The organism is Mesorhizobium sp. M0296 (assembly GCF_040321675.1).
GTDB lineage: Bacteria > Pseudomonadota > Alphaproteobacteria > Rhizobiales > Rhizobiaceae > Mesorhizobium.
Map to the genome: position 1 here is coordinate 1 of NZ_JAMYRZ010000034.1, position 57,671 is coordinate 57,671.

General features: G+C 60.1%; 39 protein-coding genes and 10 pseudogenes (1 of these 49 running past the window's edge). 26 read left to right on the forward strand and 23 right to left on the reverse strand.

What is annotated here, in order from left to right; all coding sequences use genetic code 11:
- Positions 1-148 precede the first annotated feature (148 nt).
- Positions 149-535: a type II toxin-antitoxin system VapC family toxin gene (locus NKI97_RS26340; RefSeq protein ID WP_352690994.1), complete on the reverse strand. Its 387-nt coding sequence runs from the start codon at positions 533-535 to the stop codon at positions 149-151.
- Positions 535-792, reverse strand: a complete 258-nt coding sequence (locus NKI97_RS26345; RefSeq protein WP_031195575.1) for a type II toxin-antitoxin system VapB family antitoxin — start codon at positions 790-792, stop codon at positions 535-537. Before NKI97_RS26345 ends, NKI97_RS26340 begins: the two co-directional genes overlap by 1 nt.
- A 168-nt stretch (positions 793-960) precedes the next feature.
- Here NKI97_RS26345 and NKI97_RS26350 point away from each other — a divergent pair, with 168 nt between their 5' ends.
- From NKI97_RS26350 to NKI97_RS26370, 5 genes and pseudogenes are all read left to right on the forward strand, one after another.
- Positions 961-1,977, forward strand: coding sequence for a DUF1403 family protein (locus NKI97_RS26350; RefSeq protein ID WP_352837477.1), 1,017 nt, complete (start codon positions 961-963; stop codon positions 1,975-1,977).
- Between the two features lie 5 nt (positions 1,978-1,982).
- Positions 1,983-2,690, forward strand: coding sequence for an SMC-Scp complex subunit ScpB (scpB, locus tag NKI97_RS26355; protein ID WP_352837480.1), 708 nt, complete (start codon positions 1,983-1,985; stop codon positions 2,688-2,690).
- Positions 2,691-3,043: 353 nt separating this feature from the next.
- A pseudogene (locus NKI97_RS26360) lies at positions 3,044-4,144 on the forward strand (RHE_PE00001 family protein).
- A gap of 92 nt (positions 4,145-4,236) precedes the next feature.
- Positions 4,237-4,923, forward strand: coding sequence for an XRE family transcriptional regulator (locus tag NKI97_RS26365; protein WP_352837483.1), 687 nt, complete (start codon positions 4,237-4,239; stop codon positions 4,921-4,923).
- Positions 4,924-5,532: an RES family NAD+ phosphorylase gene (locus tag NKI97_RS26370; RefSeq protein ID WP_352837486.1), complete on the forward strand. Its 609-nt coding sequence runs from the start codon at positions 4,924-4,926 to the stop codon at positions 5,530-5,532.
- 258 nt (positions 5,533-5,790) lie between these two features.
- On the opposite strand, the gene NKI97_RS26375 is transcribed toward NKI97_RS26370, so the two are convergent.
- The 15 genes and pseudogenes from NKI97_RS26375 to NKI97_RS26445 all read right to left on the reverse strand — a co-directional run bounded on the left by NKI97_RS26375 (position 5,791) and on the right by NKI97_RS26445 (position 20,767).
- Positions 5,791-7,140, reverse strand: a complete 1,350-nt coding sequence (locus tag NKI97_RS26375; RefSeq protein ID WP_352837488.1) for an AAA domain-containing protein — start codon at positions 7,138-7,140, stop codon at positions 5,791-5,793.
- Entirely contained in the window at positions 7,137-7,532 is a 396-nt protein-coding gene (locus tag NKI97_RS26380; protein WP_352837491.1) for a hypothetical protein, read from the reverse strand. The genes NKI97_RS26375 and NKI97_RS26380 overlap by 4 nt, the downstream gene beginning before the upstream one ends.
- A complete protein-coding gene (locus NKI97_RS26385) occupies positions 7,529-8,575 on the reverse strand; it encodes a hypothetical protein (RefSeq protein ID WP_352837494.1) in 1,047 nt (348 codons plus the stop codon). The genes NKI97_RS26380 and NKI97_RS26385 overlap by 4 nt, the downstream gene beginning before the upstream one ends.
- A complete protein-coding gene (locus NKI97_RS26390) occupies positions 8,568-9,680 on the reverse strand; it encodes a hypothetical protein (protein WP_352837497.1) in 1,113 nt (370 codons plus the stop codon). The genes NKI97_RS26385 and NKI97_RS26390 overlap by 8 nt, the downstream gene beginning before the upstream one ends.
- On the reverse strand, positions 9,677-10,525 hold the full coding sequence (locus tag NKI97_RS26395; RefSeq protein ID WP_352837499.1) for a hypothetical protein: 849 nt from the start codon (positions 10,523-10,525) through the stop codon (positions 9,677-9,679). Before NKI97_RS26395 ends, NKI97_RS26390 begins: the two co-directional genes overlap by 4 nt.
- A gap of 184 nt (positions 10,526-10,709) precedes the next feature.
- The gene (locus NKI97_RS26400) at positions 10,710-11,324 is read right to left on the reverse strand and encodes an MAE_28990/MAE_18760 family HEPN-like nuclease (RefSeq protein ID WP_352837501.1); all 615 of its coding nucleotides are present in this window, start codon (positions 11,322-11,324) and stop codon (positions 10,710-10,712) included.
- Positions 11,308-12,444: a DUF262 domain-containing protein gene (locus NKI97_RS26405; RefSeq protein WP_352837504.1), complete on the reverse strand. Its 1,137-nt coding sequence runs from the start codon at positions 12,442-12,444 to the stop codon at positions 11,308-11,310. Before NKI97_RS26405 ends, NKI97_RS26400 begins: the two co-directional genes overlap by 17 nt.
- 14 nt (positions 12,445-12,458) lie before the next feature.
- Positions 12,459-13,757 carry a hypothetical protein gene (locus tag NKI97_RS26410; RefSeq protein WP_352837507.1) on the reverse strand — a complete coding sequence of 433 codons (1,299 nt, stop codon included), beginning with the start codon at positions 13,755-13,757 and terminating at the stop codon, positions 12,459-12,461.
- A 316-nt stretch (positions 13,758-14,073) separates the two neighbouring features.
- A complete protein-coding gene (locus tag NKI97_RS26415) occupies positions 14,074-14,628 on the reverse strand; it encodes a hypothetical protein (protein WP_352837510.1) in 555 nt (184 codons plus the stop codon).
- A gap of 187 nt (positions 14,629-14,815) precedes the next feature.
- Positions 14,816-15,352 (reverse strand): annotated as a pseudogene (locus NKI97_RS26420) (IS630 family transposase); the annotation flags it as partial.
- Positions 15,353-15,368: 16 nt separating this feature from the next.
- Positions 15,369-15,876, reverse strand: a pseudogene (gene dinB / locus NKI97_RS26425) (DNA polymerase IV); the annotation flags it as partial.
- Positions 15,877-16,117: 241 nt separating this feature from the next.
- Positions 16,118-17,438: pseudogene (locus NKI97_RS26430) on the reverse strand (DUF2130 domain-containing protein).
- A gap of 314 nt (positions 17,439-17,752) precedes the next feature.
- A complete protein-coding gene (locus NKI97_RS26435) occupies positions 17,753-18,322 on the reverse strand; it encodes a hypothetical protein (protein ID WP_352837513.1) in 570 nt (189 codons plus the stop codon).
- Positions 18,322-19,347: a hypothetical protein gene (locus tag NKI97_RS26440; RefSeq protein WP_352837516.1), complete on the reverse strand. Its 1,026-nt coding sequence runs from the start codon at positions 19,345-19,347 to the stop codon at positions 18,322-18,324. Before NKI97_RS26440 ends, NKI97_RS26435 begins: the two co-directional genes overlap by 1 nt.
- On the reverse strand, positions 19,328-20,767 hold the full coding sequence (locus NKI97_RS26445) for a BREX system Lon protease-like protein BrxL (protein WP_352837518.1): 1,440 nt from the start codon (positions 20,765-20,767) through the stop codon (positions 19,328-19,330). The genes NKI97_RS26440 and NKI97_RS26445 overlap by 20 nt, the downstream gene beginning before the upstream one ends.
- Positions 20,768-21,333: 566 nt before the next feature.
- On the opposite strand from NKI97_RS26445, the gene NKI97_RS26450 reads away from it, so the two are divergent.
- From NKI97_RS26450 to NKI97_RS26485, 8 genes are all read left to right on the forward strand, one after another.
- Positions 21,334-22,161: an antitoxin Xre/MbcA/ParS-like domain-containing protein gene (locus NKI97_RS26450; RefSeq protein WP_352837521.1), complete on the forward strand. Its 828-nt coding sequence runs from the start codon at positions 21,334-21,336 to the stop codon at positions 22,159-22,161.
- Positions 22,158-22,745 carry an RES family NAD+ phosphorylase gene (locus tag NKI97_RS26455; RefSeq protein WP_352837522.1) on the forward strand — a complete coding sequence of 196 codons (588 nt, stop codon included), beginning with the start codon at positions 22,158-22,160 and terminating at the stop codon, positions 22,743-22,745. The genes NKI97_RS26450 and NKI97_RS26455 overlap by 4 nt, the downstream gene beginning before the upstream one ends.
- A 626-nt stretch (positions 22,746-23,371) precedes the next feature.
- Entirely contained in the window at positions 23,372-23,692 is a 321-nt protein-coding gene (locus tag NKI97_RS26460; RefSeq protein WP_352837525.1) for a HigA family addiction module antitoxin, read from the forward strand.
- Between the two features lie 63 nt (positions 23,693-23,755).
- Positions 23,756-27,268 carry a helicase-related protein gene (locus NKI97_RS26465; RefSeq protein ID WP_352837528.1) on the forward strand — a complete coding sequence of 1,171 codons (3,513 nt, stop codon included), beginning with the start codon at positions 23,756-23,758 and terminating at the stop codon, positions 27,266-27,268.
- Positions 27,265-28,596, forward strand: coding sequence for an AAA family ATPase (locus NKI97_RS26470; protein ID WP_352837530.1), 1,332 nt, complete (start codon positions 27,265-27,267; stop codon positions 28,594-28,596). Before NKI97_RS26465 ends, NKI97_RS26470 begins: the two co-directional genes overlap by 4 nt.
- A gap of 1 nt (position 28,597) precedes the next feature.
- A complete protein-coding gene (locus NKI97_RS26475) occupies positions 28,598-29,239 on the forward strand; it encodes a retron system putative HNH endonuclease (RefSeq protein WP_352837532.1) in 642 nt (213 codons plus the stop codon).
- A 2-nt stretch (positions 29,240-29,241) separates the two neighbouring features.
- Entirely contained in the window at positions 29,242-32,145 is a 2,904-nt protein-coding gene (locus NKI97_RS26480) for a DUF1156 domain-containing protein (protein ID WP_352837535.1), read from the forward strand.
- Positions 32,146-32,159: 14 nt separating this feature from the next.
- Entirely contained in the window at positions 32,160-34,994 is a 2,835-nt protein-coding gene (locus tag NKI97_RS26485) for an ATP-binding protein (protein WP_352837538.1), read from the forward strand.
- Positions 34,995-35,179: 185 nt separating this feature from the next.
- Here NKI97_RS26485 and NKI97_RS26490 read toward each other — a convergent pair.
- Positions 35,180-35,773 (reverse strand): annotated as a pseudogene (locus NKI97_RS26490) (DinB/UmuC family translesion DNA polymerase); the annotation flags it as partial.
- A 284-nt stretch (positions 35,774-36,057) separates the two neighbouring features.
- The gene (locus NKI97_RS26495; protein WP_352837540.1) at positions 36,058-36,576 is read right to left on the reverse strand and encodes a hypothetical protein; all 519 of its coding nucleotides are present in this window, start codon (positions 36,574-36,576) and stop codon (positions 36,058-36,060) included.
- Positions 36,577-36,826: 250 nt separating this feature from the next.
- Between NKI97_RS26495 and NKI97_RS26500 the strand changes: the two genes are divergently transcribed.
- The 6 genes from NKI97_RS26500 to NKI97_RS26525 all read left to right on the forward strand — a co-directional run bounded on the left by NKI97_RS26500 (position 36,827) and on the right by NKI97_RS26525 (position 46,562).
- Entirely contained in the window at positions 36,827-39,568 is a 2,742-nt protein-coding gene (locus NKI97_RS26500; protein ID WP_352837599.1) for a peroxidase family protein, read from the forward strand.
- 13 nt (positions 39,569-39,581) lie between these two features.
- Complete coding sequence (locus tag NKI97_RS26505; RefSeq protein WP_352837541.1) at positions 39,582-41,249, forward strand: c-type cytochrome; 1,668 nt, start codon at positions 39,582-39,584, stop codon at positions 41,247-41,249.
- A gap of 21 nt (positions 41,250-41,270) precedes the next feature.
- Positions 41,271-41,870, forward strand: coding sequence for a hypothetical protein (locus tag NKI97_RS26510; protein ID WP_352837544.1), 600 nt, complete (start codon positions 41,271-41,273; stop codon positions 41,868-41,870).
- A gap of 47 nt (positions 41,871-41,917) precedes the next feature.
- On the forward strand, positions 41,918-43,294 hold the full coding sequence (locus NKI97_RS26515; RefSeq protein WP_352837547.1) for a hypothetical protein: 1,377 nt from the start codon (positions 41,918-41,920) through the stop codon (positions 43,292-43,294).
- A gap of 180 nt (positions 43,295-43,474) precedes the next feature.
- Positions 43,475-44,500: a hypothetical protein gene (locus NKI97_RS26520; RefSeq protein WP_352837549.1), complete on the forward strand. Its 1,026-nt coding sequence runs from the start codon at positions 43,475-43,477 to the stop codon at positions 44,498-44,500.
- 19 nt (positions 44,501-44,519) lie between these two features.
- Positions 44,520-46,562, forward strand: coding sequence for a C1 family peptidase (locus tag NKI97_RS26525; protein ID WP_352837552.1), 2,043 nt, complete (start codon positions 44,520-44,522; stop codon positions 46,560-46,562).
- Positions 46,563-46,766: 204 nt separating this feature from the next.
- On the opposite strand, the gene NKI97_RS26530 is transcribed toward NKI97_RS26525, so the two are convergent.
- Both NKI97_RS26530 and NKI97_RS26535 read right to left on the reverse strand, forming a co-directional pair.
- Positions 46,767-46,985: a hypothetical protein gene (locus NKI97_RS26530; RefSeq protein ID WP_352837603.1), complete on the reverse strand. Its 219-nt coding sequence runs from the start codon at positions 46,983-46,985 to the stop codon at positions 46,767-46,769.
- Positions 46,985-48,102: pseudogene (locus NKI97_RS26535) on the reverse strand (IS5 family transposase). Before NKI97_RS26535 ends, NKI97_RS26530 begins: the two are co-directional and overlap by 1 nt.
- Positions 48,103-48,265: 163 nt before the next feature.
- Here NKI97_RS26535 and NKI97_RS26540 point away from each other — a divergent pair.
- Positions 48,266-49,294, forward strand: a pseudogene (locus tag NKI97_RS26540) (IS110 family RNA-guided transposase).
- A gap of 373 nt (positions 49,295-49,667) precedes the next feature.
- Positions 49,668-50,327: a hypothetical protein gene (locus tag NKI97_RS26545; RefSeq protein WP_352837555.1), complete on the forward strand. Its 660-nt coding sequence runs from the start codon at positions 49,668-49,670 to the stop codon at positions 50,325-50,327.
- Positions 50,328-50,584: 257 nt separating this feature from the next.
- Here NKI97_RS26545 and NKI97_RS35540 read toward each other — a convergent pair whose 3' ends face one another.
- Complete coding sequence (locus NKI97_RS35540; protein ID WP_502907124.1) at positions 50,585-50,896, reverse strand: DUF3363 domain-containing protein; 312 nt, start codon at positions 50,894-50,896, stop codon at positions 50,585-50,587.
- Here NKI97_RS35540 and NKI97_RS26555 point away from each other — a divergent pair.
- Together NKI97_RS26555 and NKI97_RS35545 are read left to right on the forward strand one after the other, a co-directional pair.
- Positions 50,893-51,106 (forward strand): annotated as a pseudogene (locus NKI97_RS26555) (NAD(P)(+) transhydrogenase (Re/Si-specific) subunit beta); the annotation flags it as partial. The gene NKI97_RS35540 and the pseudogene NKI97_RS26555 sit on opposite strands and share 4 nt — an antisense overlap.
- Before the next feature lie 35 nt (positions 51,107-51,141).
- Positions 51,142-51,691 (forward strand): annotated as a pseudogene (locus NKI97_RS35545) (transposase); the annotation flags it as partial.
- A gap of 67 nt (positions 51,692-51,758) precedes the next feature.
- Here NKI97_RS35545 and NKI97_RS26575 read toward each other — a convergent pair.
- Positions 51,759-52,382: pseudogene (locus NKI97_RS26575) on the reverse strand (transposase); the annotation flags it as partial.
- Positions 52,383-52,646: 264 nt separating this feature from the next.
- On the opposite strand from NKI97_RS26575, the gene NKI97_RS26580 reads away from it, so the two are divergent.
- The 3 genes from NKI97_RS26580 to NKI97_RS26590 form a co-directional block, all read left to right on the forward strand.
- Complete coding sequence (locus tag NKI97_RS26580; RefSeq protein WP_352837557.1) at positions 52,647-54,527, forward strand: c-type cytochrome; 1,881 nt, start codon at positions 52,647-52,649, stop codon at positions 54,525-54,527.
- A 61-nt stretch (positions 54,528-54,588) separates the two neighbouring features.
- On the forward strand, positions 54,589-56,592 hold the full coding sequence (locus NKI97_RS26585; protein ID WP_352837559.1) for a catalase family protein: 2,004 nt from the start codon (positions 54,589-54,591) through the stop codon (positions 56,590-56,592).
- A gap of 365 nt (positions 56,593-56,957) precedes the next feature.
- Positions 56,958-57,671 carry the 5' end (the start) of a peroxidase family protein gene (locus tag NKI97_RS26590; protein ID WP_352837562.1) on the forward strand. 906 nt of this gene lie beyond the right edge of the window, so 714 of the gene's 1,620 nt are visible here — the first part of the coding sequence; the start codon lies at positions 56,958-56,960; its stop codon lies beyond the right edge, outside the window.

The following is a 57,671-nucleotide window of genomic DNA, read 5'->3' on the forward strand; positions in this document are numbered from 1 at the left end:
TGCGCAGGCAGGCTGGGATTGGCAATGGCTGGAAGGGGAGGGGACGAGGCTAGGTCGGCATCGCCCATCTGCATGACGATATCGACGATGTCGGGCATGTCGTCATCGCCGGAAGCAGCGGATGATCGTTGCGCGTCGCCAGCCATGCTCATGCCGCTTCGATATCCGTTTGGGAGAAGTCTTTGCCGATGAAAAGCAGCGGTTCATCCGCACGCTTTGCCAAAGCATATGACAGGCAATCGGCAAAATTCAGCGCCGCCGGGTGGTGGCCCTTGCCGTAGGTCAGCCAACCCTGGGTCGCCAGATCAACCAATTCGGAGTCGACAGGAATGATGTCGGCCTCGATTTTGCGCAGCCAAAGATCGATCTCGGCCAATGCGTGTTCGCCGCGCCTGCTGACCAGCACCATGCGTGCCTCGAGCACGCAGGTTGCCGGGACCAGACGGATTGGGTCCAAGACCAGCGCTCGTTCCAGCCTTGCTGCCTCAGGCTCGCTCCGAAGGATCGCTACAACAGCTGAGGTATCGATCACCATCAGTTAGGGATTCCATGCTCGTCATACCCGATGATCTCCTCGTCGCTGCGACTATCCAGTTCAGGCAATCGTGCCACTCTTTCTCGGATGGCGCGCAATTCTGCCAGCAGACGCTCCTGAGCGGTCTCTCCAAAGCCCAAGCGATGCAAGCGCTCGCTCAGGGCCTGATGAATGGCTGCTGTCTTACTGATACCCTGGCGGCGTGCGAGTTCGTCGGCGAGAGCCACGGTGGCCGGATTTTTGATGTTCAGGGACACGAAAGACTCCAATATTCTACCTTTCTGGCGTTTTCTACCATGGTTCCCCAGCCTCGTAAACAACGAATGATAAGGCAACATTATCGTTCGGTTTGTCAGTACGACAGGCGCAGCGCTTGTTGTCCATTTCTGTTGCCAAAAGCGCCGCCATGATTCATCGTACTGTCGATGATTCTGCGTCCTAAACCCTCTCCGCGCCACGACGCCACGCCTGCCGGTGCACCTTCGATCGCGCCGATGGCAACGGTGCCGGCCTGGCTACGTCGGGCGGTTCCCGATGCGCAAAGCCTTGCGGGAAAAGGCGTTGAGGACGTCGCGCTCGCCGCCGGCGCCACCATCGGCGCGCTCGATGCGGTGGTCCGCCGGCAGGAGCGATGGGCCGGCGCCTGGCGGCAGCGGCTGGCGCTTGTCGCTGCCGCGGTGACGGCAAAGCAGGCCGGCCGCGTCGAGGATGAAGCAGCACTTCGCGACGCCGTGCTGCTCACGCGGCCGGGCGACAATGTCGGGCCCGCCGGTCTTTTGCTCCTCGCCTGGCGTCGGCTGGCGACCCGGCCGGCTGAGGAATTGCTGACGGCGAAAAACCTCGCTGCGGTGCTGGAAGATCTCGGTCACGCCCGTGACGACGAGGCCCTTAGCGATCTGTCGACCGCGCTACGGCAACTCGGCGCCGGCACCGATGTGGTCGGGATCCTGAACGGTGCCTTCATGGCCGCCGAACGACACGGCTTCGGCCGCGTCCTCGGAGCCTGGCTCGCCGATGCCCTGCTGGCGCAACGGCTGGGTTGGGCGCATGCGGTGCCGCTGCTGGGCGCCGATGCGGCCTTGGGCACAAGCGCCCGCCCGCGTCGATCGGCAGCTGGCTCTGTCGCGACAAGCATTGAGACACATCCCGCGCGTGCGAAAGGCCTGCTTGCCGCGCAGGCGCGCGCTGCGCTGCGCGCGATTGATCTTTCCGCCGACCTCGAGCGCCGCGCGGACCGGCTGCTTGCCGTTGCGCCAAAGCTCAGGGCCAAGGCAGCGGACGCTGTTGTCGACAAGCTCCTGTCCGACGATGCGATCGTGGGATCCGAAAAGATCGCAGGCATGAGCGACCGTGGGCTGCGCCGCCTGTTCGACCGGCTGGTCGAGTTCGGCGCCGTCCGCGAGATGTCCGGCCGCACCGCGTTCCGCATCTATGGGCTCTGACGACCATGGTGGAGGCAGTGCGCAGGCGAGGGGGGAGCCCGTCAGATAACCGTCGATCGGCTGACCAGCTGTTTGACCGGGAGCTGGATCACCTGCCGCCGGAGGCCCGCTGGCGCGAATGGATGCATCGCGTCGAGGCAACGATTTTTGCGGCCAGCGAGCCGGTCAACCGCGAAACGCTCGCCCGCATCGTCGGCAAAAGCTGCAGCATTGATCTCCTCATCGACGACATCCGCCAAGAACTGCGCGGTCGGCCCTATGACCTCGTCGCCGTCGCAGGCGGTTTTCGGCACCTGACCCGGCCGGCCTATGCCGATGCCATCCGTGCCGCGGTCGGCGGAAACGAGCGAGCCGTGGATCTGACACAATCTGAAGTGCTGGTGCTGATGTGTGTGGCGTACTTCCAGCCGATCACCCGCGCCGAGCTTTCTTCCTTCTTCGGCAAGGAGATCAGCCGCGATCTCATCGGTCATCTGCGCGGCGCGAAGCTGATTGCGTCCGGTCCGCGCAGCCCGACGCCCGGCGCGCCCTACACCTACGTCACGACTAAAGAATTCCTGCAGGAGTTCGGTCTTGACACGCTGCGCGACCTGCCGGATTTCGAGGCGCTTGAGGACGCCGGACTGCTGTCGAAGGAAAAGCTGCTGGCGGGGCACATCATCCCTGGCTTTGCCGTCGGCCCAGAGCCCGTCGGAGTCGAACTCGACGAATAGCCGCGGCGCTTTGTGTATGAAGCTTGTCCGAAATTCGTAGATATTTCGGACATCTTGACCGTCCTTCGTCCGAAATCGGATCACAGATTTCGGACAAAGCCCCGGCATCAACCCGCCAATATCTCGATCTGCGATCGCCGCTGCAAACGTCGCCTCTGAGAGGCGAGCCGCCTCTAAACTGATCGTATATCCCGATTAATAATAAGAATGTAATCAACTTCCCATATTTTAAATAATGACAGTATCGATAAGAGATCATTATCGATAGTGAAAGGTGCGCAAAGGAAAATCCCCCACGAGTAAACTTAACATCGATATAGCTTGACTAACGCGAATCAGCCATCATGAAAACAATGGCTTACACGCTCGACAAACTGCCTCTGAACACCCTGATCGGGCCGGTTTCCCGCGCGACCGAGGTTTTGGTCCGCCTCGACGAGCGGCTCGCCCGCTCTCCCGTCCGCGACGGTTTTGTCGAACGCCAGCATTTTGCCGACGCGGCCGCAGCACTTTGGCTGGAGGGCGAGCTCGTCCACCTCGAGGACGTGGTGCTGCACGACGCCCATATGGACATCCGCACGCCGACCCACGAACTCACCCGCGCGCATGCGGTGCTGCGAACCCGCCGGCGGATTTTTGCGCAAAAGCCGGACTGGGCGCTCAGCCGCGACGGTTTTTTGGCCCTGACCGGCCGCGGCGGCGCGACGCCGGCATCGGGGCCAAAAAGCCGGGACGGGGAGGGGGCCAGCCCCATTGAGGCTGACGGTCGGGATGACGCTGACGACGATCTTCTGGCCGAAGAATTTGCCGAGATCGATGCTGTCCTGGCACGCTCGTCAAAGATTCTGAGCGGCGCCGACGTGCCTGGTCGAAAGGAGGAAACGTCATGACGTGACCGGCCGGAGCCGCAAAACGGCCTGATCTACGATTTCGACTGGAATGAAGAAGAACGCCTGGCCGAATGGCAGGACGTTATCGCCAGGACGCGCGATCTGCCGGTCGTCCTGCGCGCGGCGTTGCTTCTCGACGCCTGGTCCGACATTGAGGTGCTGCAGCATGCCGCCTGGCTCGCCGCGCTGCTGCGCCAGGAAGGTCTTGCCGCCAACCATCTCGCCAGCCTGCATCTCGGCGCCAAAAACATTCCACGAGAGCGGCGGCGGGCGCGCAATCGCTCGGATCGGTTGTTGGCTTTTGTCGATGCCATCCACGAGGCAGCGCTTGCCGGGTTGAAAGAGCATGACCGGCTGGTGATGGCGAAAAGCCAGATGGAGCGAAAACTCCGCGAGCGCCGCGCCAACTCGAAATTGGCCGATGTGATCGAACTCGTGCTGTCGCGGCCAGTTGTCTCGACTGGCATGGTTCAGAAGAAACAGGGGGCGCTCAATCTGGTCGGTGAGCTTGGCCTGCGCGAGATGACGGGGAGGGGAAGGTTTCGCGCCTGGGGAATTGTTTAGTCCGCAGCCATTCGCTACTAGCTTTACGAAATTATCGAACTTGACGAACTTGCGATCTGCAACCATATTGGTGACAGCAGGAGGTTCTCATCATGGCCGCTCCAAAACGCAGCAATCATAGCGGGACCGCATCGCATGCGGGAGTCGCCGCCCTGAGTTTCACCACAAAGCTGCCGGCACAGGCAGACTTCAAGAAGGTATTGCTCGAACGCTATCAGGAAGCGATCGCACGCAGCCGCAAGATCGGCCACCGCGTATCGTTCCGGGTAGAGGTCGATCCGGCGGCTGATGCGCAGACGATCACGCCGGTCGAAGAGCAACCGATCGCTTCAGACGATACCTTTCCCGTCGAGGACACGGGCATGCCCGATGCCGATCTCGAGGCGGCTCTTGCCGGAGCGCGCGCGCGTGGCCGCAAGCGTGTCGCCGAGATTGTCGCCGGCGAGGACATGCTGAGCGCGGATGCCTTTGCCAAGCTGCTCGGCACGTCGCGCGTGACGGTCAACGCCAGGCGGCAAAGCGGACAGGTGCTCGGGATCGATGGCGCCAAACGCGGTTTCCGCTTTCCTGTCTGGCAACTCGACAGGGACGGTCGTCCCTTCGGCGCATTGCCGGCGCTGCATGCCATGTTGGGCAATAGTGCCTGGGCCGTCTATCGGTTTTTGGTGTCGCGCCATGGCGTCCTTGATGGGCGGACGGGCCTTCGAGCCCTTCAACAAGGCGATGACGCCTCGGTTTTGGCTGCGGCAGAAGGCATGGCCAGGGGCGATTTCGACTGAATGCCCGGCGTTCCACCTCCACCCGATTTCGGGCTTGCAAACGTCGAAATCGAGACCATATCGCCGGGACGGACATTCTGTCGTATCTACTGGAGCACCTATCCTGATCCGTTGGGATATGGGAAGTCGCCGAGCCGATTCAGCGATCCTCGACGCCGTGTCGACGTCAATCGGTTTGGCGTTCTTTATCTCGGCGACTCACTGAAGGTGTGCTTTCTAGAAACGGTGCTCCGCGACCGCCGCGAAGGGCTTGTCGACGATCTTCCGATAGAGGAGGTGGAACTGACCCAGCGGCGCTATGCGGAGATCACGACTACGGCGGACCTTCGCCTGGTCGACCTCAGGGACGACAACGCGGTCAGGATGGGTATTCCCACCGATGTCGTTCGGGCACAGCGCCAGAACCTGGCACGCCGGTGGTCACTGGCGTTTAACGAGCATTCGTCTCGGCCCGACGGGATTATTTACCCCTCGCGCCTGAACGGGGCGACCAATCTCGCGATCTACGACCGGGCGATACCGAAGCTTCAGCCGAAGCGCGTTTTGACACTTCTCGGCGCGCAGGGGCTGGCTCAGGTTCTGGAGGACTTCCGGGTGGGGTTGGTGTGAGGCTGTCTGTATTCCAATCGCCGCGGAAGGCCGTCATAGCGTCTTGAGGGCCTGGAAGCGGACCGGCAGCTTTAAGCTACAAATAGTCGGAAGCGGACGTTGAGGCACTCCGCTTGCATCGTCGAGAACTGCTTGAGCGGACGCTCGGATCTCCAGACTGAAAGGCCGGAATGCGCCTTCCAGTCGCTCAACGTGAAAGCGGCTCAACCCGAAAGCGGTCGTTCGTTCAGCCGTGTTAAGGCTTGAGGGTTGAAGTTGTCAGCCGACCCGATCGAGCCTGCTTCTGCTCGGGACGGGGTAGACCCTGTTGTCACGTGCCAGCTGTTGCAGAAGGCGGGTGTTGGCCAACCAACCATCAAATTCCGGGTCGGCTGAGATGCCAAGGCTACGGTCTCCTGTTGGTGCATAACGTCGTAGCTGGTGACTGACACCGCCACGGCTGAACATCCAGCAAGCCACACGATGGCGAGAAAGCAGGACACACAGCCGACCCGCGTCTAGATGAAAGCCGGTAGCGTCCGATCGACCTGACAAGGGGTGCTGGACGAACATCAACGGTCGCTCCAATCCTTGAAACCGATTGGCCGTCTCGACGAAGACCCCGGCTAGAGCTGGGCCAAGGCGTTCCCGGACGGCGTTGACCTGTGCGACATGGGCGCAGGCGACCCCGATCATTTCCGGAGTTACCGGGACTGCTTTTCCTTGGTGGTCGAGAATCCGCGCCCCACGTGTTAGCACGCGGCCGATAGTCCAAACCATTTCTGCGGCGAGATCTGGATCTACTTCGCCGGCGATCATCGCCGGGAGTTCGACCATTACCAAGCTTTGCCCCGCCACTACAGCGTCAAGTGGGGTGTCCATCGGGGCGATCCCAGGAGTATCGAAGGTCAGGGGTCTTGCATCGTCCAAGGCGACGAACGGCATGTCAGGATAGAAGGCCGGCTGGATGAAGTCGACGGTATCCCGCACGAGGCGCCGCGAAACCGGCAGGCTCATCTGGCGGACTTCGGGATGACGCTCGATCAGGGCCCGTGGCGCTGGTACGTGCGGGCCGGCCGGGTCACAGCGCCAGCGTTCGAGCTCAGCTTGGATCACCGGATCGATCTGGCCGGGATCGCCGATCAGGACCTGTCGTGACGCGAGGCCCGCTATCTGGTGATAGCGATAGTCTGGAAGTTGGTAGGCCTCATCGACGATTTGCAGATCGAAAAGGCGGTGATCGGCGTCCAACCAGGACCACTTAGCGCCGTTGCCCACGACGACGCAGGGGCCATCCGGCAGATCGCCCGCGCGATGGATTACCCGGAGGTTGGGCAACGACGTGACGTTGGCAGGCGGCGTCAGCTTCCCGCTGGCAATCATATAGAACGGCAGCCGCGAGAAGCCTCCGCAGAGCCGGCGCAGAAGATCGAAGGCCTGCTCGTTTGTCTGGGTCGTGACCATGGCCCGCTCGCCCATGACCCCAAGCGCTTGAACAGCAAGACGCTCCGCAACGCCGGTCTTGCCGGCGCCGGGCGGCGAGTTCAGCACCACGGCAGGATCTCGCGTCCACTGAGTGGCGAGCACCGCTTCGACGGATCGCTCGGCTAGCTCGGCAGAGGTCGTCATCGGAGGGCCTCCACAGCGGCCAGGAGGTTGAGGGGTTGTGCAATGGGCGTCGCCTGCGGCGCGGTGGCATCTTGCGAATGGGTCCACGGCGTCTCGGCTAGTCTACCGGACATCTTGCCACGCTCGCGATAGAGTTGGTTCCAATCAGGGGGCGGCGGCGCCAATTCGATCGCCGCGCCAATCGAAGGCATACCGACTGCGCGCATGCCGGCGGTGACGATGAACCCCACGTGGGTGACTGCCTCATGGCGACGAACGCCTTCCACCGCACACCTGAGACGGGGGTCGGACAGATACGCCATCTCATCGCCTTGCCGTAGATGCAGGTTGGTCTGAGCGGTCTCGACGTGGAAGCGATGAATGGTCTTTCTTGGCACCTTGGTTGCCGTCACGTCGAAACTCGCCCGCTTACGATCTTGCCGGCGAGCCGCCCGCGAGCTTGCGCCAGGGCGTCGCCGTACAGCGCGCCCTGCTCAACATTTTGGGCGGCACGTTCGCGCTCGGAAATCTTGAAAGCGGCCGCCTTGGGCCTGTCGCGATAGGGTAATGCGACGTCCTCGTCACGGCCGCGCATGAAACTCTCGAACTCGTCGGCCTCACGGCGGGCGAGGTCGTCCAACACGCCTGCCGCCGGGAACTGACCTTGCAGGAAGGTGAGCGCTCGCTGAACGGCCTGATAGATGCGCTCGACAATAGGGATGAGTTCGTTTTCGATTGCGCGAGCCCTGCGCTGCTGTTCGGTCACCGACGCCCCTTCGCGTCGCGCCCGGCCATAGGCTGACACGAGCGGCTGGAGGCGCTCACGGTCGAAGACCGGATCGGTCTTTACGCCCATCACCTCTCGCTCGGCCTGCTCGACTGCACGCCGAATGTCGCCGTGCGCAGGCGGGTCGAGCCAGACCAGGAAGGCGCCAAGGTGCTCGTCCTCGCCTTCCTGCTGTCCAGTGCAGTAGTGTGCCGAAAGGGCGCCTGTGGCGGTCATCAGCGCTTGCTGACCCGCCACAGGCGAGCGTTCTGTCGCATAGGTCAGGAGTTCGCCGACCCGCTTGATCGGCGGGTTGTCGCGCGTGAAGCGCAATCGATCAGCCAGGATGTCGAGATGGCCCGCAGCTGCTCCAGACGAAACCCAGATCTGCGGAAATTCGCCGGCCAGCCGGCAGCGCTGAAAGTACGCCTCGATGATTACGCCAAGCCAGGCGATGAGCCCATACTGCTCCTCGCGTACCCGTGGATCGGGAACCACACGGATTTGCGGTGGGCCACCAACGGGGCCAACGGCTAACGCGTGAATCGTCGTGTCTTCGCCTGCCATCGCCAAAGGCGCGATGATCAGCGCATGCGACTGGATGACCATCTGCAGATGCGACGCAGCGCGAACGGCCCGGCCGGCATCGAACGCGCGCAGGCGGCCCACGAGGTTTACAAGATCAGACATGGCCGACGGCTCTCCGCAAGGCTTGATCCGCGGTCCGCAACTCAGCTGCCAAGGTCGCCTCGGCGGCGTTGAGGGGCGGGAGGCCAGAACCCGCCATCAGCTCCAAGGCGCGATCGATTGACCCGGCAGCAGAGAGCTGTTCGGCAGCGAGGTCGCCGAGCACAACCGGATGGCGACCCGCCAAGGCCTGGCGACGGCAATGCTCCCACAGCCCGCAGTGTTCCTTGCAGGACGGTCGGTAGTTGTTAGGCACCGAGGCCAATACGGCTGGGTCGTCCAGAGTAGCGCCGGCTGGCAACATAGTCTCCAGATCGTCGAGGTTAGTCGGCGCTTCGGCGATAGCGCGTTCCACCGAGTCGACCTCGCTGGCGATCGCCATGCGACTCAGGGTCGGGATGAAGAACCCTGTCACGCGCATCACCAGGTCGGCATCGGCAACAGCCAGCTGCTCTGGTTGGCGTGCTCCGAAGCTTTGCAGTGCTTCGCGCAGGCCGACGACGCCGACAGCGGCTTGGCGGCAGGCACTCCGGATGTCGGCCGCATCTGTCTTGCCGCCTCGGTCGGGATAAGATTTGAGCTCTCCCACCCTATAGAAGGGTTCCTGGTCCGCCGCGATGAGGAAGTCAGGTTCAATCGGATGCGGCAGTCCCACCAAGCTGACCAGCAGTCGGGGTTTGATGATAAGGTTCGGCGCCAGCGGATCACCGCGAAACTTGCCTTCCAGCAAGCGGCGCGTTTCCGTCTCACGCCGGCGTCGGGCTCGTAGGTCGGTCCCTGGCGCAAGACCATCGACCGCGACGATCTTAGCCTCCGAGGGCCCGAGAAGGCCTCGTTCCCGATAGAGCGTGAAAAGGTTCGCCGCGCCGTTCTCCAGCAGCTGTCGTTCGAAGCGTTGCCCAAGGGTCAGCGCGAATGGCGACTGACCCTCGCGGTCCGGAAAGCCAAGGATTTGGGCCGCCGTTGCGGGCGTCAGTCCGGCGATGGTCACAGCACGGAGGCGCAAACAGTCGGGGTTGCGCGCAACGCGCTCGATGCCGCGTGCGCCCGGCTCTTCCGCCGGGCGGGCACCTCGCAAGCGCGCAACCCGCTGGTCCGAATTGCTCATCCGCCGACCCTCCCGCCCTGCGAGCCGCCTTCGATCACAGCCGGCAGACCCCAGAGTCGTTGCTGCTCAGGGTATTTGCGAAGTCGGGCGGCTGCGTCCTGCCGCTCCTGCAGGTCGTCGGCTTCGATGGCGCCAAGCTCAGCCTGAACGACGGTGCGGACCTTTTGCCCATCCAGCGGCTGCCCCGAGGCCACGGCGCCGGGAACGCCGCGGGCGTAACGCACCACAAGGCTCTCGATAGCGCTCGCCTGGGGCGCCCCGCCGGCCTGCAGCCGCTCCAGTCGGTCCACGAACGCCAAGGTCGTATAAAGGTGGATGACGCGGAGGCTCCGGGCGCCCACCACCCGGCGCTCAAGATCCCAAGCCGTACTGGTCAGCAGCCGCGGGATGGGCGTTAGGCGCGCCGTGCTCAGCGCCGGAGCCACCCACGCAGGTCTGGAACTCGGATCACGGCGGGCAGCGCGCTCCTCGTCCCGCCGCAGGCTGGCGAATCGGGACGCAGGTATCTCAATGCCGGTTGTGGCTTGGCTGAATTCGCTGACCGTCGAAGGCGCCAGTGGCACTCCGATCTCGTCGGCGATGTCCAGTACCTGCTCGCGCATGGTCTTGCCGCTTGCGCGAGGGCGCGGACGGGCCGGCGTCATCGTCGCATCGGCAAGTGCGTACCGCAGGTCTTCGTTCAACCGCTGCATCTCCGCCGAGAGTTTGCGCAGCTGCGGCTCAACCCGTCCCTGCTCGGCGAGATCGCCGGCTAGGAGCGCAGCGCTGAAGGCGGCGAGCAAAGTCTGCTGCTGTTCTACGACCTTGGTCAGGTGTTGCCGGATAGTGATGACTGTCTGGTTCATGGCCCTTACATAGCATTCCACGTTCTTCCACGCAATACCACGCTTCTGAAATTCGCGCGATCGAGCGCCGCGCCGGCGTAGGACGTGTTAATCAAAGCGTTTGGGAAAGCGACTTAAGCGGCGTCGGCCCGACGGAACGTGCCGTCCCGCAGGGCAGCGAAGACGCCGCTTTGAACGAACTGCATCACTTCGAATGCGGCGGCCGAATATGGTCAGCGCTCGGCACCCGCAGGGCGTCGCCGTGTGCGATGGCGTTGCGCACGCCCAGTAGCCGGTCGATGGCACCCCGGTGCCGATCGACCGCCGGATAATCGAGACCGAGTTGGAATAGGTTTCGTTTCAGCACGACCGAATTCAGGTTGGCCTTGGTATCGACTACGCGGTCGGGGATTTCCACCGTGCGGGCAAGGATCACCTCGTAGGCTTCGACGAAGGTCCGTTCCCGCCAGAGCATGTGAAGGTCTTGGTCGTCTGGGAGGCCGTTGCGAAATTCCGGAGCCTTGCTGTTCGGGTTGCGCAGGGCTGCGAAGACATCGCCAAGGCTGGCCGCCAGCACCGGGAACGCCGCTTCCCGGCAGGGCAGGGCCAAGGCGTTGATCGACCCCGCGTAAGCCAGCAGTGCGAATTTGCAGAAGCCTTCGAGGTGGGCATAGGTGAGGAGGGCCAACGAGCGGAACAACATGTTGCGCTCGGCCTCAACCTCGGTCCTGGCTGCGATGTTCTCGATCAGGCGAAGCTCGGCCTCGCGCTGAAGCCGATCCGCTTCCAGATCTTGAAAGACGTCATCCGGGGAACGCATCGACCAACCGCCGTTCCACAAAGCCGATGCGATCGTTCAGCGGGCCAGGCGAGTTCTTGCCGCCGCCGGTGGTCATCTCGATAAAGACGGCATCAAGTTTGATGGCGATGAGTGTGTCTTTCAAACGTTGAATCACGCCGTCATCGTCTAAGTCCAAGCGATCGAGCACCGCCTGCAGTCCGATGGTGATTGCCTCGAAGTGATAGGCGCCGAAGCCGGCCGTCAGTTTGTCTCGGGTTTTGTATGCTATGGCGAAGGACATATCTCCGAGCGCCTTGCGAAGCGCCGCGAAAGTCCGGCGAAACACTGCCTCCTCGATGTCGTAATCGAAGGTTTCCGCCTCCAGCGGGTCGGCCACCTCCTCCATGTATTCGGTTAGGAAGTCGGTGACCTCGTGCTTGAATCGAGCGCGCCGATTCTTCAGTGCGAAGAATCTTAGTACCAACTCCTGATCGAAAGCGGACAGCTTGCGCGCCGGGGTCATCCCGCTGGTGCATTCCTTAAAGTCATCGACGTCGCTCATGCGGATGAGAAAATCGGGAAAGACCGCACCCAGCAGGCGGATTGTGCAGTTGCGCAATTGCTGCGCAGACAATAGCTCTCCGCCCGTGTTGAGCCGCTTGAACATATGATACTTGAACCGCGGATCGGTCTCCTTGCGGACGACTTCGACACGGATGAAAGCCCGCTTCAAGCGAATTTGCAGCGCCGTAGGGAAGTCGTTGAAGGTCAGCCCGTTCAAGACGGGAACGATATCGCAGTCCGACAGGGTCAGGAACTCGCCAGGGGCCACCGGCGGGTCAAGATGCGGCGCCGAGAGCTTTGCACGCATGTGCAGATATGACGAGATGCGCTGCAGTCCATCTATCAGCTGATAGGATCCGTCACCTTCCTCGATGACGAAAATGGGCGGCACCGGCATCTCTAGGAGCAGCGATTCTATGAATCGGGACTGCTGTCCCTCGCTCCAACGAAACAGGCGCTGGTAGTCCGGCGTGATGTTTAGTTCGCCGTTCTCGCTCATGTCCAAGAGTTCGTTGAACGACAGATCTAGAGATTGGGTGCTCGCCTTCTTCAGCGTTGCGGCGATCGACTCGATCAACGGAGATGCATCGGTCATTGCTGTATCGCCTCTTAGCTCTTCTCAAAGCAGAGCACCGCTTCGACCGCGCCGACGGCGCGCTTGTAGGTGCGGGTGTGGGGATTGATGCCGGCCATGGAGCGCTTGAACTCGAAGTCGACGCGCCGCCGCAGTCGCAGGCCTGCGGCTGCCGCCATCTCCGTCGTAATGCTGGGAAGGTCGTTGTGGATATTTTTATAATATGAGTCCTGGACGATCAGGACGGCCGTCCCGGCAGGTTTAAGACCCCTAGCGAGATGCGCGAGCGAGAGCGCCATCTTCTCGAAATAGTCGAGATGGGTCTTGTAGTAGTAGCCGGCGGACGCCTTCGACGGGTGCGCCTTTAGATTCGCGATAAACTGGCCACAGGTCGATCCCCAAGCTGCGTCTACCTCAATCTCATGATTTGGAACCCGGGTTGACCCGATCATTTGACGGCCGAGGTCTTCCATCTTCACGTCGACGAGGGGGTGCAACACGGCTAGTTCGATACGGGTGGCCGCGCTGTAATCGATCCGTGTGCAATAGGGAGGCGAGGTCAGCACCATGTCGATGCTCCCTGTCGGTAGCTTCGTGGACGTTGTGTCCGCAAGCTGTAACTCCGCGATTGCCTGATCCTTCTGAGGATCCTCATCCCACTCGGCCAATGCCTCGGCCATGTTCTTCACATTCGCCGTAAAGGCTGAGAGAATCGCTTCACGATCCGCGGCGATGAGAGCTTCGTTGGCCTTTGGCTTGCGGAGCCAAGTCGGATTGGACGAGCGGAAAGGCGTCGACATTTCCCGGCAAACTGAGAACAACGCCACGTAGAACGTGGCGGCTAGACCCGAGATGTGATCGAGCCTTACGCCATCAGGGGTGGACGTGCGCTCTCCGACCAGCTGGCTACGAATACGGCGCTCCAGGGCGCGTATGAGCGCAGCCGTTGCGGGCTCGAACCACCATAGGAGCGGATCTTCAGGCTGTAGAATTCGTTGATCGGCCCGGATGCCTTTGACTGTTTCGCGCCCAAGCGGCTCAAGACTGTCAGCCTCGGACGGGGGCAGCAGGCGCGCCCGAGCTACAATGATCATGGTGGGGTTGAGATCGAACCCTTTAGACGCAAAGCCAAGCTGGGATGCAGAGAAGGTCGTCGTACCGCTGCCATTCCAAGGGTCAAGGATCACGGATCCTTTAGACAGATTTGCGCTCTCCAGCAGTGCCCGAGCAAAGCTCTCTGGGTAGCCGGCGTAGTATGGGAAGAAGCCGTTCCATCCCCGCTGCGCTTGGGGCGTTCTTTTTGGCGACTGGATAACGAGAGAATCAAACATCATCAGCTAGTCTTTCGTTTGGAAGAGGATTGATGACATTTCACTCCCGAGGAGGCGCTTAGGTTATCTGTCATGGCGAAGCAGGCGCATGATGGAGCGCCGAACTAGCCGGTGCTTCGAGGGGTGTCCTGCCAACGGATGGTCGTACATGATCGGGTGGAATCAGAGCCCTCAGTATGCTGCCACCTTAGCGGCTTTTTGCTCAGCATTGCCAAGACAAATGCGTTCCACTTCTTCATTACGGCTCGCTTCTCTGGCATGTTTCCATCGGTCGTAGCTCTTTGAACTGACTGGCTCGCAATTCCCCCCAATAGCGGAGTCAATCGGTGCCCCGAATGCCGAAAGCGGCGCGCAGCGACTGGTGCGTCAGCGAAGAGACGCGGCCGATATGATCGACATAGTTCTCTTCGTCGTCATAGATTTGCTCGCCTTCCCACCACACCAAATCGGCAGTGCTGTCGCCCAAGATTTTGCGTGCCCGGCGGGTAATGCCTGACCAAGCGCCCCGCAGGTCGAGGTAGTTTTCGGTTTCAGGCGCGGCCGCGATAGCATCCTTCATGTGGAACTCGGGCGTGTCGCTTTCTGCGATGACGCGAAGCGCCGCAGTGGATTTTGCGCTGATCGGCTCGGCGATCAATTTCCGCGCCATCGCGACCGTCAGATCGGCCGGGCCGTCCTCTATGGCCGGAAGCGCGCGCGGCGTCGGCAAACGCGCATCGGTAGGCGGTGCGACCATGCTGCTCGCGATCAGACCGACATAGGCCAGAAGCTCGTTCCGGGTGGTGTCGGTGAACCCAGGCAGTGCAGCGGTTGGGATCAGAAGTGCAGGACCGTCCATATTCATTCTCCTCGAATCAGCCTCTATCAGGCTCATTGTTTGTCACTCATCCTGAATTGATAGTCAACAGTGATTATCAGTGACGATCAATAAGACTCAGTGAGAGGCGAGAGAGAGGTGGTATCGGTTGCCGGATCGGCGCGGTTTGGCAAAAAGGGGAGCAGGAAAAAGTGTGGGGTGATGCCGATGGTATCTCCGGCAAATCGGCGCTAGAGCGCTTCCAGGTTTTGACGGAAGCGTATCCAGCGTTTGCGAAGTAGTTGCTGCATTCGTGTGGCTCGATGGTTGTGACGAGGTGGCCGATATGGCGCCAGGTTTCCTCAATCGTTCGCTTCTGGGCGGCTCGCATCCAGTGCTTGATCTTGGCGAAGGCCTGCTCGATCGGGTTGAGGTCTGGGGAGTATGGCGGCAGGTACCAGAGCCTGGCGCCGGCGGCGCGGATCATCTTGCCGATGGCGGCCGATTTGTGCGAGCCGAGATTGTCCATCACGACGATGTCGCCGGGTTCGAGCACGGGCACGAGCTGCTGCTCGACATAGGCCCGGAAGCATTGGCCGTTGATCGGGCCATCGAAGACGCAGGGCGCGGCGAGCCGGTCGAGCCGCAAGGCGCCGAGGAAGGTCAGCGTGCGCCAGTGGCCATGCGGAGCAAAGCCGCGCAGACGCTTGCCTTTCGGTCCCCAGCCGTAGAGCGGCGCCATGTTGGTCTTGATCCAGGTTTCGTCGATGAAGACCAGCCGTCTCGGGTCGAGGCGGGACTGTCAGGAATTCTGTGCGCGAGGCCATCTTGGCGAGGAACTTGTTGTAGCTGACACCGGCTGAGGCGGTAAGGCCGGTCTTCGCCTTGATCTTCGCCCGGATCGCCTCGGCGATCTCGGTTGCCGTGGCCATCCCCTGCATGTTTTCGGTCACGTCGAGATAGGCCTTCGTCCAGCGAAAGCGGTTCGATCAGCGGCGTGTACTCGGCGAAGATCTCCCGGATTTGCTGCGAGACCGCCTTGTAGACGTCGAACCGGGGTTTGACGAAAATCAGATCAGGGCATTTGCGCCTCGCCGTCACGGAGGGCATCGCCGAGTGGACGCCGAACTTGCGAGCCTCGTAGCTGGCAGCTGCGACCACGCCACGTTCGAGGGCGTGCCCGACGGCGACCGGTTTGCCCCGCAGTTCCGGTCTGTCGCGCTGCTCTACCGAAGCATAGAACGCGTCCATATCTACGTGAATGATCTTGCGCTGCAGCACAGGCCCCTCAGCCCCAGCAGCTTCGCTTGTGACTGCGTCTTCCATGACACTCGTCCGCCTCGATTACCGGCTCTCCTCCACATGCCTTTTTATCCGCGCGCCGAAATCGGCCCCTACCTGCCGTGCCTCTGAGCGCGGTCTGACCGGCCACAGCGATCGGCCGACGATGTTTACCTCAGGTGCGGCGGGCTTCTTTGGCTTACGCCATCCCAAGGAGTCCGATGGTTACGTCTGGGGAAGCGCTCCAGATTGCCAATCGTTTCCTGTTGAGCTGCATACCGATTGCCTATTCGGCATCGGGCGGAGATGCTTCAATAGCCAGGACCTCCAAGCCCTCAATTTCTTGCATCACCTTTCCGGCGATACCTTGCAAGTCGCCGTACATCCCGACGGTCGATTCGATTACGCCTTGTATTTGAGCCTCCCGCTTGGCCCACAAGCGTGTTGTGGTCTTGCGTTCCTTTGCGAGGTCCTCCTGCATATCAGAGAACTTTTCGACGATGGCCTCGACGCGAGTGGCGGAACCGCGGACCGGTCAGATAGCCATAGACCTGCTCCATTTTGGTGGCTTGGCCGTCCTGGGCGAGGCGGGAGTTCGCCAGCTCGATAAGGGATTGTCGCAGCATGATTGCGATTGGTATCGCGCATTTGGGATGGGCGACATAGACGCCGTCTAGAAGATCGAAGGTTTCCACGCCGGGAGGCAGAGCTTCCGAGATCATCAGCGCGATATCCGCCTTCGCCGCCCGCTGATCGGCCCTGAGCTTTCCCAACCAACCCTGGCTCCAGTTCTTGGTGCGTTTCGATTCCCACAAAATGGCGCCGCATGGCTGGCCGGCCGGTCCGACCACGCGGTGCAGGACATCTCCGCCGAACTCACCCTTGGCAACCGGTTCAATGATGTCCATCGGGAACCGGCCGGCAATGAGGGCTTCCAGCTCAAGCTCCAGAACTTCACCCTGCAGCTGCTGGGAACCCTGTTCCGCACGGCGCTTCAGCTCCTCAATCTGACGCGGCATGCCGGCGATCTGTTCTTCCTTTTCCGCGACCTTCATTTTGAGGCCGTCTTCGGCCTCTGATCTCGCCTTGACGCGAACGGCGTTCAGCCCCTCCTGGATCTTCCTTTCGATGGTCAGCGCCATCTCTCGCTTTTCATCGTCAAGCGCACGCTGCTTTTTCAGGAATTCCGCCTGTTGCTGCTGGGCCTCGGTGAGCTTTTCGTCGCGCGCCTTCAACGTCGCCTCCAGCTCGGCAAGCTTCTTATCCTTGTCCTCCAGGTCTACCGAAAGCAGCAATTTTGCCTTGCGGGCTTCCTCGACCGCGATTCCGGCACGCTCAAGCTTGATTTGCTCAGCCACCTGGTTGGCGATGTCCTCTTTGGCGGCGGCGATCTCGGCCTGCTGGCGCTTAAGCTCCTCTTCTCTGGCAGCCATCGATGCCTTGCTCTGCGCCAGGCGCATTTCGTATTCTTCGCGCGTGGCGGCGATCAACGGAGCCGCGAGCGACTCATTGAGCTTGATTTCCGTCTCGCAGCTTGGGCAGCTGATCGTCGGTTCATTGAGAATCCTGTCCCCCTGCAGCATGGTATTAGTGGGCTGGACGGTCATCTGCGCGCTGTCTCCCTGAGGAATCTGTTGAAGGACACGCCAGACTATATCTCGCCAAGCGCTTTCGGAAAAGAACAAAGAGTGAACCGATGGGTTATCCCCCGCCGCAAAGCCAAGGGAGGCGCTTCTTACACTTGTTTGTAGAACAGTCGTCTGCGCGAGCGGCGGCAAGCGGCATAGGGATGGAGTCGGCCGAGCTGCGCGGGATCATAGGAGTTCAGGTGGACGGGATCGGCCTGGAGAGGCTGGACAAGGTTTTCGAGGCAATTGAGGCCCATCAGCCGGGCAGGAAGCCGACATGATCGTTGTCACGGTCACGGACCGGAGAACCCCTTCGCTCTGATCTTGCCCGGTGCTCCTAACATACGATCCATTAACCCGTTGAAACCGTCATCCTCCGAACTCCAGCAGCGTCGGCTTCGGTTCATGACCTCCACGTATCTATAGAACTTAGCGAGGTTTCGGCGTGGCAGCGGATCGTGCGTGAAGCGGCGATTGAGCGCGATCTTCATGGCTTCAAGATCGAAATACAGAGCGAAGTATGCGCTCGGAAATGGCTTCGATCTACTAGCCCGCTCGTACAGTGCCAGTGACCGCGAGAGCAGCCTGTTGATCCCGTGACTCTTGTAGACCGCAGCGGCTGTTCTGATCGCTGCCTGCTGCAAGCGCTGATGCCCGGCTTCGTCCGTCTCAGGGAATGCTCGTGCAAGATAGACGGACCAGTAGATGGTCGGCGGCAGCAACAGGTCCGCAGACCGGCTATCAGGCATGGTTGTCAGGTCTAATTCAGTCAGCTTCGGACCGCTGCGCCATTCGTTTGCTGTGCGTTCGTCGAAACCTCCGCGGCCAGGCTGCGTACGCTGCCAATTCATTTTCGTGGCCATCAGGTGCGGACCGGATCCAGTTCGATGATCCGCTTCCGCTTCGTCCCTGACAGCCTGAACCCGCGGACCGTGATGTCGAGCGCTTTGATGGCCTTGTCGAAACCCTGGGGCATATGTTCGTCAGTCGGGACAACGAGAAACTTCGCGGCATCGCTGGTAGCAGCATGCGTCACCAACTGCCCGATCGCGGTGTAGAGTTGCTGCCTGCCGACGCCCGTTTTGATCTCGTAGACTTCGGTGATCTTTCCGGCCCGACGCACGTAGCAGTCGATTAGCTGAGTGTTGTAGACCTTTTCGTCCGGCTTGCGCGCCGCATGCCTTTCGGCGACGACCATGTCGACGATCTCGCCATGATATGTCTCGTAAGCGAACGTTCCGCCGTGCCGGCCGCGCTTAGTTCCCGAGAATTCTTTGTCGTAGCTCTCGGCCTCCTCGACCCGCTTCTGCAGCTCGGCGGGATCCAGTTCGCCTTCGGAAACGGCGTTCTTGAAATCCGCGACCTTGCTGACGTACCGCGCCAGACGGCCGACGAAGCCCTCGTCAGACATGTTGCCGATGGGTATGGCCTTACGGATCCGACCGTCTTCGCAAAGGACTTCGACCATGCGGATGTTCGCCGAGATCAGGAAGGCCTCCTGTCCAATGCCGGGACGCCCGCCGCCGACCGCGCCGTCGTGCATCAGGTGGACGTCGCCAGTCTCGTCGTCTTCGGCGAAGGCCCCGGCGACCTGCCAGCCGTTGGTTTCGGAAGGAACGTTGATCTCGACCGCAATGAGCTGCATTTTTCGTTCGGGCTCGAAGATGCCGAACGCGTTCCAGTATCTCGGGATCGTCGTGTCCTCAGGGGTTTTGCTGATCGAAGCCCAAAGTTCCCCTTCGCCGGCTGAGAATAGTTCGCGATCGCGGTTGCCGCCCTTGAAGCCGATTCTTCGCGTCCCTTGTGACGGCAGCGAGTCCTTCACGATCTGCGCAAGCGCATCCTGCGCAGCCTTTTTCGCTCTCGCCTCATGAATCAGCCTGAGCATATTGTCCCCCCGTTTTCCCCGACCTAAGCATTTCCATCGGGCGCGCGCCACGTTGTCGACAGCAATCGCTTTCCTGACTGGCCCGGATTGAGCGGAATAGTGGAAATCCAGATGAGCAAAGGAACGACTGCCGCGGTGCATTGCGCGAATTCCAAACATTCGTTTGCCCGATGCTCTGTCGCCGCAGCTGAAGGTACGCCTCAGCGATGGCCGCGCCGACACGGCGGGTCGGGCAACGGCGCGGCGAAAACCTTTCATTGGCTATAAGTTCCCGAGCACCTTCATGGCGGCTGTCCTGGGGTCGCCGTAGAAGATCGGGTCGACCTGTTTCCACGATATCAGCGCTCACATCTAGGAAGTTTCGCTTGTTCTCGATCGGGATGAGTGCGCGCTTTGCTCCGTTGTCCTTCGCAACTTGAAGCGGCTCCGTGAGGGACCGAAGAGGTTTGATATTCCCCTGGACGCTCATGTCTCCCAACACAAGCAATGCGGGGCTGACAGGCGCTTTCCTGAGTGCGGAATAGGATGCCACAAAGAAGGCGACCCCAACTTCAGCCTCGACTCGATTGCCAAGCAGGTCGATTACCTCGACGTGTATGTCCGAAATGTCGAGATCGCGCGCAATGCCGAATTCCGTCTTTTTCGCCTGGACGTAGCTGAAAGCTCGCTGGACGGATTCTTTCATTGCACCGGCAATTCCGCCGGCCATCTTCAACTTCCCGGTTCCGCTCGATACTGAAACCTCCAAGCGGTAAAGGCCGACCGTTCCATCGGACGTTACGCCCGCTGTGTATACCGTCCCGGGAGAAAGCGGATCCATGGAGATTAGATCGCGTCCCCCTTGTTCGGGCACACCTACGAATTTTTCCTCTCCAGTCTCCTGGAGAGTGTAGCTGAACGATGTCTGATAATATTCGAAGGAGCCCATCTTCTTGAGCTGCTCCTTCACGCGGCGGCGTCCTTCAAGAGATAACTCGAGGATTTCCGAGAGTTCTTCCTGAGCCACGTCGCCGTGCGGAAATAGAACCTTCATCAGGCCCGACACTGTCTTCCGGACGGCCTTACGATCACGTGCGTTGAGGTGCGCGCCCATTGAGAAGTACCTGTCGATGATCTCCGTGAAATTGTGTTTGCGCATCTCGCGCAGTGCTTCGGCGAGATAATCAACGAGAAACGCATATTGGTCCGTGAACAGTTCGTTCCGCATCTGCGGAATTTCCCAGCCCGGGAGATAGAAATGTAGTCGATCAATGAATGCCATATCGTCGCGAATGGTGTCGGGCATCGGGGCGAAAAGGTGGCCGGTCTGAACCATGACGTCGATGGGCTGATTGGTGTTGCCGAACATCGCAATGCCGGCGTCCCCTGCGACAGCCTCCTGTCCCCGCTGGAACGTGCCGGACTCGCAGTAAGTTTTCATCGTCGTAATGACTTCTTGGGGTCAGAACAAGATTAGTGCGAAATCGTACGCTAACCGAAATTGTGCATGTTTTCAGTAGGTTGCCGCCTGTGCCGAATATTAAATTCTTTTGGGACATGCTATTTGGAGCCGCGTTTTGGGACCGAACACGGATCTCGAGCATCGTTTTCTCAGCTAAACGTACGATTTCGCACTAGTCTTGTTCTGACCCCGTGAGTGAGACCCTCGAATCCGAGTTGATAGATACCTCGGATCTGCTCGACTGCGATTACGATGAGGGGCGGATGGTCCTCATTGAGAATTTCGGACTGGAGGAGCGGGCCTGCCCGGAATGTATTTCGGAAACGAGGCAGAAGGTTGAGGACCTGCGACGAGCGCAGTACGATGAAGTCTTGCGATGGAGGAGTACGACGCCCGGAAAGGAAAATAAGGCGGACGGCGAGGCTTTGACCACGTCGCATGTCCTCTCGGCGGACTACAGGGCTGCCGGTTTAGTCTTGTAAGTGACGGGCTTCAGCCATCCAAGCACGCTCATCGTTCCCCAAAAGGCGTAGGCCGGTTCGCTGGTGATTGCTCCCCGCGATATCCGACGCAAAAAGTGCAAATGGGACAAACTGGACAAATGCTGTTGCTCTGACTATATTGACGGGCAGAAGGATGGAGATTTGTCCATGGCCAATCCAAATATGCAGTTCGTTCGCAACCGCAACGCCCGCGTGGCCGAGCGTGTAGCGAGCAAAGTGACCAACGCGCTGAAGAGCGACAGGGCATTCGAGTCGGGTTCGCTAGCGCTTTCGGCACACATCGCCGGTGCCGCCGCCGTAGCGGTCCTGAACCTGCCGGTGGAGGCACGACAGGAACTCACCAAGCGGCAGGCCGAGCTGATGCGCGGTGTTCGCCGCCTGGTCGAGAGCTTCGGCGACGATCCCGGTCGCGGCAAAATCAAGCTCGTTGTGCCCGAAGCAATCGAACCATCGAAGGGCGAGGGCCTGGGTTCGATTGTCTCGGCCGAGGAAGGCAAGCGCCTCCTCGGAGAGTTGGCTGTCGCCCGGAAGATCGAGGACTGGGCAGGTCCAGTCGCCGGGGCCAGCGAGCTTAGTCGCGACTATGGTATCCCGCGTTCCACTCTTCACCGTTGGCAGCATTCCGACGAGGTCATCGGGCTGCTGAAAGGCACCAAGAAACATGTGTTTCCGGTCGAGCAGTTCATTGATGGACGTCCTGCTCGGGGGATTTCCGCAATCGTCAGTCTCGCCGGCGGTCACCGTGTAGCCTGGCTCTGGTTGCGTCAGGCCAATCCGGTGCTGAGCGGGCGCAAGCCGATCTATCTTCTCAAGCAGGATCGGGTCGATGAGGTCGTTGACACGGCGCGGGCCTATTTCAATCCGCAATGACGCTCGACCCTGCTATCCTGACGCGGCTCGCGGTCAGCGCCGATGTCACAGACTATGTGAGGATCATCGGGCGTGTCCATGCGGCGACTCCCCTGGGCATGGGCCCCGGTCGATCCCGCTTCTCCAGTCCAAGGGACAGGTTTCAACTGCCGTACCTGGCACAGGATCCCATGACCGCCTTTGCCGAGACGATCGTGCGGGATCGCTTCGAGAAGAGTGCTGAGCGCTTGCTCATGGAGGAGGAGCTCGACCGATACTCGATCGCAGTCGTGCGCAATCCGCGACCGCTCTTCCTGCTGGACCTGCGCAACGAGGGAGCAAGCCTGCTCGGCGTATCCACCGACGCCGTGCGCGCCAAGGCGCAAGCCGCTGGCCGGCGACTTAGCCAGTCCCTCTATGACCAAACCACCCTTGACGGCGTCGTCTACATGTCCAGGATCACCAACAGGCAATGTGTCGCCGTCTACGATCGGGCGGTTGCGTCAAAGCTCGAGTCGAACAGCCCGGCGCTCGATTTGCCGCGCCTCTCAGGCCTTCGAGCGATTCTGGACGCCCTTCATATCACCATCGAGGCGGGCGCCTGATCGGGAGGCATCGCTGAGAACCGCGGTCAGGATCGCCACCATCTGCCGATCGCTGTCACGGACCGGCTTCAGTTTGCGCCGTATCCGCTCCATCGCCGGCGGCAGTTCCCAGCCTTGGAGCGGCGTTCGATGAGCATGGCGCCGGGCTTGACAAGCACCGCGATGCCGCACGCACGATTATCGAGCGCGCACAGGATCGCTTTGAAGGCGACCGTTCGGGCGGTTTAAGGACCTTGTGGCTTTCCAGCAAAACCCATGAAGCGTTGATTGCATGTAAAGCGTCGCTTGACGCTATGCGCCCCCACTGGTACTCCAAGTCACCGCCATATCAAGCGTCGCCGATTCAGGCCCACGCTTTCTCACTGAAGGGAATAGTCGATGGCCCGCACGGCATCCGACGCAATGAGCCCGCAGCGCATCGTCTCCTTCAATGGGAAAATGGGCGGGGCCTCAGCACTTCACGCCGTCGCTGGCTGTGGGATGGGCGGCGGCCCAGTGCCGGGCCAGGACAATGAGCGTTCGCGCCCGAGTCCATCGCTGCGATCACGTTCACGATCGACGGACACGACGCAGGGACCCCCAAACTCAACTATTCTCAAAACGGCTGACACGCGGACACAATCTCGATGAACGACACCCGGATGAAGATCCCCGCCCATCCCGGCGGCTTTGTGAAGACCGAGGTACTCGAGCCCCTCGGCCTGTCGGTCACTGCTGCCGCCGATGTTCTCGGCGTCACCCGCGCCGCCCTGTCAGCGCTCCTCAACCAGCGGGCGGACCTCTCACCCGAAATGGCGATCCGCATCGAAAAGGCGTTCGGCATCTCGATGGAAACCCTCATGCGTATGCAGAATAGCTTCGATATTGCGGAGGCACGCAAGAGGGCAAAGGAAGTCAATGTCGCACCCTATAAGGGCAGTCCACCTGCACGAACTCATTCCAGATAGTCTGGTCAGAATTCCAATCGCCGGGCATAGGCTCGCGCCGCCCAAGAGAAGGTCGCCCACCGCATGAAACTTGAAGAAATATCGTCTGGTCAGAGTCTGTCTGGGATCGAGCCATCTCAGGTTGTGACGGTCGTTGCGGTCGTCCCCCTCGGCGAAGGGTCTGTCCAGCTCATCTATAGGACCCCGGACGGCAATATCAAGGAACGGCTGCTCAACAGGGGTGATGAACCTTCCGTTGACGTTGCTACAGTCGAGCGACCCTTCTCTTTCGATGGCGACGGCGCTGCTTTCCAACTCGCTTGTGAGGCAAAGCGGATCGACCTCGCCTTCCTGTTCGATCCGATGATGGCCGTTCACAGCTCAAACGTCGAGCCGCTGCCACACCAGATCACCGCTGTCTATGAATCGCTCCTGCCCCGGCAGCCATTGCGGTTCGTCCTTGCGGACGATCCCGGCGCCGGCAAGACGATCATGGCCGGGCTCTACATCCGCGAGCTCATCATGCGTGCGGATTCGCATCGCATTTTGATTGTCGCCCCCGGCAGCCTTGTCGAGCAGTGGCGGGACGAGCTTTTCGAGAAGTTCGGGCTGGAATTTCACGTGTATTCGCCCCTTCTGGAGCAGACTTCCCCAAGCGGGAACCCGTTCGACGACTATCCCCGCCTCATCGTCAGGCTCGACCAGCTCTCCCGCAGCGAGGAGCTTCAGGACAAGCTCTGCGCCCCGGGATGGGACCTCGCCGTCTTTGACGAAGCGCACAAGCTCTCGGCCCACTATTTCGGCTCGAAACTAGAGAAAACCGGACGTTTCCGCTTCGCCGAAAAGCTGGGAGCGCACGTCCGGCACCTGCTGCTGATGACAGCGACGCCGCACAACGGCAAGGAAGAGGACTTCCAGCTCTTTCTTTCGCTGCTCGATTCGGACCGCTTCTATGGCAAGTTCCGGGACGGCGTCCATAAAGTCGATGCCTCTGACCTTATGCGCCGGATGGTCAAGGAAGAGATGGTTAGGTTTGACGGCACGCCGCTCTTTCCCGAGCGCCGAGCCTATACCGTCAACTACGAACTCTCGCCGCCCGAAGCTGCCCTATACGAGGCCGTCACCAACTACGTCCAGACCGAAATGGGAAAAGCCGATCAGCTCCAGGGCGCGCGCAAGGGCTCGGTCGGTTTCGCCCTCACCGCTCTCCAACGGCGGCTTGCCTCAAGCCCCGAAGCCATTTTCCAATCGCTCAAGCGACGCCGCGAGCGGCTGGAGAACCGTCTGCCGGACGAAAAGCTCGGCATAAAAGGCCGTCAGACTCTCGCCGAAACCTATCCCGGCATTCCAGACGACGACGACGATTTGAGCGCCGAGGAGCAGGAGGACCTTGAAGAGAATCTGATCGACGATGCGACCGCTGCCAAGACGCTCGCCGAACTTGAAGCGGAGATTGTTATCCTGAAGGGGCTGGAGGAACAGGCGAAGGCCCTCGTCGCTTCCGGTCAGGACCGCAAGTGGGACGAACTATCCAAAATCCTTCAGAACAACCCCGAAATGCGGGACGCCTCCGGTCGGCTACGCAAGATCATAATTTTCTCTGAGCACCGGGACACGCTGAACTACCTTCAGGCGCGGATCGCCGGCGTGCTCGGGAATTCCGACGCCATCGTGACCATCCACGGCGGCACGCACCGCGACGAACGCCGTCGTCTTCAGGCGCTCTTCCGCTCCGATCCCGATGTCCGTGTGTTGGTGGCGACCGATGCCGCAGGCGAAGGCGTCAACCTTCAGAACGCGAACCTCATGGTCAACTATGACCTGCCGTGGAACCCGAACCGGCTGGAGCAACGCTTCGGCCGCATTCACCGCATCGGGCAGACCGAGGTTTGTCACCTGTGGAATTTGGTCGCCAAGGAGACACGCGAGGGCGACGTGTATCATCGCCTTCTGCTGAAGCTGGAGGTCGAAAGCCAGGCCCTTCACGGGCGGGTTTTCGACATTCTCGGCGAGGTCTTCGAAGGCACTAGTCTCAAGGACCTCTTGGTCGAAGCCATCCGCTATGGCGACCGCTCGGAGGTTCGTGCCCGTCTCACCCAGAAGATCGACAACGCACTCGACCATGATCACCTGAAATCGCTCCTGAACCGCAATGCGCTCGCTCAGGAGACGATGAACCCCGAACGGCTGTTTGCCGTGAAGGAGGAAATGGAGAAGGCGGAGGCCCGGAGGCTTCAGCCGTTCTTCGTGCGGGCCTTCTTCTCTAAGGCCCTCGACGCGCTCGGCGGCACGGCGCATGCGCGCGAGGCCGGCCGCTACGAGATCAGTCATGTACCATCGGCTATCCGCGAGCGTGACCGCCGCCTGACAGGGCGGAACCGCCGGGAGCATGAGCCGGTGCTGCGGCGCTATAGCCGCATTTGCTTCGAGCGCCAGGCCATCCAGCCCCTCGACAAGGCCGGGCTGGAGCGCGCCGTCCTGATACATCCCGGCCACCCGCTAATGCTCACCATGTCGGACATGATTCTGGAGCAGCACACCAATTTACTCCGACAGGGCTCCATCCTCATTGACCAGGCCGATGAGGGGCTTGATCCTGTGCTGCTGTTCCTGCTGACGCATGAGATCAAGTCCGGCGACAACACCGTGCTGTCCAAGCGCCTGCAATTCGTGCGCGTCGGTCCGGATGGACAGGCGACCTTCGCCGGATGGGCGCCTCATCTCGACCTTGAGCCTTTTCCCGATGCCGAGCGACCCTTGCTCAAAGACCTCCTCGACGCGCCTTGGCTGTCATCCGGTCAGGAGGCGCGCGCCCTTTCTCTGGCCGCGACGACGCTCGTGCCGGAGCACTATGGCGACGTCGCACAGCGGCGCATCGACCATGTTGAGAAGACCCTGAACGCCGTCCATGAGCGTCTCAGTAAGGAAATTGCCTTCTGGCAGGACCGCTGGATGAGGCTGAAGGACGATACGGCGGCAGGCAAGGATGTGCGCCTCAACCTTCAGAATGTTGAGCGGACGCTTGGCGATCTTCAGGGCCGTTTGGATGGCCGAAAGAAAGAGCTTCACGCCATGCGCCATGTCGTCAACGGCACGCCGGTCGTACTGGGCGCCGCACTGATCGTGCCGGCTGGCTTAATGAACAAGCTGCGCGGCGATGAACCTGCCGATCCGGTGGCCGCGACCTTCGCGGCCGACGCGACCGCGCGCTCGCGCATCGAGCGGCTCGCCATGACCGCCGTTCGGCAGGTCGAGGAAGCGCGCGGTTGCCGCGTCGTCGATGTCTCCGCCGACAAATGCGGCTGGGATTTGACCTCATACCCGCCAGCCGTTGAGGGCAAGCAGCCCGATCCAAAGCACATCGAGGTGAAGGGACGGGTGAAGGGCGCAAGCACCGTCACGATCACCCGCAACGAAATGCTCTACGCCTTCAATCAGGGTGACAAGTTCGTGCTGGCAATCGCCATCGTCGGCGAAGGTGACGCTATCGACGGCCCGCACTACATTGCCAGCCCGTTCGACCGCGAGCCGGGTTGGGGTGTCGCGTCTGTCAACTTCAATTTGGGCGATCTGCTCGCCAAAGCAGAGGCCCGATGACCGCGCTACGCCTAGACAAGCTGTCGCTGATGAATTTTCGATGCTTCGCGCATTGTGAAATCGAGTTCCATCCCGACCTGACCGTCCTTGTTGCGGAGAACGGAAGCGGGAAAACTGCGGTGCTCGACGCCGCCGGAGCGGCGCTCTCGGTCTTCGTCAACGCCATCTATCCGCCGGAGAAGGTGCGGCGGATAGAGCGGAACGACGTGCGCCTGATCCCCGGTCAGGAGCGCAGGATGTCGCCCTGCCTTCCAACTGAGTACGAAGCGCAGGCCTTTGTTCAAGACGAACCCGTGACGTGGAGGAGCGCCGTCAGAACCTATGGCAACAAAGTGCGGCCGAGTACTCGGCACTTTGGCCCAATGAAGGCGGCCGCGCAGCCATTTCTATCCGACACGGCGGTTCTCCCGCTGATCGCCTTCTATGGAACGGGCCGCCTTTGGAGCGAGCAGCGGCAGACCGAGTATCGCCGTTCCACCGTCACCAATATCGGGGAGCGCGTCGCCGGGTATGCCGATTGCCTCACGTCTTCGTCGTCCTTCAAGGGCATTTCGGCATGGTTCGAGCATCGCGCCCGGCAGACGGCATCACCCGCCTATAAGGAAAGCCTTCCCGCAAATCTCGCCATGATCGCGGGCGTAAAGCAGGCGGCCGACACGGTTTTGAAACCTACCGGCTGGTCCAATCTCGATTGGGACCATGAACTTCACGCCCTGACGGCCGAGCACGAGACGCAAGGCCGGCTGCCTTTGTCTATGCTGAGCGATGGCGTCCGCACCATGCTTGCGCTCGTCGCCGATGTTTCGCGCCGCTGCGCGAGCCTCAATCCGCATCTGAGTGATCGGGCCGCGATCGAGACACCCGGCGTTCTCATCGTCGATGAAGTGGACATGCATCTGCATCCCCGTTGGCAACAGCGGGTGCTTGGCCTGCTGCAAAGAGCGTTCCCGGCCCTGCAGATCATCGTCAGCACGCACAGCCCACATGTTCTGTCCACCGTTGATAAGTCGTCGATCCGTGTCCTTCACATCAAGAACGGCGACGTGGTGATCGAGACACCCCTGATTCAGACCAGAGGCGTCGAGAGCGCGGATGTCCTGGCTACCGTGATGGACGTGGATCCCGTTCCACAGCTTGAGGAATCGAACGCCCTTAGCACCTATCGCAGGCTCATCGAGGCGGGAGAAGCCGAAGGGCAGGAAGCGTCCGCCTTGCGGGAACGCCTGATCGCGCACTTCGGCGAAAGCCATCCTGTCATGCTGGAGTGTGACCGCCTAATCCGCTTCCAACGGTTCCGGCTCGCCAAGAGCCGGCCGGAGGGCGCGTGACATGAGGAAACTTGATCGGTCCATCTGTCCCGCACCAGCTTGCCTTGGCGGCTATACTCACGGCGTTCACACATGGGACAACATATCACCCGCACATAAGGCCGAGATCAGAACGCGTCTTGAGGCGATGCAGGGTCGTCGGTGCGCCTATTGTGAGGGTAGCATTGATAGCCTCGGTCAGCATATCGAGCACCTCCGGCGCAAAAACCTTCATCCGGCCATGACGTTCGATTGGAGCAACCTGTTCTGGTCTTGCGACCAGACGGACTCGTGCGGTCATTACAAGGATCGCGGTGCCGGACCATACAATGTAGATGACCTCCTAAATCCATGCTGCGACAACCCAGACGCCTTCTTCATCTTTCAGGCGGATGGAACGATCAGTATTAGGCGCGGCCTTTCGGAGCCCGATAAACGACGTGCCAGCGAGACGCTGCGCGTCTTCTCGCTCAATCCTGAGTGGGGGCGGCTGCGTGCTATGCGTCAAGCAGCCGTCTCCGGATACATCAGCGATGCTGATCAAGCAGTCGATGCGGGTCTTTCACTTGTTGATATTCATGAGTACTTCGCTGACGTACTGGAGTACGCAAAGGAACTCCCATTTTATACGGCCATTCGACATGTGCTGACAGAAAGACAATAATTATGAGCGCTGCCGTGAAGACCCCGAAGAAGTTGATCGAAGTCGCGCTGCCGTTGGACGCGATCAACGAAGCCGCGAGAGATGAAAAGGCTGTGCCTCGCCCTGGGCATCCTCAAACGATGCACTATTGGTGGGCTCGGCGTCCGCTTGCCGCCGCGCGCGCCGTGATCTTCTCGCAGATGGTCAACGATCCATCGTGGAAATGGGAGCTTGAGCATCCGGGCGAGATTCCGCCGAACAACATCAAGGCGAGTTGGGCAGCAAGCCGGTATCGGCTTTTCGCCATCATCAAAGACCTGGCGAAATGGGAGAACACCGCCAACGAAGCCGTCTTGGAGACGGCGCGTGCCGAAATCCGCAAATCCTGGCGCGAGACCTGCGAACTCAACGAGGATCATCCGCAAGCTGCCGAGCTATTCGATCCTGAGAGACTGCCGGCCTTCCACGATCCCTTCGCCGGCGGCGGGGCGCTGCCGCTTGAAGCGCAGCGACTTGGGCTCCAATCCTATGCGTCCGACCTCAATCCCGTCGCCGTTCTAGTCAACAAGGCGATGATCGAGATTCCGCCGAGATTTGCCTGCCGTCCGCCCGTGAACTCCGAGGCGCTCAGCAGCCAAGACGCATGGAGCAAACAGTGGAGCGGCGCGCAGGGCGTCGCCGAGGACGTACTCTATTACGGTCAATGGATGCTCAATGAAGCGCGGAAGCGCATCGGTTGGCTTTATCCGCCCGTCGAAGTCACGGCGGACGCGGCCAAAGAACGGCCCGATCTCAAGCCGCTCGTCGGCCAAAAGCTCACTGTGATTGCCTATCTGTGGACACGAACGGTTAGGAGTCCGAATCCAGCCTTCCGACACGTTCATGTGCCTCTTGCCTCGACTTTTATCCTCTCCAACAAGGAAAGGAACGGGGCGTACGTTAGCCCCGTGGTGAACGGAGATCACTATCGGTTTGAAGTGAGAACAGGAAATCCGCCGGACGAGGTGAAAAATGGAACAAAATCAGCTACCGGCCGCGCCTTTCTCTGTTTGCTGTCGAAGACACCGATGGATTTCGCCTATCTACGCGAGCAGGCAAAGCTCGGCCAATTAGGCCAAAAGCTACTCGCCGTCGTTGCGGAGGGAAGCAGTGGCCGAATATACTTGTCGCCGACACCCGAAATGGAAGCCGTTGCTCTCGGAGCAGCTCCACAATGGGTGCCGGATACAGCCTTGCCAGATAAAGCACTTGGCTTTCGCGTTCAAGAGTATGGCATGCGGAAGTGGTCTGACCTCTTCACCTCCCGACAACTTGTCGCGCTAACGACATTCGCCGATCTCGTAATTGAAGCAAGAGAGAAGGCTCAACACGACGCTATTGCCGCCGGAGTTCCGGATACGGACCAATCAATTGATGTCGGCGGCACGGGCGCTCTCGCCTACGCAGAGGCAATAAGTGTATATTTGGCTTGCGCACTTAGCCGCCTAGCCAGCTACAACAATTCTATATGTCATTGGAACATTATAGGTGGGAGCGTCGCTCAAATATTCTCAAGAAACGCAATACCGATGTCCTGGGATTATATTGAGGTCAACCCGTTACAAAAAATGAGCGGAAACTGGTCCGGGGGAGTTGAGTGGGTCAGTGATGTTTTTCAGAAATTATCCGCATGTTCCACAGAAGGAACTGCGAAGCAGGCCGACGCAAGCGTACAGGAACTGTCAAAAAACTGCGTCGTATCAACTGACCCACCATACTATGATAACATCGGCTACGCTGACCTTTCTGATTTCTTTTACGTATGGTTGAGGAAAGTGCTTAGGCCAGTCTTCGGCGAGCTTTTCTCAACCATTACCGTTCCAAAGACCGAAGAGCTGGTCGCAACTCCTGACCGCCATAGTGGCAGGGAAAAGGCCGAGGCGTTTTTTCTTCGCGGAATGACACAGGCAATGCACCGCCTAGCAGAGCAAGCTCATCCGAGCTTTCCTATTACTATCTACTACGCCTTCAAACAGGCTGAAAGCGCTGATGCAGGGACCAGCAGTACCGGTTGGGAAACCTTCCTGGATGCCGTAATGCGTTCTGGACTTTCTCTCACTGGTACTTGGCCTATGCGTACTGAAAAGCAAGGGAGAATGCGCGCGACGGGAAGCAATGCGCTCGCATCCAGCATAATCCTCGTCTGCCGCCCTCGTGCTGCAACGGCTGGGACGATCTCCCGTCGCGCCTTCTTGCGTGAGCTGAATCAGATTCTCCCCGGGGCGCTTGACGAAATGACGCGCGGCTCGGGCGATGATCGTTCGCCTGTCGCGCCAGTGGACTTGTCGCAGGCCATAATCGGCCCCGGTATGGCGGTGTTCTCGAAATACGCCGCCGTTTTGGAGGCGGATGGCACACCGATGACCGTGCAAACCGCGCTGCGGCACATCAACCGCTTCCTTGCCGAGGATGACTTCGACCACGACACGCAATTCTGCCTGCACTGGTTCGAGCAATATGGCTGGAAAGAGGGGCGGTTTGGCGAGGCCGACACGCTGGCCCGTGCCAAAGGCACGAGCGTTGACGGCGTGAAGCAGTCGGGCGTGCTTTTTGCCACGGGCGGCATTGTCCGGCTGTTGAAATGGGCCGAATACCCTTCCGACTGGAATCCGGTTGGTGACGTGCGCCTGCCGATCTGGGAAGCACTGCATCACCTTATCCGTATTTTCAAGGCGGAAGGCGAGAGCGGGGCGGGCAAGGTGCTGGCTACCGTCGCAGCCAAGGCCGAGCCGACGCGGCAGCTCTCCTATCGGCTCTATACCCTTTGCGAGCGGGCGGGCTGGGCAGAGGATGCCCGCGCCTATAACGAGATCATAACGAGCTGGAGCGCCATCGAGTCCGCCGCCGCAGCGGCACCGAAGGCGCATCAACGCGACCTGTTTGGCTGAAGGGGGAGCCAGCGATGAAACCTTGGAGAGAAGTGGCTGTGCCCCATCAGGACGTGCTTGAAGGCACGTTCCAGCAATCGGAGTTTGCCGCCGACATCACGGCGGTCAACACCGGCAAGGCCAGCCGCGAATATCAGGATGCCGGCGCGTTCTTCGCCCGCACATTCATCACCGAAGGCATGGCGCTTCTGTTGACGCAGACGGCGCAACGTCTCGCCGGCAGAGGCGGCGAGCCAGTCGTGCAGCTGCAGACAGCCTTCGGCGGCGGCAAGACGCACACCATGCTCGCCGTCTATCACCTCGTTACCCGCAACTGCGCCCTGTCCGAGCTCGCCGGCATCCCCGCGCTTGTCGATCGGGCCGGCTTGATGGACGTGCCGCAGGCCCGCGTCGCGGTGCTAGACGGCACCGCACACGCCCCGGGCCAGCCGTGGAAGCGCGGGAGCCAGACGATCAAGACCCTATGGGGCGAGATCGCATGGCAGCTCGGCGGCGCCGAAGCCTTCACACTTGTCGCCGAGTCCGATGCCACCGGCACGTCTCCGGGCAAGGACGTGTTGCGCGAGCTTCTGGAGCGCCACTCGCCTTGCGTCGTGCTCATTGACGAGCTGGTCGCCTATATCCGGCAATTCCAGGAATCGCAGGCGATCAGCGGCGGAAGCTACGACTCCAACCTGTCCTTCGTGCAGGCCCTCACCGAAGCGGTGAAGCAGGTGCCGCGCGCCATCGTGCTCGCCTCGTTGCCGGAATCCGACCTGGAGGCGGGCGGTCAGCGCGGCGTCACGGCGCTGCGCGCGCTCGAAAAGACCTTCGGACGGGTGCAAGCGCTTTGGAAACCAGTCGCGACCGAGGAAGCCTTCGAGATCGTGCGCCGCCGCCTGTTCGAGCCGGTGCGGGACGAGAAGGCCCACGAATCCGTGTGCCGCGCGTTCGCGGACGCCTATGTCGCCGAGGGTGTAAAGCTGCCGGCGGATACGCAAGAGCGGCACTATTACGACCGACTGTTGCACGCCTATCCGATCCATCCGGAGGTGTTCGATCGCCTCTATGATGACTGGACGACCATCGACGGGTTTCAGCGCACACGCGGCGTTCTGAAGCTCATGGCCAAGGTCATCTTCCGGCTGTGGAAGGACGACAACAAAGACTTGCTCATCATGCCCGGCAGCTTGCCGCTTCATGACGGCAGCAGCCGCAACGAGCTGACCTACTATCTCCCTGCTGGCTGGGATGCTGTGATCGAGCGCGACATCGACGGCGACCGCGCCGAGACGACCGCCTTGGAGAACAAGGAGCCGCGCTTCGGGCAATTGGGGGCAGCGCGGCGCATTGCCCGCACGGTCTTTCTCGGAAGCGCACCTTCTTCAGTCGCGTCCAAGGTTTCCGCGCGCGGACTCGACCGTGCACACATCATTCTGGGCTGCCTACAGCCAGGACAGGCATCATCCGTGTATGCCGACGCGCTTGGCCGCCTTGCCGATCGGCTGCACTATCTCAACGCCTCCGGCGACAAAGGTCAGGACTCTACCCGCTTCTGGTTCGACACCCGCGCCAATCTGCGCCGGGAGATGGAGGACCGCAAACGCCGCTTCGATGATCGGACGGAGGTGCGCGGCAAGATCGCCGAAGTCTTGAAGAAGGCGGTCGGCAACGCCACCTCCTTCGATGGCGTGCATATCTTCACACCGCACGCCGATGTGCCGGACGACACTGCCCTGCGTTTGGTCGTTCTGCCACCTGAGACATGGTACGCCCGCGAAGAGAGCCGGCTCGCCTTTGAAGCCGTACTGGAGAGCATCGGCAAGAATGGCGCGAAGCCGCGGTATCGCAGCAACCGGCTGCTTTTCCTTGCTCCCGATCACGGGGCTCTCTCCCGCCTCAACGACGCGACACGGATCGCGCTCGCTTGGGGTTCGATCGTTGATGACGTAAAGGAAGGTCGGCTCAACATCGACCTCTTGCAGAAGAACCAGGCGGAGAAGGAGTTGAAGAGCGCCGAGGACGCGCTGCCGCGTGTCATCCGCGAATGCTACAAGTGGTTGCTCTGTCCGATGCAGGATGCGCCGACTGATCCGAAGCCGGGCATCGAGGTATTCACCGTCAACACGACAGGCGGTTCGGTAGGAAGCGAGATCCAGCGAGTTTGCGACGACAACGAGCTGGTGATCGCCACATGGTCGCCGATCCACCTGCGGGCGAAGCTCAGCGAGCTTTACTGGAAGGGCGGGCCGATCGCGGCAAACGCTGCTGGTTTCTTCGAAGATAGCCTGCGCTATCTCTACCTGCCGCGTCTGAAGACGCGCGAAGTTCTTGCGCAGGCGATTCGAACTGGCGCGGCCAGCCGGGATTTCTTTGGCACGGCATATGGTGAGGCCAACGGAAGGTTCGAAGGCTTCGCCTTTGGCGGCGGCAACGTCGTCTTTGACGACACGTTGCTTCTGATTGAGCCCCAAGCAGCCCAAGCTTATGAGGATGCAAACCGGCCGACAGCCCCCGCTGGCCCGGCGGTCGTCACAACCGCAAGCGGGGTGGCCGAAGCACCAGGCAGCTACACCGCCAACGGCACGACCGTATCCCGAGCCGAGCCGATAACACCTGCGCCAGCACCGGCCGCTACGAGGTCGAAAACATTCTACGGTTCGGCAGAGGTTCCGCCCGCGACCGCAAAGATGCGCCTCGTCCAGATCGCTGAGGAGATCGTATCGGTTCTCGGCACCGACCCGAACGCGACGATCCGCCTTGTTGTGGAAATCTCAGCGGAGTTCCCCGATGGGGCCAGTGACAGCGTGAAGCGCGCAGTTTCGGAAAACGCCAGGACCCTTGGACTGAAATCGGCAGACTGGGAGTGATGCCGAGGGGAAAACCTGCTTGCTCCCGGTTTACGTGGACCGGCAGGATCCCGGATTGTTGTCCTTCACGGCGAAACGCGCCATACTTTTCGCCAGTTCTGCAATAGCAGCAAATTGCTCGTCTTGGCGGTCGGGGAGCAGCGTCACGACGTTTGGATAGAACGACGGCGCGGCGACACCATGGTCTGTAGCTCAGCTTGGCTGCGGATGATTTGCTGACTGGTTCGACGCCGCGTAATCTGGCGGAATTCGGCATAGTTGACCTTGAGCGTCACCGTGCGCCCATGGATTTCGTTGTTTTCGCAATACCGCCAGACCTTTTCTATGAGCGGACGCAGCCCTTCGTGCGCCTCCGCGATCATGAACAGATCTCGCGCAAACGTATCCTCCGCTCCTACGGACTTGCGGACGCGATCAGGACGCACCGGCCGCTCGTCGATGCCCCGCGATATCCAGTAATAATATGGTCCGGCCTTGCCGAAATGTTCCTGCAGGAACGGCAGTGTCTGCGCCCGCAGATCGGTGCCGGCACGGATTCCGAGCCGTTCCATCTTCGAGTTGGTGGCAGGGCCGATGCCGTGGAATTTCTTCACCGGGAGCACTTCGACGAAGCTCGGCCCCATCTTCGGCGTGATCACGAATAGCCCGTCAGGCTTGCCCTGATCGGAAGCCATCTTGGCTAGGAACTTGTTGTAGCTGACACCGGCTGAGGCGGTAAGGCCGGTCTTCGCCTTGATCTTCTCGCTTGCTAGTCTTAGGCTCATCGCCCTGGTCGTGATCGTCGCATTGTTGCAGGTCGGCGCTACTATTTGGGAAGAGCTCCACCGCGATCCCGGAACTTACGTCAAGTTGCAGCCGTAGTCCGACGCTTCCGGCCGCGCTTGCCGCGTTCAGTCTTGTTGGTGGAGTCGTAAGCGTTTACTGGCACCATCTTCCTCGCGCGCCGAGCGGCGACTTCTGGCTAGCCGACAACAGCAACGGCGAGGGTTAGGTCTGAGTCTACTGTGATCGTTAAGGCTGAGAACCCCACTCGCCATGCACAACCAAGGCTGCCACCTCCAACTTATCGCCGAAGAGCAAACTTGCCGAGGCCCCAGAACAGGAAGCCCAAAGCGATTGCAAATAGTACCAATATTCTCAGGAAAATAGCTTCTGCACCCTCATAGGCCTGCCCCACGAAGTAGTCGGTGGCCCTGGACCTAACCCAGGTGTCTATCATGAAGCCAGTCAAGCCGACTACCAGCACCACCTCAGCGCACCGCATTAATCCAGTGGCAATCTTCTGTTTCCGGATGATGAGTATGACGCAAAGCGGCACCGCGGCGAGCCCTAAGACTATGCCTGCGGCGCGCATCCAACCGATCGAAGATTGGGCAAGCGCTGAGTCTCGCGCGGCCAACGCCTTATCAACGTCCGGACCCCCAACCACAATGTCCCATGCCGAAAAGGAGCCAAGATATTGCATGTCAATGGCTTCCCACTGACTATCCGAATATAGCCGCACAATTGGCCCCAAGATGGTCAAGAAAACGGCGGCCGCGAGAATACCCTTGGTTCGGTCTCTTTCTTCACCAGGATTCATGTTTTGTCACCCCTCTTCCGACCATCTTTGCTTGTCAGAGCTACATGGTCGACCCAAGCAGAATTGAAACGTTTGATGCCATTATCATAACTATTTTCAGAAGGGACCGCTTTTCGAACTCCTGTTTATGTGCGATTAATTTCAAAAGGGGGAGTCAAAAATGGCGTCAGACCATAAATGGAGGGAAATTTATGACGGAGGAACCCCTGAGGCAGAGGAGCTAATATTTAATAATCTTGCGCGTGAAATAATGGACATTCAGCTGGCAAATAGGAAGCGAGCTCACGCGGCCGAGATACAGCGAACCTTTCATGCTAAGTCCATAGCCTGCATAAATAATGCTATGCTGAAGGTTCGGGATGATATTCCGAAATTTCTTCGGGTCGGCTATTTCCAAGCGGGTGCGGAACATCTGACGAGCGTTCGCCTGTCGAACGCCAACGGCAGCCGGCGCGCGGACTATGAGCGGGATATGCGCGGTGCCGCTCTGCGTGTGAAAGTGTCGGACGGCGAATACCACGATCTCTTGATGACGAACTTTCCAACGTCGCATGCTCGCAACGCGTTTCAATTTGTCGCTTTCGCCAGGGCGATGGCCGGCTCGAAACTGCTGATCTTGCCGCGGCTGATCCTCAATGTCGGCTTTCTCGAAACGATCCGAATGCTGCGCAACGTTGGCCGGGGCGCGCGGCGCGTGGACAGCCTCGCCACGGAAACGTATTGGAGCCGCGGTGCGATTCTCTGGGGCGAGGCCGGACCAGTGCGGTTTCAATTGCGGCCGGCGAGCGAGATGCAGAAAGCGGCGCAAGCGTCGCGCACAGATCCCGACTTTCTTCACCGCGAGATCGCCGACAGATTGCGAAGGAGCGAAATCCGATTCGACGTCCTGGTGCAGCCCTTTGCCGACGAAAAGCGTACGCCGATCGAAGACGGTGCGATCGAATGGACCGAAGCGCACGCGCCGCCGATCCCCGTCGCGACGCTGGTGATTCCGCAACAAGATATCGATGCCGCCGAGGGACGGTCGACCGAACGGCTTATCGACGAGATGGTATTCAGTCCCTGGAACACGACCGAGAACTTCAGACCACTAGGCAATCTCAACCGTGCCCGCAAGGCGGCCTACGGCGCCAGTTCCGCGCATCGGCTCAGCTACGCATTCCGTGAGCAGAGGCCATTGCGCAATGTAATCGCCGGCAGGTTCCTTGCCGCCTATTTCAGGGTGGTGAACCAATTCAGGCCGTGGCATCGCTTGAGCTGGCAGGGCGGCTTGCTCAACCTGTCGATGCTCCGCGACCAACTCCGGGCGAAGAATCTGATCGATACGGAGTTGCGAGAAGCCCCGCCGCGGCCGGTTCCTGTGCCACCGGCAGTCCCGGAATGGGTACGGACCGAACGCACCTTCGACGGAACCTATAACGACCTCTCTGACCCGAAGATGGGATCGGAGAACGCCGCGTTCGGTCGCACGATGCAGCCGAAATACCGCCCCGATCTGTTTGATGAGCCCAATGCGATCGACATCAGCCGCGAACTGATGTTCCGCAAAGCGTTCATTCCGGCGCGGTCGCTCAATATCGTGGCCGCGGCCTGGATCCAATTTCAGGTCCACGATTGGGTCAATCATCGACGCCACAACCTCGGCAGCAACGAGCACGACATTGTCATTCCTGTGCCAAATGGCGGCCGCTGGCAGAATTTCGCTAGCGGACCGGCCGAATCGGCGATGCGGATCGCGGGCAACAAGATCGATCGGATGTCGTCGGACGGCTATCCTGTGTTCAGCAACATCACCACACCGTGGTGGGATGGCTCCGAAGTCTATGGCGACACCAAGGAGAAGGCGGATCTGCTGAAAGATGGAGCCCGGCTGCGGCTCACGGAAGACTTGTATTTGCCGACCGACGTCAACGGCATGAACGTCACGGGGTTCAACGAAAGCTGGTGGCTCGGCCTGAGCATGATGCACACGCTCTTTGCCCGTGAGCACAATGTGCTATGCGAGGCACTGCAGCGGGAATACCCAGACTGGCTGCCGGAGCGTGTATATCAAACCGCTCGCTTGATCGTCTCCGCGCTCATCGCCAAGATCCACACCATCGAATGGACGCCCGCCATCTTAGCGACGCGTACGATCCAGATCGGGCTACGGGCCAACTGGTACGGCGCGCCGAAGGACTGGTTGACCCAGCTCGGCATCTGGCTGCTCGATACGCATGAACTCAAGGGCATTCCGCAGACGCTGCCGGACCACCACGGCACCCCCTATTCGCTGACCGAGGAGTTCGCAGCGGTCTACCGGTTGCATCCGCTCATCCCAGATGACTATCAATTTTTCGACTACGAAAGCGGGTTGCCAACCAAAAAGCTAAAGTTCGGGGACATTCAAGGTGTGGGCACCGATGCCCTGATGCGCGATCTGAGGTTGCACAATGTCATCTATTCGCTCGGTATCGCCCATCCGGGCGCCATCACCCTTCATAACTATCCCGCCGCGCTGCAGCGCTTCACGCGGCGGAATCAAGGGTCAAGCATCGACGAAATCATCGATCTCTCGGTAGTCGACATAGTCCGCGATCGCCGACGCGGCGTGCCGCGTTTCAACGACTTCCGCGCCGCGCTGCACAAACCACGTATCCGCCACTGGGAGGAACTGTCGAGTGACCCCGACACGGTAAAGAGCATGCGCGCGCTTTACGGCTCGATCGACATGGTCGATACGATGATCGGCCTGCATGCGGAGGCGCCGCCGGAAGGATTCGGTTTCAGCGATACCGCTTTCCGCATTTTCATTCTCATGGCGTCGCGGCGGCTGCAAAGCGACCGCTTTCTGACCGTGGACTATCGCCCTGAAATCTATTCGCCCTTCGGGCTCGATTGGATTGAGAAGAACGGGATGACCAGTATCATCCTGCGGCACTGCCCGCAGCTTGCTCCCGTGCTGCCGCGCACCGCCAGCGCATTTGCACCGTTCCGTCCGATCGTTGCTTGAAGGAGGGCGTGTCTTGTCAATATCTCAAGACAAGTTGTACCTGCTTTCGCGCAGTGTTCTGATTGGTGCCAACCTGCTGGTCGCGGCTGCGCTGGCAGCCACCGCAGTCTTGATCCACGTCGAGAATGGCTGGGCGAAGCCGGTCTTCCGTCCTTCGCAGGAAGCATTCCTGCAGGGCAGCATTGGAACCGAGCTGATGCCACTCCCGGTAACCTCAGTTCTTCCGGATATGTTCCCCGAGTATTTTCTGCCGGGCGGTAAGGACGCCGGAGATTGGGCACAGCAATTCGGTTTTCTGCGCTACGGCGATCCCCACTACAACGAAGGACTGCCAGTCGGCTTCGCGATCAGCAACTATCGACCGGCATCCGGCGCGCCATCGCCGGTGCCGTTCGTTGGCTTCAGCTGTGCCTTGTGCCACTCGACCGAGATTCGGGAGAACGACGCGCATCCTGGTACGATCCTCTACGGCCCGGGCAGCGTATCGCTCAATCTTTTTGCCTGGATCGATGCCTTCCAGGCGGCAATCCTCGCACGCGAGCCGTCGCCGCCGGGCCAGACGTTCGATGCGGCATCGCCGCCGCCATATCGGCTGACGCTGGCTAGCATTTCCGACGCCTATCAGGCAAAAATGGGACGCAAGCTGGGCCTTTCCGAACGCATCATGATTTGGGCGTGGCTCCGTCAGATTCGCGATCGGATCACGGGAGGACTGCCGCGCTTTGACGAGCCGTTCGGCGGCGCTCAATCGCGTGACCCGCAATTCGTGCCGACCGGGCCGACCCGTACCCAGCCGTTCCGCACATTGGTCCGCAGCACGCTCGATCGACCGGGCAACGACATGCCGGTCTACACCAAGATCGCGACGGTGTATTCAGAAGACCTACGCCACCGGGCGCAGTTCGACGGCACGATCGCTAATCTGTACGCGCGCAGCTCGCTCGCAGCGCTGGCGGCCGGCGCGACGATCACCAACATGGCCTTGCCAGAGATCGCCCACAATATCCGCAACGCCAGTGATTTCACCGCAACGCTGCGTCCACCTCGATATGACGACATGTTTCCCGAAAATGCGGCGCGCCGTGATGCGGCGCGCGTCAAGCGAGGATGGGAGGTCTATCGCCAGTACTGCACCGATTGCCACGGCGACCGTGACTCCGTCACTGGCGGCTGGGTGAACGGCGCCAAGACCGGCGAAGTCCTTCCCGTCGCGGAGTTGAAGACCGACCCCGAACGCGTGATGTTCCGCCATTATGGCGAACTCGCTGCCATCATGTTCGGGCTGTTTCCCGACAAGCATCCGTTCCACTTCCCACGCGAGGATATCTGGCCGCAACCGGGCGAAGAGAACAATGTCACTATTCGCGGCTACGTTAACGCTCCCCTCGATGGCATGTTTCTGCGCGCCCCCTATTTGCACAATGGCAGCGTGCTCACGCTCGCGGAGCTAATCAATCTCAAGCAGCGGCGAGAGGTCTTCTATCGCGGCGATAACACTTACGACCCGATCGAAGTCGGATTTCGTTCGCCGGATGCCGTGGACGCTCACAACTACTTCAAGTTTGATACCACACTGCGCGGCAACTCAAACAAAGGCCATGACTACCCCTGGGCCTATGGCGACCCTCGGCGCAATCCAGACGACCTTGCCGCGCTTCTTGAGTATCTGAAGACACTTTAAACCACACTAGGGAACGTTCTCATGCGTGCGACCTCTCCTGCCGACATCACGTTGCCGCAATTCACCGCGGCCTTCGTCACGTTCGGCGTGTTCACAGTGTTCTCGCTGCTGTGGCCAGAAACGACCATCGAGAACCTCTCACTGGGCCGAACCCAGGCGACGATCTGGGCGACAAGCATCATGCTGATCCCGGCCTTCATGCTCTATCCCTTCCACACGCTGTCGGCGCGGGTAGCGAACCTCGCGCACCTGTTCTGGACGTTCGCCTACTCGCTGTTTCTCGTGCATGCGTACTGGGCTGTCTTCATTATCTTCGACGGAATACGCGACACGTTCAAGCAGATGGGCACGCTGATCGCCGGCGTGAACTTCCTATTGGTACTCTGGTGGGGACTGGATATCGTGCTCCTGTGGACGGTCCGCAGCACGTCGCCTGCCGCCGCCAGGTTTCAAATCGCCACGCGTGTTTTCACATTTCTTGTCTTCGCGATCACCTTGATCGCGTTGCGTGGCGGATCGGTCCGCGTGCTAGGCATCGTGTTCGTGGCCGTGGCCGTCCTGGCTCTGGCGGTCCGCCTGTGGGTGCGCGAAAGCGGCGATAGCTACACCGCGGCGACCTGAGTTCCCGGGACGGTGATGCTCGGCAAGTCAGCCGGCAGGAGAATGCAATGAGCGACAGTGGAAAAAAAAACGCGGGACTGGACGAACTGCTGAAGCGGCCCCTGCTGGAAACGATCTGGCGCCGCCGGACACACCGTGTCGGCCGCGGCGTTCCGCTGTTGAAGGCCGGCTCGATGACCTATGAATCGACCCAGAAGCCGACACCACTCGGCGAACTCGAGGAGGCGGTACTGATCGCCATGACCGGCCATACCGGGCTGACAATGCCGGATCGTCCGTTCCAAGACCCGACCACCGGCGAATTTGTCATGGCAAAACCCAACGTGAACATGGAGGGACGCACCGCCGGCAGCCCGGACAACGCCCAGGGCACGCAATTCTTCATGATCAACGACAGTGGAACATACTTTCTCAAGAAAGTGCCGCTCAACGGCGCATCGTCTCCGCTCGGCCCGGAAGCGCTGATCGCGCACGCAAGGAAGGCGAAGGTGAAGGTCCTCGACCATCGGCTCGATACGCCCGATCGCGATTTCCCGGCCTACCTAGATTCGAACCGCCTGCTCTCGAACCTCCCGGGCACGACGGTGCTGTTGCCTGTGGTCGATCTCTCGCACCAGTATATCAACGGCCTGATGTACATCCTAACTCAGCCAAAAGGTCACCGGCCGACGATCGTCGACGATCGCAATTTCTATCGCAAGGCAGGCGTCGCCAAATGGGTCCGCAATGGCTTTCTCAATGCGGACATCAAGGTGCCGCTCGGAGTCATCGGCTCGCTGCGCACGCAGGTCGAAGCCGATCTTCTGCTGCAGAATCTCATGCTGGTCGCTGACGCAATGGGGCTGGGCGCCTACATCCACGCCTCTGTCAGTCCCCCAGTGCTAATGGGCGATCCGAAGTTCGTCGACAAGTACGGTCCCATGCTCGGCTTCGAGTTTGCGACCCCACGCTGGCGACTTCTCGACCTCCTGCGTTGGCAGGTCCTGCTACCTAGCCTGACCAACCTCAGAGCACATCCCGTCGGATTGAAGGTCGATGGCCAATATCTGATAAAGGCGAAGAGCCCGCCCTACTACGCTACCATGAAAGAGGCGGTGGACGAGGTCATGGCGGGGAAGTTCGGTCCGCACGGCATCTACAAGGATTCCAAGCTGTTCGCGCAAATCTACAAGGACGATTTCGGCGACCGATATCTAAAGGAGGCCGCAGAATACGGCGACGAGGTCATCGAATGCGTGACCGACATTTGCCAGTACATCTATGACACGCACGGGCGTTTCCCCGCGCATGCGGACGCGATCTACGTGCCAGGGGTATGGCTGCAGGTGCATCATCCCGATATCGAATATTATGACCGCTACCTCCAGAACGCACTGACCGACGCGCATCGCAACCACGACCGCCTCTGGCACGGATCGCAGTGAGGGCTTTGGCAAGAATGCGAGACCATCGGCGCTTGCGCATCAGTCAAGGTAAGCGAAGGCAAACCATAGCCTGCCGTACCGTCTCCTTTCCGCCCCTTCATTGTGTTGCCGATGGTACTGCTTCACGAGCAATCAATTGTGGGCTTCCAAATGGTTGAACGAAGCAGCAGGAGAGTTTCCGTGCCTAAGACCGTGAAACCGTCCCCCGGCATCGCCCCCGAACGCATCACGCTCGCACAGCTAATCGAAAAACTCGGTGACCCGGATGTCCCGGTGGAGGACTTGAAGCCCTATCTGGAGATTTCCGACAGTAAAAGGCACAACGGCCTCGCCCCGATCTTGCGTCCTAATACGTCCCTCGTGGACACCGAGGGGCCGGAGCATGCAGCCGCCCGGGCGCGCGGCGATATCGGACTCGGCTTTCTAAACGGCGTGTATCGAACGCGCCGACGTGTCTTGTTCGAGACTACCCGCGCGCAGCGGCCGGGCACACCGATTCTGCTCGCAGAGGGCGATTCATGGTTCGAGTATCCGATCTTTCTCAAAGACGTGGTCGACTACCTGATCGACGACCATGGATACAACGTGTTCTGTCTCAGCAGCGCAGGCGCTGAGCTAAAGACCATGCTGAGGACCGAGGAGTACGCGAGCTACCTGAAATATCTCATCAAGGAGGGCCTCACTGTGAAGGCCTTCCTGCTCTCCGCGGGCGGCAACGACGTCGTCGGACCCGAACTGGCCAAGGTGCTCGTCAACTTCAGGCCGGGAACTGTTGCCGCCAATCTCTTCAACCAGGACAGGCTCGCAGCCACAGTCGCCAGGATCGAGAAGGGCTACAGGACGATTGTTGCTGACGTCCACACCGTGGTGCCGAACCTTCCGATCCTCATCCACGGCTACGACTACGGCGATCCGCGGTCGGCACAAGGCTTTCATGTCCCACCGCTCGACGGCTGGCTCGGCGAACCAATGCGCGGCCTAGGCATCCCGGATGGGCCGATCCAGCGCGGCGTGGTGAAAATTCTTATGGATACGATGAACGGCATGATGTCGGCGCTGGCGCAGGTCAATGGCGGCCTGCCGCACGTGCATTACGTCGACAACCGCAATGCAGTCGGCACGCACTGGCACGACGAACTGCATCCGGACGATGCCGGATTTGGCACGGTCTGCAAACGGTTCCAGCACGTTCTAAGCAATCTTTGACTGCGTCGGGAGGGAAGGCATGTTCCGCAAGAGGGGATGGGAAGACGGTCGCATAGATCTGCACGGCGCAGACCGGTCCGCCGCAAAGGTTATCGCGACACAGACCGAGGTGGACGGCAACGTCCTGAACGTGCGGCCCGATCCGGTCGACTTTCGGGACCGGATCTACGAAGCCGGGCTGGTGCGTGTTGAGGCCTCACTCGTGCCATTGGCCTCGGACCTTGTTGACGTGCCCGTCAGAAGCCAGGGATCCGAAGGCAGTTGCACCGGCCAAGCGCTGGCGGCCGTGATCGACATGCAGAACGTCTGCCGATACGAAGAGGGTGCTGGCGTTCCAAAAACCGTGAGCGCGCGTATGCTCTACGAGCAGGCTCGTGCATTCGATGAATTCACGGAGGATGGTCTGCCCGGATCGAGCGCCCGAGGAGCGATCAAAGGCTTCTATCATCGTGGCGTCTGCGATGCGCTGTTGGCTCCCTATTTCGATGGCGATGTCAGCTTCAAGCTGACCATCGAGCGAGCCAAGGACGCCCGCCGCGTCACGCTCGGCTCCTACTTCCGACTGCGCCACATTCTCAACGACTACCACGCTGCGCTCAACGAGACCCGGGCGATCTTCTGCACGGCAATGATCCACAACGGCTGGCGCGACATGAAACTCAACGCGGGACTAATACCGTTTCCGACCGATCGGCAAGTGCCGCTGATCGGAGCTCACGCCTTCGCCATCGTCGGCTATACGAGCAACGGCTTCGTTGTCCTCAACTCGTGGGGTCCTGACTGGGGCGGCATCGATGCCGCTGGCATCGTCGACGCGCTTCGCAGCCCGGCGGATGCAGTCAAACGCAACGATCGCCTCGTCGGCATGGCGCTGTGGTCGTATGACGACTGGAGAGCCAACGTGCTCGACGCCTGGGTGATACGGCTGCAGGCACCCACGTTACGGGCAACCGGCTTCCGAGGAGGCTACTACCAGACCACCGGAGCCACAAAGGGCGTGCAGCAGAACCTCTCCGGCACCACGCCGGCGAGTGCAATCGGGGGTCACTATATCCATGTCCGCAATGGCGAACTGGTTGCCGAGCCGCCCTACGACAGCACCTTGAGCAGCATCAAGGAAACCGCAGATTTTGTGGCGGCCGACGGAGAAGAACCCGCTGGGAAAAGCAAATACGACCACTTGGTCTTCTATGCCCATGGCGGCCTCAACAATCTCGACAACGCTGTCGCGCGCGCCGGCGCCATGACCGAGGTATTCAAACGCAACCGTATCTATCCGATCTTCTACATCTGGCGAACGGGCATAGGCGACTCGGCGTTCGATTTGGTGAACGTTGCGCGAGATCGCATTCTCGGCCGGGCAGGCGGCGTCTTGAGCGCGCTGTCGGACGCACTCATCGAAAGAACGGCTGGAGAATTGGGCAGGGCCCTATGGACCGACATGAAGAGGAACGCCGCGCTCTGCTCCGACCGTTCTCACGGCGCCGGTTGGGAGGCCACCAAGATCCTTCTCGATGCGGCACAGGGGCGCAAGGCCAACCCGATGAAGGCGCATTTCATCGGCCACAGCGCCGGCGCAATCTTGCTCGGCGACCTTTTCGCTCGCGCCCTAGCGGAAAAGCACCCGGTGAATAACGGCACGCTCAGTCTCTTCGCCCCAGCGTGCACCACGGACTTTTTCAGCCAGACCTTTGGTCCCCTCGCCAAAAGCATGACGACCCCGGATAGCTTCGCCATCTACCACCTGTCAGACGCTGCCGAGCGAGCCGATAACGTCGTGCAGATCTATCGAAAATCGCTTCTCTACCTTGTCTCCAATGCCTTCGAGGACAAGGCGCCGGAGCCACTCGCAGGCATGGAGAATTTCATCGCCAAACTCGACCTGCCCACAACAGTTGCACGCTACGTGGCACCGAAGGCATCGCAGAGCCTGTCGACGTCTCATGGCGGATTCGACAACGATCCGACGACCATGAACCACGTGCTCGGGCGCATCCTCGGCAAGCCCGTGAGCGCCCTGAAATGGACAGGATTCACGGCGGGCCAACTAGCCTTCGAATAGCCCCTCTAGGCAAAAGGTCAGTGTCGTGGCGCACGGCGGTCGGGAGATTTGTGAGTCGATAAGGTGAGTCATCACAAGAGCTGCAAAATTGGGACAGACTGGCGATGACTCTGGCGGTCAATCGGTTGCCGCCCCTGAGGCGCTACGCGAGAAGGCCCCGCCCAGGCCTGGTATGGCGGATGAGCTGATTTCCTCCCGTTAGTCTCAGTACTCTCCCGTAGCGTTCGCATTGCTGGGTCCGGCACGGTCGGGTCGACCGGTTCCCTCCCACGTAAGGCACGGATTGCTCTCGCCATCCGCCGAGCCCTTGAATGTCAGATGGGCTTCCTCGACGGGATCGAGGAAGTCGTTATCCCAAACATCCATCTCGATGATGTGCCAGCGGCCGGCGAAGGCCTTGGCGAAGCCGGGAACCTTGGCCATCAGCCGGTCTCCGCCATGAGCTTTGGCAGTCGCACCAGATTGTAGGCAACGGCTGCGAAGGTGAAGGCCCATCCGACACGGTCGCGGCCGCGGAACCTGGTCTTGTGCTGGCCGGCCACGACCTTGATCCAACCGAACGCCTCTTCGATACGCTTCCTGATGCGCTGGCTGACGGCATAGCCGCCATGTCGCATCGTGCGCCCGTCGATCGCGGAACTGCGGCCGCTCGTGTTCTGCGCTACATGCGGCGTCACCCTCATCGAGCGCAGCTCATTGACGAAGTCTTCCGCGTCGTAGGCGTTGTCGGCGCCGAGCGTGATCGCCTGTGGCCGCTCCGCTCGAGGTTCGATCATGTGCAGTGCGGCCACCCGCTCAGCATGTCCGTCGGCCAGTGTCAGGCAGGCGTCGACCAGCAGGCCGTGGCGGTTCTCCATCAAGCCATGTCCCATAAAGCACAGCTTGGCCTCCTTGCCTTTGCCCTTGCGATAGAGCCGGGCATCCGGATCGGTGGTCGAGGCATGTGTGTCGTTAGAACGCTTGTGGCCATGGAAGTCCGCTTCCGCGTTTCGCCCGCCCCCTTCAGCCGGTGGCTCGCCATGAGCCCCGCTTGGGCCCTCCTTCGGTCTGACGCTCTTCATCGACGCCCACGCCTCGATCAATGTGCCATCGACCGAGAAGTGGTCCGTAGACAGAAGCTTCGTCACCTTGGGCTGCGCCAGCACCGCAGCAAGGAACTTCGTCGCGATGTCGCCCTCCAGCAGCCGGTCGCGATTTTTGGAGAACACCGAATGGCCCAGGCCGCGTCATCGACGCCGATGCCGACGAACCAGCGGAACAGAAGGTCGTATTCCAGCCGCTCCATCAACAGCCGCTCCGAGCGGATCGAGTAGAACGCCTGTAGCAGCATCGCTCGCAGAAGCTTTTCTGGCGGGATCGAAGGTCGCCCAATCGGCGAATACAGCGCCGCCAAGTCCCGCTCCAACGCCGCCAGCGCGTCGTTCACAATCGCCCGAATGCGGCGCGACGGATTATCGCGAAGCACCCGAGCCTCGAGATCAACATAACTGAACAGTTCGCCAGACCGTTCGTCCCCACCCGCATGCCTAGTTCTCCGAATCTCTCCGGAGACGCTGAATCACGCTCACAGGCCCGCTGCGAGCCACTTTTTCAACAGATGGGGTGATTGGGGTCTCGCCCGAGCCAAATTGAGGGCGGCTGCTCCTGTCGAGATGTGAGAACGTGGTCGATGTAGATCGCCACAAACATCAGGAGGAGCAGCCATGAAGTATTTTGCCGGACTTGACGTGTCTTTGGAAGAGACCGCGATCTGTGTCGTCGACGAGAGCGGCCGGATCGTGAAGGAAGGGCGGGCGGCGAGTGAGCCGAGGGCGCTTTATGAAGCCTTGCGGAAAATCGATCTGCCGCTGGAGCGCATCGGGCTCGAAGCCTGTTCGCTGACAGCCTGGCTATGACGGTATTCGCGCCGAAGGATTGCCGGCGATCTGCATCGAGACCCGGCAGGCCAACGCGGCGATGAAAACGATGCCGAACAAAACCGATCGCAACGACGCCCGCGCCTTGGCGCAGATCATGCGCACCGGCTGGTATCGGCAGGTGCATGTGAAGAGCCAGCAGTGTCGGCTCTGGCGATCCCTCCTCGTTGCGCGACGCACGGTCCTCAATGAAATGCGGACGATCGAAAATGTCATCAGGGCGATTCTGCGGGAGGCCGGCATCAAGCTCGGCACTCCAGGCCGCGCAACTTTCGCTCATCGCGTGCGCGAACTGATTGGCGCAGATACGGTCATCATGGCGCTTGTCGAGCCGCTTCTGGCGATCGTGGCAACGATGTTGCGCGAGTTCGGGCGACTGACAAAGCAGGTCTTCAATATCGCCCGCAAGGAGCAAGTCTGCCGGCGCCTCATGTCCGTGCCCGGTGTGGGACCCATCACCGCGCTCGCCTTTCGTGCCACGGTCGATCAGCCGGACCGCTTTCGCCGATCGAGGGATGTCGGAGCGCATTTGGGTCTGACCCCGGCACGCTATCAATCTGGGACATTCAGGGCAAGGTAAGCCGATGCGGTGACGAGCTCGCCCGCACGGCCCTCTATGAGGCGGCTCATTCACTGCTTGTGCTCAGCAAGAAATGGTCGAGCCTCAGAGCGCGGGGTATGAACGTCGCCAAGCGGCGCGGTATGGCCCGAGCCCGAGTTGCTGTTGCTCGCAAGCTCGCTGTCATCCTGCATCGCATGTGGAGCGATGCGACAGAATTCCGCTTCGGCAAGGCACCCGGCCCCGTACCGGCATGAAATACGGGATAACGGACCAACGAAGGAGGAGTTGATTCCGCCCGAAAGGGCGTGAGCCGGATCGTTCCCGTGGGGACGATGGGCAAGGCGATCTCGTTAGCAGGCACGATCCTGGGACGAACTCTCCCAAGGTCGTTCAACAGATTGAGACGCCTCGCTCTACTGACCCCATCATGCGGCCGCTTAACGTCGACCGCGAAGAGAAGCGAGTGACCCGCGGGGCGACATGGTCCGGAAAAATATCAGGAGGAGCTTGACCTCAACGACCCCAATCAGAGAAGCCTGCTAGAGAACAATATCGGTGAAATTGCTGCGCTTGGTGCTCTCCGCGTGTATGTTCTGCATCAGACATTTCTTCATGCAGGAGGAAACTATGAGCGGATTGTCAGCCGTAGCACTGCCGTTTTTTAGTTTAGCGTTCGTCGTTACGCTTTGCCTATCAATTATGATCGTCAGGCGCGATCATCCTCATCACGTACACACGCTATGGTATATATTCTCGCTTACGCTCTGTTCCGTATCTATATTGTTTCTATATGTTTATAGAAATGCGACATCAATTCAAGACACGATTCTTAGCGGGATGCCGGGAAAGATCGCTGTGATTTTTATGGACACGTCGATGGATGTGCATGAAGAATTATATATCCTTGCAACGTTAAGCTCACTTTTTATTATGCCGCAAGTTATAAGTTATTTTATAAGTGGAATATTTGGGTGCGGATCTCCACCAGTTCTAGTTTCAACTGTCTCAAGAATTACAACTTGGGCCTTGATAAAATTCTTTTGTGTTCTTTCAGGAATCCTTGCCGCGCAATCCATCTTCGCGCTGTACGGGAATCCATATTTGAATCCAAAAGACTCGGCAGTAAAAATGGTCGAAGCAATTTTCATGATCTCTGTGTCTTTTTTTATCATGGGTGTATACTATAAGATAGCCACTTTATGTGAATTTATTGCCGGACATCCTCGCCTAAAGTGGCTTGAGTCATTGTATCGGTTTATGACAAGATGCCGGAAAGATGCGATATAGATCGGTCTATGTAGTGTCGATTGCGCGAATAGAGAGATATAGACGACGCTTGGCGGCATCCCGCTGTTCACTTCCGGTAAGTCCCACTTCCGGCAAATCCGTCGATGTGCTGCCCGAGTTTCTTCTCGAGTGGCGGCGACCGCTGCACGAACTGGAAGCCGAGGCCGTTGTCAAATCATGGCGAAGCGTTCCGAGGTGAGCGTGACGCACTGGCGATAGAACCCAGCGACATGCTCGCCGGTTGCCGCCTTCATGTGTCATAGGTCGGTCTCTGCCGAGAGTCGCGCCACGGCCGCATTCAGCTCGCGGCGGCTCAAGGTATTGAGGAGATCGCGCTGCAAAATAATACGCTGGCCTTTTCGGCGGGCGAATCCCTCCTCGGCGAGATGGTCTGCGCGGGCCGACATGGCGTCACGAACCTCGCGACCGAAGCTTCCCATGGCGAGCGGCATCGGTTCGCGTTCGACCAGTCTGTGATCCAGCCAGGTCGCGCCCGTGGCCGTGATCTGGCGGTTCAGATTGAAGTCGGAACGATTGGCAAGGACAAGGGTCGGCCGCTCTCTCCAAATACGCCATACACCCGGTCGCCGGCCGCATGCCCGGCCACAGGAACGTGCTGCTTGCCGAAGGCAACGTGCCTTACGGAAGTGTTCGAGCTGGAGGACATCAACTCCGAATTCACGCAGGCCGACGTCGCCCATGTCATCGGCGCCAACGACGTCACAAATCCCTCGGCGCGTGACGACAAGTCGTCGCCGATCTACGGCATGCCGGTCCTCAAGACCATGGATCACTGAGCGCGATAGACCAAAGGCGCCAGCGTTCGCGGCTGAAGAATCTGATCCAGTCAATCCTCCACGCCCACCTGATCCCGCCGTGTCCGCATGGGAACCTCGTCGGGATCAGCGGGCGCAAATGGTTGACGAGGCAATATTGCGTGCGGATGAGCGCGCCGCCAATGGCGACAGCTGCGATGTGCTTCCCGCGGCGCGAGGCGATCCGCTTGTGGAAGGCGTGAAGAGGTCCTGGCGATCGATCGCACGGCCGCCCATGCCGCCTCGACCAGCACGGCCCAGATGTAGTCGGTATCCTTGCTCAGCATGTGCCAGATGATCATTGCTAGCTTGCGCGCAGTGGCGCCGTACATGCCCTCCAGGATCCGACAATCCGCCGCCTGATGACGTTGCCCGGCCTCGACGTCACCGTGGCTGCGAGCGTCGCCGCGGCAATCGGCGACATACGTCGCGCTTCAGCGATCCACAGACGCTCGTTGCCTATCTTGGCCTCAATCCGAGCGTGCGCAGTCCGGTGAGGGGCCAGCCTATCCCGGGCGCATCAAAAAGCAGGGCCGCGGCCATGCGCGGGGATGCCGTCGAGCGCCACCTCGGCTTGATTAACCAGATCAACGAGGCGTTGACGGTGGTCGAGGCGGATATCGTGTCCGGAGAACGAGGTGTCCGGGATCGCGGCCAAACATTCGCGCGTCACGTCGCTTTGCCTCGACCAGGATCGGCGCCCGCATGCCGACGGCTCGTCGTCGCGCCCGACGCTTGCGCACGGCCAGTCCTTCTTCGCGGTATAGCCGGTAGATGCAGTTGATACGCGATGCCTCGCCTTCGCGCCTGAGCAGAATGAACAGCCGCCGATAGCCGAAGCGCCGGCGCTCGTTGGCGAGGTCACGCAGCCGACCACGCAGCTCCGTCTCTGGCGCTCGGTGAGACTGGTGGCGGATCATCTTACGATCGGCGTCGACGAAGGAACAGGCCCGACGCTCCGATAGGCCCATGACGGCCCGCAGATGCGCGACGGCTTCGCGCTTGGCGGCGGCCCCTATCATTTTTTTGACAGAAGCTCGCGCAGTGCCGAGGCTTCGAGCATCTGGTCTGCGAGCAGCTTCTTCAGCTTGGCGTTCTCGTCTTCCAAGGCTTTCAGCCGTTTGGCATCGGAGACGTCCATCCCGCCATACTTCGCCTTCCAGTTATACAGCGTCGCCTCGGAGATCCCATGCTTGCGGGCAAGATCGCCCGCCTTCGCACCCGCTTCATGCTCGCGCAGAACCGTCTGACCAGATCACATCCTTCGTTCTTCAGCCATTCTCCCACAGCCTTCGCGCCCGGGGGACTTCGCCGTAAAGCGGCAGTTCGCCTGTCTTATTGACACCGATCACCACGCACATCAGAAATTGTCCCCGCGAAACTTATTGCCCCCATCATAAAAAAGATGTCGACAACAATTACCGATTGCAGTCAATTCAATTGGAGTGTCTAGTCGTACTTCGCTTCGTGTTTAAGTTGCCGACGCTGGGGGGCATTGGATTTCATGGCGCGATTGCTCGTCGTTGCCACCGTGACGATGTTGGTGCTTCAGACCACCGTTTGCGGCCAAACCGCAGCGTTGCGCGATCTCCCAACATCGCAAGCGGAACTCTGTGCATTGCGCGACAACCTTGCAGCAGCACTGAAAGCCTACAGGAACCTGAATTGGCCGGCGATTCGAGATGCCTGTAGCGCCCAAGTCGATACCGCTGAGAAGCGTGACCTAGTCGGCTTTTCCTGGTTTGCCAACGCTGGAAATGGGTTCGTCGGAACACCGCTCGTCATCCAGAAGATCTTGCCAGACCTAGCGCCGGAGATTTGGGGGCAACCGGACGATCTCTTCCAGAGCTTCGGGCTTTTCACAGATCCAAATCAGCCGAGCCGCATCCTGCCGCGTGGTCTTGGTGTAACCGCTACCAGCGGACGACCTGTCAATGCGACCGGCAATGTCCTCGGTGAGATCGACTACACCAAGCCTGACCTCTACATTGTCACTCTAGCCTGCGGCGCGTGCCACACCGGCCAGGCGATCGGTCCCAACGGACGGATCGTACTGGAGGGGGCCCCAAATACGCAGTTCGACGTGCGCAAATGGCGGCAGGCGTTTTCTATGACACGACAGCGCTATCTCAGTCGCGAGCAGATCGGCACCCCTGATGCCCCAGGAGATACCACACAGCGGATCATCGCTATAATCGACTCTAAGCCGGTCGGCTTCTTTGCTCGTGGCCTGCCTGGCCTGAAGGACGACGCGATCGCTGCGGTCGATGGGATGCAGCGAGCGGTGGTGAAGGGGCGTATTGTCCCAATTCTCGAGGCGTTCTCAAGCGGCACAGGCGTGCGTGCCGCCGCAGTCATACTGCAGGCGAGGCCGGGGTCAAGCTATGGCCACGGGGACCGGTCGCCGCCACTCGGCGGCTTCAGCGCCGGCCAGTCCGACGGCAGCGGCGATCTGTTGGCCGACCTGTTGGCGGCTCAGACGCTCGGTAGCGGGATGGATCTGCAGACCTTCCTTGGCGGCACCTATGCCGAACTACCGCCCTTCGCCACCGTTACCGACTCGCCGTCGGTGTGGAATCAGGAGAAGCGCTCCGTCGGACAATGGGATGGCAGCGTGCTCAATAGCTTCTGGCGCAACATCGCTGCCCAGCTTCCGATCGTCGGCGACCCGAGAAAGCTCGATCTGCACAACACCCACATTGTCGCCGACTTTCTACGCGGGCTGCCGGCGCCGCCCTATCCCTTTGAGGTCAATCTGGACCGCGCGGCACGGGGCGAAGAGTTGTTCAACCGCCATTGCAGCGACTGTCATCGGCCGGCAAACAATCGACAATACTGGGAACTGCATACCGACTTCAACCGCGCCCAGGTGCTGACCCGGGCCGGCGCGGCGCTGTTAACTAGCGCATTTCGCGCCGCCTGCCACGACAAGGATTTCGCCTATACCGATCGCAACGGCACCCGCGTCCAACCTTGCATCGCCCCAGACAACCATATCCTTAAGGACACGACGGCAGCGCAAAACCAAGGCTATATTGCCGGCGTGCTCGACGGTATCTGGGCGCGGGCCCCTTATCTGCACAACGGCTCGGTGCCCTCTCTGATGCATCTGCTCAAGCCGATGACGCGGCCTGAACGGTTTTTGCGCGGCGTCATTGAATACGACACCACCAATGTCGGTTGGATCTGGAACGTCGAGTTCAAGAATACCTACAAGGCGAATATGCCCACTATGTCCGAACATGACACTCGCCGGGACGGTTGGACCAATGTAGGTCATGACAAGGATATCGTGGTCGACGGCAAATCCTACCAGCTCGATTGGAGTAATCCAATGCGCGCCGAAGCGCTGCGCGACCTCATCGAATATCTCAAGACCATATAGAGCACCGTAATGGTCGACCTACGGACCACAATACCTCTCGTCATGAAGGACGATCATTTACATGGCCGATATTGCGCTTCCAATTCAGACGGTAACAGCCATTCAACTTGCCTTGCAGAACGCCACGGCACCCGACGGGCGCGGCCAGCATGCCAAGATGCACGGCTGCGTTGAGGCGATATTTCGTGTCAGATCGGATGTTCCCGAGGCGCTGAAGGTCGGCCTCTTCGCGACCCCGAAACAATATGCTGCTGCGGTCCGCTTCTCCAACGGCGCGCAACGCGATGACCGCAAGCCGGATATCCACGGGATGGCAATTAAGCTTTTCGACGTTCACGGCGCCAAGGTTTTGGAGTCCGAGACGGAATCACTTGAGCACGATTTCATTCTCGCCGACAATCCAGTGTTCTTTATACGCACAGCCGCCGACTACGTGCTCTTCATGCAGGACTTTGCTGCCTCGGCGCCGCGCGGCCTGGCGCCAGAAAAGTTCATCGCCTATTTGAAAGATCATTACCCTGCGGACATTCCTGTCCTCCTCGGCTTCCGCCAGCATCTACAGGACAATCCGCTGACCACTACTTACTGGAGCCAAGTGCCCTACGCGTTCGGTCGTGAGGTCATTTGCCGGTACCGCTGCATGCCTCTTCCAGCAGCGCCGCCGTCCGGCTCAACGGGCCCAACCCATGACTATCTTAGAGAGCGTATGGTTGAAAGGCTTGGCGATGGACAGCAGGATATCGTCTTCGAGTTTGCGGTTCAGGTGAAAAAAGGCGCCGATCCCGAAGTAATCGACAACCCGACGATCGAATGGCCCGAACCCTTTGTTCCCGTCGCAACTATCCACATTGCGGCGCAGACCTTCGATACAGGCGAGCGCCGGCAGTTTGGCGACCGGCTTTCTTTTACGCCGTGGCATGCCCTCGCCGACCACCAGCCTGTCGGCGAGGTCAACGAAATCCGCAAAGTTGTCTATCTGGCCAGCAAGAATGTCAGACAGCAGGCGCTGGCGATCGCACACGACAATCTGCGGCTAACCGAGCAAGAACTAACCCAAAATATCGACGATGAGTTTAAGGTCATTATCGATAGCTTGCAGCGCACTTTCGGATTTCTCGCCCATGAGAAGCGTGGCCGGGCGACCCACACGTGGGGCGCGGCCGGACGCGGCACCGCGCGCTTCATTGTAGCAGCGGAATTCCCCACAAACGGATATTTTGTCGCCGGCAAGACGGTGCCGGTGATTCTGCGGCATTCGTCGCCCGGTGCGCGCGAGGACGATCGGGCTCGCGATGGCGTCGCGGCGTCGATCAAGTTCTTTCCAGAGGAATCGAATTATTCCGGACCAGGCGAACTCGACATCCTGATGAACGCCGGGCGGCAGTTGTTTGTGCGCTCGATCCGCGATTTCAGCACCTTCGTCCACGCATCCCCCGAACAGCGCAAGCAACTGGTGGCGCAAGGAATCATGATGGAGCCGGAATTAATCGAGGCCTATCGGATCAGAGGATCATTCCTCAATTCGCGCTACCATTCGTGGCAGTGTTTTGAATTCCTCCCCGACGACGGTGTGATGCGCTATATCCGCTTCCGGCTGATCCCCGGCGACCGCGGACCTGAACGCGGGCTGCCAGCAGGAGAATTCCGTGCTGAAGGCGCACCGTCGATGGACCCGGTAACCGACGATCCGCGCGCGCCCGACTTCTTACGCCAGGAATGGATCTACCAGGTCAAATATTCGCAGGTCGCGTACATTCTTCAAGCCCAGCTTCATAATGCGCCCACAACTGGCGACAAGAACCCGGAAGTCCTCAATCCGGCAAAGGCGTGGGACGAGAAGCAAAATCCATGGATGGACTTATGCGAGATTCATATCGACGAGCCTATCCTAGACCGCGATGTAGCCAGCCGTCTGGATATGAATCCCAATCGTAGCCCGCCTTGCATCACGATCCCGCTGGCGACCTCGCCGGATCAGTTCGCGTCGCTCGGCCACGCGCGGGCAATCGTCTATCCCGGCTCCCGAGCTGTACGGGCGGCCGTCGAGAAGCCGGAGAACAACTAGTCGGGATTGGGTAGGGGGCACCTATGAAGGTCATGTTATTCGGAAGTTGCGGAATCTACACGCGATTGGGCGACAAAACTTCTTTGATTTTTGGGGGCACAAAAGACCGCGCAGCAATCGCGGCTTTGGACTAGAGCCGCATGATCTTCATGCTCCAGGTTACCATAAAATGTCAATCAACAGAGACTACGATTAGAGACTCCAGATCACCCGGTCAGTTCATCCGTAACTGCGAATTTGGGAGTTCGGTTCAGTGAATAACTTGGAAAATATACAATACTTCTTATCGACTTACCACCGAAAGTGGACGGCACAGTTCGAATGTCTTTCACAAGATCAGGGTTCGTGGCGTGATAAGGTGGGCCATGCGTGACAAGAGCCGTGATGGCCTTATCAATCGAGTCGAAGCTTATTTACTCTCTCGTTTCTCGCTGTTTTGGCGCCTGGTAATGGCAATACCGCCGCTACGCCGGTGGGCCAACAAGCGGATCATTGGACGGGCGGCGCAACGCGCGCCGAGTCGGCCCCACGCCTTAAGCTCAATGCCGTGCAAAGGCGATCCTAGCGCCGCGATGGCTGGCTACACATCTTGGGAATCGCTGACCGATCGCAACTGGTTTTCACGGCATCTGCCGCCCAGGACGCTGAAGGTCTATCCCGACGTGAAGCTTGTCGCCGAACTTTTCAAGGTTCGTGCTGATGGCCCGGTGATTTCCGAGGATTCGACTGTCCTTTTCCTGTCGTTTGCACAATGGTTCACCGACGGATTTCTGATGACCGACACCGCTGACCGTCGGCGTACCCACACTTCACATCATATTGATCTCAACCCGCTTTATGGCCTCACGCGCGAGCAAACCCACGCGGTCCGAATGATGTCGGAAATCCGCGGAGAGAGGGGGCGGTTGAAATTCGAGGAGATCGGCGATGAGATCTATGCGCCCAAGCTGTATGATGAGAAAGGCGTGGTGAAGCCGGAATTCGCAGTCCTGCGCGCTCCGCTCGGCATCGGGGATTATCTCAACAGACTTCCGGCAGACCGCGCTGCGGAAATTCGCAAGTACGTCTTCGCATTCGCC

Excerpts from the sequence above, each read along its gene's own strand:
- NKI97_RS26340 (WP_352690994.1), bottom strand. The coding sequence starts at position 535 with ATGGTGATCGATACCTCAGCTGTTGTAGCGATCCTTCGGAGCGAGCCT.
- NKI97_RS26350 (WP_352837477.1), top strand. The coding sequence starts at position 961 with ATGATTCTGCGTCCTAAACCCTCTCCGCGCCACGACGCCACGCCTGCC.
- scpB (WP_352837480.1), top strand. The coding sequence starts at position 1,983 with ATGGTGGAGGCAGTGCGCAGGCGAGGGGGGAGCCCGTCAGATAACCGT.
- NKI97_RS26365 (WP_352837483.1), top strand. The coding sequence starts at position 4,237 with ATGGCCGCTCCAAAACGCAGCAATCATAGCGGGACCGCATCGCATGCG.
- NKI97_RS26370 (WP_352837486.1), top strand. The coding sequence starts at position 4,924 with ATGCCCGGCGTTCCACCTCCACCCGATTTCGGGCTTGCAAACGTCGAA.
- NKI97_RS26375 (WP_352837488.1), bottom strand. The coding sequence starts at position 7,140 with ATGACGACCTCTGCCGAGCTAGCCGAGCGATCCGTCGAAGCGGTGCTC.
- NKI97_RS26385 (WP_352837494.1), bottom strand. The coding sequence starts at position 8,575 with ATGTCTGATCTTGTAAACCTCGTGGGCCGCCTGCGCGCGTTCGATGCC.
- NKI97_RS26390 (WP_352837497.1), bottom strand. The coding sequence starts at position 9,680 with ATGAGCAATTCGGACCAGCGGGTTGCGCGCTTGCGAGGTGCCCGCCCG.
- NKI97_RS26395 (WP_352837499.1), bottom strand. The coding sequence starts at position 10,525 with ATGAACCAGACAGTCATCACTATCCGGCAACACCTGACCAAGGTCGTA.
- NKI97_RS26400 (WP_352837501.1), bottom strand. The coding sequence starts at position 11,324 with ATGCGTTCCCCGGATGACGTCTTTCAAGATCTGGAAGCGGATCGGCTT.
- NKI97_RS26405 (WP_352837504.1), bottom strand. The coding sequence starts at position 12,444 with ATGACCGATGCATCTCCGTTGATCGAGTCGATCGCCGCAACGCTGAAG.
- NKI97_RS26410 (WP_352837507.1), bottom strand. The coding sequence starts at position 13,757 with ATGATGTTTGATTCTCTCGTTATCCAGTCGCCAAAAAGAACGCCCCAA.
- NKI97_RS26415 (WP_352837510.1), bottom strand. The coding sequence starts at position 14,628 with ATGAGCCTGATAGAGGCTGATTCGAGGAGAATGAATATGGACGGTCCT.
- NKI97_RS26435 (WP_352837513.1), bottom strand. The coding sequence starts at position 18,322 with ATGGCCACGAAAATGAATTGGCAGCGTACGCAGCCTGGCCGCGGAGGT.
- NKI97_RS26440 (WP_352837516.1), bottom strand. The coding sequence starts at position 19,347 with ATGCTCAGGCTGATTCATGAGGCGAGAGCGAAAAAGGCTGCGCAGGAT.
- NKI97_RS26445 (WP_352837518.1), bottom strand. The coding sequence starts at position 20,767 with ATGAAAACTTACTGCGAGTCCGGCACGTTCCAGCGGGGACAGGAGGCT.
- NKI97_RS26455 (WP_352837522.1), top strand. The coding sequence starts at position 22,158 with ATGACGCTCGACCCTGCTATCCTGACGCGGCTCGCGGTCAGCGCCGAT.
- NKI97_RS26460 (WP_352837525.1), top strand. The coding sequence starts at position 23,372 with ATGAACGACACCCGGATGAAGATCCCCGCCCATCCCGGCGGCTTTGTG.
- NKI97_RS26465 (WP_352837528.1), top strand. The coding sequence starts at position 23,756 with ATGAAACTTGAAGAAATATCGTCTGGTCAGAGTCTGTCTGGGATCGAG.
- NKI97_RS26470 (WP_352837530.1), top strand. The coding sequence starts at position 27,265 with ATGACCGCGCTACGCCTAGACAAGCTGTCGCTGATGAATTTTCGATGC.
- NKI97_RS26475 (WP_352837532.1), top strand. The coding sequence starts at position 28,598 with ATGAGGAAACTTGATCGGTCCATCTGTCCCGCACCAGCTTGCCTTGGC.
- NKI97_RS26480 (WP_352837535.1), top strand. The coding sequence starts at position 29,242 with ATGAGCGCTGCCGTGAAGACCCCGAAGAAGTTGATCGAAGTCGCGCTG.
- NKI97_RS26485 (WP_352837538.1), top strand. The coding sequence starts at position 32,160 with ATGAAACCTTGGAGAGAAGTGGCTGTGCCCCATCAGGACGTGCTTGAA.
- NKI97_RS26495 (WP_352837540.1), bottom strand. The coding sequence starts at position 36,576 with ATGAATCCTGGTGAAGAAAGAGACCGAACCAAGGGTATTCTCGCGGCC.
- NKI97_RS26500 (WP_352837599.1), top strand. The coding sequence starts at position 36,827 with ATGGACATTCAGCTGGCAAATAGGAAGCGAGCTCACGCGGCCGAGATA.
- NKI97_RS26510 (WP_352837544.1), top strand. The coding sequence starts at position 41,271 with ATGCGTGCGACCTCTCCTGCCGACATCACGTTGCCGCAATTCACCGCG.
- NKI97_RS26515 (WP_352837547.1), top strand. The coding sequence starts at position 41,918 with ATGAGCGACAGTGGAAAAAAAAACGCGGGACTGGACGAACTGCTGAAG.
- NKI97_RS26525 (WP_352837552.1), top strand. The coding sequence starts at position 44,520 with ATGTTCCGCAAGAGGGGATGGGAAGACGGTCGCATAGATCTGCACGGC.
- NKI97_RS26530 (WP_352837603.1), bottom strand. The coding sequence starts at position 46,985 with ATGGCCAAGGTTCCCGGCTTCGCCAAGGCCTTCGCCGGCCGCTGGCAC.
- NKI97_RS26545 (WP_352837555.1), top strand. The coding sequence starts at position 49,668 with ATGAGCGGATTGTCAGCCGTAGCACTGCCGTTTTTTAGTTTAGCGTTC.
- NKI97_RS26580 (WP_352837557.1), top strand. The coding sequence starts at position 52,647 with ATGGCGCGATTGCTCGTCGTTGCCACCGTGACGATGTTGGTGCTTCAG.
- NKI97_RS26585 (WP_352837559.1), top strand. The coding sequence starts at position 54,589 with ATGGCCGATATTGCGCTTCCAATTCAGACGGTAACAGCCATTCAACTT.